This window comes from Moritella sp. PE36 (assembly GCF_000170855.1).
In the GTDB taxonomy this organism is placed as follows: Bacteria; Pseudomonadota; Gammaproteobacteria; order Enterobacterales; family Moritellaceae; genus Moritella.
In genome coordinates, this window is record NZ_ABCQ01000033.1 from 1 (window position 1) to 50,596 (window position 50,596).

The window sequence follows — 50,596 nt, forward strand, 5'->3', positions numbered from 1 at the left end:
ATTCCTAGCAACCAACCTGGCCGTAATGGTGGTTTTTAGTATTGTATTAAACATTATCTATGCGACTACTGGTATTCAATCAGGTAGCCTTTCTGGGTTGTTGGTGATGGCGGTATTGTTTGGTTTCGGTGGTTCATTAATTTCATTAATGATGTCGAAGAAAATGGCGCTTCGTTCAATTGGCGGCGAGATCATCACCGAACCTCGTAATTCGAATGAACACTGGTTATTAGAAACTGTTGCTCGACAAGCCAAACAAGCAGGTATTGGTATGCCTGATGTTGCTATTTATGATGCTGCCGAGATGAATGCATTTGCAACCGGTGCTAAACGTGATGCTGCCTTAATTGCGGTATCAACGGGTCTATTAGCACAAATGACACGCGATGAAGCTGAAGCGGTTGTTGCTCACGAAATCAACCATGTTGCTAACGGTGACATGATCACGATGGCCTTGATGCAAGGTGTTGTGAATACCTTTGTTATCTTCTTATCACGTATTATTGCTAATGCAGTAAGTGGTTTCACATCGAATGATGAAGAAGGCGAGGGTGAAGGCGGCGGTAGCTTTATGACTTATTTCATCGTATCAATGGCGTTAGAAATGCTATTCGGTTTCTTAGCCAGTTTCTTAACCATGTGGTTCAGCCGTCAACGTGAGTTTAAAGCAGACTCTGGCGCTGCCAACCTTGTCGGTAAAGAGAAGATGATTGCAGCTCTTGAGCGTCTTAAAACGGGTCAAGAAACACAACTTGAAGGTTCGATGTTGGCGTTTGGTATTACTGGTAAGAAGACCATGATGGAGTTATTAATGAGCCATCCTCCACTGCAAAACCGTATTAACGCATTACGTAACCTTTAATATACGAATGTTTTAAATAATCATTTCCGATGATTAAGTTAGCCCCATTGGCACTCTTGCTAACAGTAAGAGCAACCCTTTGGGGCTTTTTACCTTCTATGAGGCTATTTTAGAGATAAGTTTTGCGATAGAACTTAAATGCTATCTCTTTATGGTTAATAAAGTGCTGTTATAACGTTAAAACGTGATAGACAAACGAATAATAAATGCTAAAAAAGTGTATTTTATATGTTATGAATTAGTAGCTTATGAGGTGAAAGCTAATGACGAACATGACTATAGATAAAGAACCAGATCGTAATAGTATTGAAACAAATTTGTTGATGACGAGGTTAGTTAAGTTACTCATTGCATTTGGGATCCCGCTATTTTTACTGTCTGTACCTACGTCTCAATTACCCTTTTCGGACCTCACTATAATCCAGCATAGATTGTTAGCCATTTTTATTCTTGCGGCCCTGCTATGGATCCTCGAACCTGTCCCTGTGTTTGCCACTTCAATTTTAATTATCACGCTTGAGTTGATGATGCTGTCTGATCAAGGGTTATACAGCTTTCGCTTTTTTAATGATGGTGTAGACCCTGCTGCTAATATCGAAGGCTTGATGCATTATAACGATATTTTTGCGGCCTTTTCTTCACCGATTATTGTGTTGTTCCTTGGTGGTTTCTCACTAGCCATTGCAGCGAACAAATATGCCCTTGATACCAATCTCGCCAACGTATTATTAAAACCTTTTGGCACGAAACCCGCGTCGATTATGCTGGGCTTGATGATGATCACTGCGATGTTCTCGATGTTTATGTCCAATACCGCAACGACTGTGATGATGCTTTCATTATTAGGTCCAATCCTAATGTCAGTACCGAAAGAGGAGAAGGGCATTAAAGCCTTAGTCTTGTGCGTGCCAATTTCGGCCAATCTCGGTGGTATTGCAACCCCGATAGGCACGCCGCCCAATGCGATTGCATTACAGTATTTAGATGATCTTTATAGTGTCAGCTTTCTTGATTGGATGATGGTTGGGCTACCATTTGTGTTGGTATTATTAGCCTTTGCGTGGTGGCTATTACAAAAATTGTTCCCATTCAGTGGTGACAGTATACATTTACAACTCGGTGGTGATTTCCAGCGGAGTTGGCAAGCGATAGTTGTGTATATCACTTTTGCGCTCACGATTGTTCTGTGGATGAGCACTGGTCTACACGGGATGAATACCTATGTTGTGGCAATTGTGCCTCTGGCGATTTTCACGCTAACAGGCATCATAGGTAAAGAAGAACTTAAGTTGATTAATTGGGATGTGTTATGGCTGGTTGCTGGTGGTATTGCGATTGGTATTGCGTTAGATAAAACTGGATTAGCGACTGTCATGGCCAACTCGATTGATTATTCAGTGCTGCCGGCCTTGTTGGTGATCTTAGTTATGTCTTTCTTGTGTTGGTTAATGGCCAATTTTATTTCCAACACAGCAACGGCTAATTTATTAATGCCCATCGCTGCGGCAGTCGCGACTTCAATGGATGATTTGTCATTGGTGGTGATGTTGGTGGTGGTGGCGTGTTCTGCTTCACTCGGGATGATATTACCGGTTTCAACTCCGCCTAATTCGTTGGCATATGCGACGGGATTAGTTGCCAGCAAGGATATGGCAAGAGTTGGACTCATCATGGGCCTTGCTGGTTTGTCTCTGGTTTATGTGGTTATTCTGGTACTGGTTTAGCCGCTTCAATCTACAGTTGTTGCTGATGTTGTTAAAGTAGGTTGCGTAGTATTAACGATGTTACGTTTATTATCTAATTCGTATACCCAATCACATTGGTTGGGTAACGTTGCTAAACACTGCTCGGTAATGCGTTGGAAATAAGCAGTGAAATTACGCACTTCTGCACTGGTCATAAATGTTTCTTGTTGCTTGTGGTCAGTATTCTGTTGTAACGCTTGACGTTTATTTTCTTGTTCAAATCGCCATGCTTGTACACTGTCGAAACTAGGTGCTTTGAGCATTAACCAATGATCTATACGTTGATAAAATCCTTGGTAGTTCTGTTTTAATTGTTGATTAACATAACTGCGCCAAATGCCGTATTTGTCTTTTGTCGCTTCTAATTTGTTGATCGGATAAATAAGGTCTTTCATCAGTTGCGGTTGTACGCCTAGGCACCAACCTTCTAAGATGATCACATCAATAGGACGATCGACAATTGGCCATTCTGATTCAGGGTAAGGGTTGTCAGCAAATTTGTTAAATCGTGGTAGCAGTACAGGGGAGTCCGCCGTTGCGCCTGCACAGAGCTTATCTAATGTTGCCTTGGCAAGGGTCATATCATGCGTCCCAGGAACACCACGGGTACGTAATAGAGGGTGAATTTGATTGGCTAGTTCGTTACGTTGTTTGTTGCTGTAATAGAAGTCGTCCAGAGATAATACTGCAACATTTAAATCAAATTCGCTACTTAGGCGAGTACCTAAATAATCGGCAAGGGTAGATTTCCCCGAGCCTTGACAGCCGTTGATACCGACGATAAAGGTCTTTTTTGCCTGTTTTTGGTGCGAGACGATACTTAGTAGTGCACTAGAAAAGTATTCTGATGCATGCGTTAAATAATCTGCATCCAACTGGTGACGCTGAATGAACTGGTCTAGCATTGGCATTGTCTTCATAGATCACCACTTTTCTTTGAATTTATGTTTTGAATTTAAAATTATCAACAATAACTACAACATTTAAACAGCTTTTAATAAACATTTAAACAACTAATTCATAGCATTCAACTACTATGCCAGTTTTGAGGTTACTTTATATTTCGTGTTAGTTGCACTGGGTCTAATAATTTTGTTAGTTCTTGTCGTGTTAACGCTGTATTTTCTTCTGCGACATCGATAATTGGCCGCTGTTCACGATAAGCCTGTTTTGCTATTTCAGCGGCTTTAAGATAACCAATGACTGGGTTTAGTGCCGTGACTAGAATCGGATTTTTATAAAGTGCTTGTGTTAATTGTTGTTCATGTACTTCAAAACCAGCGATTGCTTTGTCAGCGAGTAACCGTGAGCTTGATGTCAGTAGATTAATGCTGCTAATGAGGTTAGTCGCGATCATTGGTAGCATCACATTCAGTTCAAAGTTACCTGATTGCCCGCCAATGGTGATGGCGGCATCATTACCAATCACTTGTGCCGCCACCATCGCAGTTGATTCTGGTATGATTGGGTTTACTTTCCCCGGCATAATGGATGAACCGGGTTGTAGCGCCGGCAAACTTATTTCGCCTAATCCGGCCAGTGGACCCGAGTTCATCCAGCGTAAGTCATTGGCAATTTTCATTAACGAGACGGCGGTTGTTTTTAACTGACCGGATAACGCGACAGCGGTATCTTGTGTTGCCATTAAAAAAGAAAAGTTATCGGCTTGGCTAAAGCTGATACCGGTTAATGCAGACAGTTTTTGATTAAAGTGGTTGGCAAAATCAGGATGGGCATTGATCCCCGTACCCACTGCCGTTCCGCCTTGTGCAAGTCGCTGTAACTTGGCTTGTAACATCTTAATATTATCTATGTTGTAACTGATTTGAGCTGCCCAACTGAATAACGATTGGCTCATTCTTACGGGCATGGCATCCATCAAATGGGTTCGACCAGTTTTAACGAGATGATTTAGGCTTAGCGCTTTGTCGACGATGGTTTGCTGTAAATGCTGCAGTGCCGGTAATAACTGTTTCTCGACTAAGATTGCGGCACTGACATGAATTGCACTGGGTATGACGTCATTGCTGCTTTGACCATAATTGACATGATCATTGGCATCAATTTTGGTTTGGCTATAGATACTAGCAAGATGGGCAATCACTTCGTTGGCATTCATGTTAGAGCTCGTGCCTGAACCTGTTTGATAAATATCTACGGGAAAGTGCTGCATGATATTTTCGTCGGCTAGCAACTGATTAACTGCAGTGCAGATAGCGTTGGCGATATCCTCGGGCAATAACCCCAATGCGAGGTTGGCTTCTGCAGCGGCTGATTTGATCAGTAATAGCGATTTAATGAAATCTACGGGTAGCGTTTGACCACTTACAGGAAAGTTATCTATCGCACGTTGAGTTTGAGCGCCATAAAGCGCATTGCCGGGTACGTTGACTTCACCCATGCTGTCGCGTTCAATTCGAGTATTAACCATGATGTCACCTGTTTCAGTCAGTTTTAAAATCAAGATATATTATTAAATAGTATAGCGAATAGCAGGTCAGATGAAGTAGGTCGATTAACGCTGCGGAATAAGGTAAGCTGAAGTCTGTTAAATATTTGCAGTTGATTATGCTAAGTTAAACAGGCGGTTAATTTGCATAACCTAATATTGAGTAGGATAAAATAATGTCATCTTTGGAAATGGGTCGTTTGCTACAAGATAAAACACTAAACGACGAACCCCATGCTGGTGCAGCTAAACAGCTAAACGACTTGGGTATTTCGGGTTTGATGACACTTGAAGCAATTGAATTCCAGACCCTTGAGCTTGATGCCGTTTTAGCGAGCTGTCAGCAATTGCAAGATAGCTACGCGCAGCGAAAAGCGGGTTTACCATCAGAATTACAAATTTGCTTACATGGCTCTGCAACCAGTACTGAACAACTTGCTGTGTTGGTGCAACTTATCCAGAGTGCGCCGCAAGCATTATGGTCGTTAAGGGATGATAGTTTTAATTGTTATGAAATGGATTTTCGTTTAGCGGCATTACAACAGCATTTAGCCATTTTAAAACCATTAAACAAGAAGCTTGCGCCGTTTGTGAATACCAATGCGCTGGGGTCGATAAGTTCACTGCAATCGATCCAATGCTGTTTGGATAATGCCGGGATGTTTCGTTGGTTCTCCGCTAAATGGCGTAAAGCCAAGCAACAAGCATTAATCCTCGCAGCCAATGAACAGCTCAAGCTTGATGACATACAGTTGTTATTTCCAGCCATGATCAAATACGTTGATACTCAAGTGCGCTTTAATGAGTTGTTTGCTCAAGCACCGATCTTATCTACTTCTCATCAAGGGTTACATACTGATGTCGCGCCACTGTTAGCCGTGCGTGAGTGGTATAAAGATGTTGAATTTGCACTGGCAGAGCACTTTGCTAGTGAAACAGGGATCTTACAAGGTTTGTCTGTTATTGAGAAACAAAGCGCGGATAAGTTGGTCAGTGAGTTTAACGCAAGTTTAGTAACGACGATTAAGCATATCGATAAGCAAATGAATAAGCTGAGATTAAGTTTTCCAGGTTATCAAGCGTTGCAACTGGGTGATGTTGATTACGTTACTGCGGTGACGGAGTTAAAAACGATTATTGTAAATGAGTTATGTGTTTTGAAGGAAAGCGGTGTGGAGAGCAATACTTGCCTATCTGAGCTTTGAAACATCAGGATTTAAGCGCTTAATACCAAGAGTTTTGATCAACATTGAAACCTTGCTAAGCCGGTTTGCACACTAATTGGTTTAGCGGGGTTGTTGTGAATTTTAGGCATAAAAAAACCTCGCTCATTGAGCAAGGCTTCATTATTTGGTGCGTCCTACAAGATTCGAACTTGTGACATCTAGCATGTCGAGCTAGCGCTCTACCAACTGAGCTAAGGACGCGGAATGTGGTGCTCGCTACAAGATTTGAACTTGTGACATCTAGCATGTCGAGCTAGCGCTCTACCAACTGAGCTAAGCGAGCATAATTTGGTACGTCGTTAAGACGAGACAAATATTAGCCCGCATCCAAATTATCGGCAAGTCTTTTTTAAATAATATCAGTCCTTTGCTTTAAAACTAAGCAGTTGGGTCGATATTTAGATCTTCTGCCGGACCAAAGAATTCAAAATGCACATTTTCAGCTGGGATCCCTAATTTTGGTGCGAAGCCATTTATTGCTTGCATGAAAGGTTTTGGACCTAAGAAATAGAATTCGACATCACGATCATCACCGATTTTTTCTTCAAGCATGGCTAAGTTGATGAAACCGGTTGCATCTGGCTTGCATTCTGCTGTTGCATCACTGTAAACGAAGTAGGGTTTGATGTTGTCGTTTTCAGCTGCAAGGTTTGTTACATGGTCACGGAATGCATGCACCTTGGTGTTCATTGCGGCATGAATAAAGTGAATAGGACGGTCTGTGTCTTTCAAGCTGTTTAGCATGCTGATTGCCGGTGTAATACCAACGCCGCCAGTGACAAGTACAACGGGTTTGTTGTTGTCTTTTAACACAAAGTCACCCGCTGGTGCTAATACGCGAAGTGTGTCGCCCGCTTGAACGCGGCTGTGTAGGTAGTTTGATACGGTACCACCTTCTTCACGTTTAACACTGATACGTAAGTATTCTGAGTTTGGTGAATCAGACAGGCTGTATTGACGACGCGTTTCTTCACCATCAATGGTTAATACTAAACCAATAAATTGACCTGGTGTGAATGATGTAACAGGTTTGCCATCAGTCGGAGTAAGGTAGAACGATGTGATGATATCGCTTTCTGCTACTTTTGTTGTGATAGCGAATTCACGCTCACCACGCCAGCCACCTTCTTTTTCTGCATTAGCTGTATAAGCCGCTTCTTCTGCTGCGATTAGCAGGTCTGCGAGTTGCCAATATGCAAGTCCCCAAGCTTCGATCACTGCATCTGTTGCTGCATCACCCAGTACGGCTTTGATTGATTTTAATAAGCATTCGCCAACAATCGCATATTGTTCTGGTTGGATATTAAGTGACACGTGTTTGTTAACAATGCGGTTTACGGCTGCTTCTAATACCGCTAGGTTTTCGATGTTACCTGCATATGCAACAAGGGCATTTGCCAGTGCTTTAGGCTGTGCGTTACCTGCTTGGTTGCTTTGGTTGAAGAAGCGTTTTACTTCTGGGTATTCTCTAAACATCAAAGGATAAAAATGCGCTGTAATATCATTAGCATGAAGAGAAACAGCAGGGACAGTCGCTTTGATGATATCAATAGTGTGTTGGGTTAACATAATAGCTACCTTGTAGAGGTTAGTGAGATAAATTGATTTAGATCAATGTTTGTATTTGTTCTATAGCAGTAGCCGTGCCAAGTTTGTAAGTTATTGTTTTATAGTTGTTTGTAATTTCAGTTATTGAAGGCGTTGTGCTTATGACAACCACTGTAAGTTGTCAATAAAACAACAGGGTGTCTAAATGACAACTCTTGTGAATGGCTAAATGGAATGAAGCTTGAATGCTCACAAGCTGTTTACCTTGCTGTCTTAAATTGGTAAGGTATTGTTCATAAAGGAATTAATAACATTCCCGTACTGGTTGTTGAGTTGATATATTTACGAGGGCGCTTTATATGAAATTGAGTATTACAGAAAACATCGAGTTACTCCCTCTAGAGGTTACTGATTCTTCAGATATATTAGATTTAGTTGAATTCAGCCGACCCCAATTAGGAAAATATATCTATTGGGTTGATGGCGTTCGAGATGAGATATCCGCTTATAAATACATAGTAGAACGTATCAATAGTGGGTTGTCAGGCTCGCGATGGTTCAAAATACAATTCAACAAGCAAGTTTTTGGAGTCTTTGGTATCAAGTCTATTTCAGTTGGGAGTGGTATTGCTGAGGTCGGTTATTGGCTGTCGCATGCTGCACATGGCAATGGCATTATCGTTTAAATCATTGCTCAGTTACCCTCTTTTTTGTTAGCAAACACAGATGCAAAAATTATTGAATTTAGGTGCCTTGAAAATAATACCGCGAGTATTAGTGTGGCAAAAAAGTCTGGGGCTGAATTCGTTGATTTAATACCTAATTATATGAAAACAGACAATGAAAGTCAGGATTTACATATATACTAACTGCAATTGTAAACATATAAGAATGGGGGCCACGCAACCGACACCTTAAGAGTTAATTACATCTGTAATGAAAATTGAATTTACTTATTTATGCAGAGTGCAGATACCACTTTACTGCTGCATTTACATTTAAAAGTAACTTCAGTGGCGAAGTGTTTATAGTGGCTAGTGCTTAGCCGTTTGTAAATATAAGTATAGATATAGTTACCGGCTTTTCTCACTAAGAATGAACATGTAGACTGTGGCTCTTAAATGGAATGATAAGGTCATTGTTACGATGGCTACGTTTTAGGAGATCGCAGTGTCGCTATTTTTTATATCTCAAGTATTAGTCGCTATCGCTATTTGTTTTGATTTAATGTCTTTTCAATTTAAAGAGAGACAGAAGATTGTCGCTTGTTTGTTCTGTGCGGGTGCGCTTATTTCGAGTCATTTCATTCTACTTGAACAGTGGACAGCTGCGAGTTTGATGGTTATCGCTACGATTCGTTATTTAGTCAGTATATTTACGACGTCACCAAAACTAAAGTACCTATTTGGTTCAGCATCTTTAATCGCGACTGTGTTGACTTACTCTGGGCTGATTAGTATTTTGAGTTTCTTGGCTTCAAGCATTCAAACTGTGGCTGCGTTTAATAAAGACGATAAGCGTTTAAGAGAGTTGATGGTAGTGGGAACAAGTTTCTGGCTAGTACACAATTACTTGATTGGCTCACCGACGGCGGTGATCATGGAAGCCTTATTTATTACTAGTAATTTAGTTGGTTATTATCGTTACTATTACAAAAGAGATGCAGTGATATAAACAATCGTATAGGTGTTAAACACCCTGTAATTCATAAATTGATTTACAGGGTTGTTAGAAAAATCGATTAAGCCTTACAAAGCGCTGCTACAGCTTTCAATCGACGCTCTGGTTCAGCAACAAACGGATTGGTTTCATCCCACGCATAACCCGCTAAAATAGAGCAGATCATCTGTTTTATCTTCGGATTAGGATTGTCGTGCAAGATCACGTCTTGGAATTCACCGGTGTACCAACCTTCAACATAACAACGGAATGCGTTAACACCAGTCATAAGCGTATCTGCATACTCAGTTTGCCAATCAACGGTTTCATTGTTGAACTGTTTTATTAATAAGTCAGTTGCAAGCTCAGCGGATTTCATCGCAATGGTGACACCAGACGAGAACACCGGATCTAAAAACTCACCGGCATTACCAAGCAAGGCAAAGTTACGATCAAACAGCTTAGTCACATTGGCAGAATAACCCATGATAGAACCACAAGGGTTAGGATAGTTTGCTTGTGCAAGTAACGTCGCGAGGTTGTGTTCTTCACTGGCTAATTGCTTTAGCGCTTCAAGATGGTCATCTGGATAGTTAGCAAAGAACTCTGGTTCAGCAACCACACCAAACGAACACGTGCCGTTACTAAATGGAATCAACCAGTACCAAACTTTACTGTCATCTGGATGCACAGAAACTAAGATCTTATTACGGTCATAGTGAGCCGCAGTAATGTTGTCTTCAATATGAGTAAAGATAGCGCGTCTTGGTGGCAGGGTCGATGGTTCTTCCAGTCCGAGTAAACGTGGTAAAACACGACCAAAGCCACTGGCGTCAAGGATAAAATCAGCTTCTATTTCATAGCTATGTTGGTTTTCATCCAGGACAGTTAATAAAGGCTTATCTTTATCAACATCAATACTTTTAACTTCGTGCTCATAATTAATGGTGACGCCTTGTTGCTCTGCACAGTCGGCGAGCAGTTTGTCGAAGTGTCCACGTTGTACTTGGAATGTAGTGCCTTCACCAGCCGTGTATTTATCGGTGAAATCAAACTCAGTATATTTACCGCTCGCGTGGAAAGCCGCGCCGTTTTTAAACTGGAAACCAGCAGCGTTGACGGCATCAAACATATCCGCTTTTTTAAGCGATTCCATACACGCGGGTAGCAAGCTTTCGCCAATTGAAAAACGTGGAAATGTTGATTTTTCGATGATAGTTGCATTGATGCCTTGTTTGTTAAGCAGTGCAGCAGCAAGTGAACCTGAAGGGCCTGCGCCAATAATGACGACATGTGCTTGTGTTGATGACACAAAGAATTCCTTATTATGTCGAGTCTTAACCCGGCAGATTTATCTATTAAATATTTAGTAGGTGACTTTACCACATGTTAGATAATCGGCTCAAAAATATTAGTAAATCAATAAAAATAGTTGATACAAATCAACAATAAGCCGCAGTATATAATTCAACGGTGATGATTTAACCTGTTGTCACTTTGACCACGCAATGCTATAACTAATCGCTATTGAATGACCTTATTAAGGATCTGTTACATGGAAAACCTGCGCTTTATCGAGAGCATAGATACTATTATTTATGATCTATCTAGAGAGTTGCCTAAATATCAACGATATAACCGACTATTACAGGCGTGGCGGGATATCTTTTCATGTGACGCATGCGTGTTGCTAAAGCTGGAAGGCGACAACTTGATCCCTAAAGCGGCGAATGGATTACAAATCGAAGCAATGGGGCGACATTTCCCCATCGCAGAACATCCAAGATTTGAGCAGATCTTAGCCCACTATGACAATGAAGTGCAAAAAAAGGTACACCGTTTTGATACTGATTGTGAGCTTCCCGATCCTTATGATGGCTTGATCCAAACCCCTGACGGCCAACTTAATGTGCATGATTGCATGGGCGCGGTGTTAGTGATTGATAATAAGCCGTGGGGGATCGTCACTATGGATGCACTTAATCCACAACGCTTCGACTCACTCGACCCAAAGATCTTAAACTCTATGATTGGCCTGACTGAAGTGGTGATTAAAACCGCCAACTTAATTTTTTCATTAGACCAAAAAGTGCAACGACAAGAGCAGGTAACCGCCAGCTTAATTAGTGATAAATTCAGCGAAAAAATGATAGGCTCTAGTCCTGCAATGAACATGCTTAATTTAGAAATTGATTTAGTTGCTGATTCAGATTTGGCTGCATTGATATATGGTGAATCTGGCACAGGTAAAGAGTTAGTTGCGCGTCGAATTCACATGTCGTCAAAACGTGCCAAAGAAGCATTAATTACCGTGAACTGCGCCGCATTACCCGAAACGATGGTCGAAAGTGAGTTGTTTGGTCATGTCGCTGGGGCGTTTACTGGTGCAACTAAAAACCGTCTGGGTAAATTCGAACTTGCAGACTGTGGTACATTATTTCTGGATGAAATAGGTGAACTACCTTTGTCTATTCAAGCCAAGTTATTACGGGTTATTCAGTTTGGTGAACTGCAACGCTTAGGCAGTGATAAACCCCATAAAGTGGACGTAAGATTAATTACTGCAACCAATCGAGATCTTGCTAAAGAAGTTGCAGAAGGACGATTTAGAGATGACTTGTACCACAGGTTAACTGTGTATCCATTAACAGTGCCAAATTTACGTGAACGCGGCAATGATATCTTGTTATTAGCAGGCAGCTTCCTTGCCAAGATCCAACGTAAAGTTGGTCTTAATAACTTAACCTTAGCCAAAGACGCTGAACGTGCATTACTGGCATATGAATGGCCGGGTAATGTCCGAGAGTTAGAGCATCTATTAAGCCGTGCTTCATTAAGAGCCGCTGCTCGTAACCGGAAAAATGATCGGGTTGTTGTGTTAGAAAGCAGTGACTTGGACATTCAGTCTGCAATTGGTGAGTCAAATGCTAGCTTACATACTAATATGAACACGGATTCTGACGTTATCGCAAAAGGCATGGTTAGCGTGGGTCATGTAGCAGGGCAAAATGACATCGTAATTAGTACTGCTGATAATGACAATAATTTAAAACAAATAACCGATGATTTTCAGACTCAGTTTATCAAAAAGGTGTTAGCTGAACATAACGGTAATTCAGCTGCAACGGCGCGTGCGATAGGCGTTGATAGAAGTAATTTACACCGATTGATGAAACGACTAGACATTCAATAATTCATTTTACTTACTTACTGAATGAAATGTGAATACAAAAAGGCGGTAGTGATGAGGTTCACTACCGCCTTTTTATTCACGACTGTCTTATGGAGTCTTAATAAAATAGAGCCAAAGTACTTGTCGCGATTAAATTGCTGTTAGCTCAGGTGTATGACCTTGCGTTGTTTTCTTATACACACTCGCTAGTTTAATCGATAACAATATTGCCGCCATTGTTAGACCCGAAATAAAGCCAATCCAAAAACCAGCTGCGCCCATTGCAGGTACGATTAAATCTGTTAACGCCAGCGTATAACCAATTGTCATGCCCACAGCCCAATAAGAGAATAGGGTGATGTAAAAGATCACACTTGTTTCTTTATAACCACGTAATGCACCCGCTGCAATAACTTGCACTGCATCCGAGATTTGATACACAGCTGCAATTAACATTAACCCTGTTGCAATGTTAATGGTGGTCATGTCTTCGGTGTAAATTTCTGCAATTTCATTACGCAGTAGGATAGTTAAGATTGCTGTAATAACAGATAGACCAACGCCCATCCACATCGCTGTGATACTGGCAAACTTCGCTTGTAACGGTTTTTTCTCACCGACATATTGGCCAACGATAATTGTCGCGGCAATACCCAGACTAAGTGGTAACATGAATATCATTGATGAGAAGTTTAATGCAACCTGATGCGCTGCAACCGTGATTGCGCCAAGTGGTGCTAACAGGATAGACACAACAGCAAACAGGGTTACTTCGCAGAACATCGACGCGGCAATCGGGAAACCAACACCAATCATGTGCGACATTTCTTTCTTATCGATACCGTAAACTTGATCAAATAATTTGATCTCTTTAAAGTCTTTATGGAAATAACTATAAGCAATCATCGAAAAACACATCGCCACAAATACTAATACAGACGCTACAGCACAACCAACACCGCCCAGTGCTGGCATACCAAAGTGTCCGTTAATGAAGATGTAGTTTGCTGGTACGTTTACCATGATACCGATTAAGCCAATCACCATTGTTGGTTTGGTAATACCTAAACCTTCATGGTAACTACGGATCACTTGATAACCACATGCAAACGGTAATGCTAATGAAATAACGCGTAAATAATCTGTTGTTAGCTCGGCTAATCTATCTTCAACATGCATGAATTCTAGGATCATCGGGCTGTAATATAGCAACGCCATCATTGGCAGGAAGATGATTAGTACAAACCAGATACCTTGATATACGACTTGCGCAATTTCACTTTGTCTTTTTGCGCCGTAAAGCTGCGCAACGATCGGTGTGATCGCCATTAAAATGCCCACTAAGAACATTAATACTGGGAACCAAATACTGTTGGCAATCGCGACCGCCGCCATGTCTGTCGCACTTACTGCACCAGCCATTACGGTATCAACAAAGCCCATGACAGTGAACGCAAGTTGTGCGATCAGAATTGGAACCATTAATTTAAATAAGTTAGAAACCTCAGATCGATATTTCTGCACTGATACTCCGGATATATTAGGGTTGTTATGTTGTGTATTCTAAGATTTGATGTTGCTGAAAACGAAAGAAATGATTATGAATGTAGTGATATTCGCGTTCGTGAGGACGTACCTGATCCAGCTAGGAGCATATTAATCCTTTATAGCTAGTTTTTAAAGATGTATTTAAAAATATTTTATTGGATATTAACATCAGGTTATTAACTAGATGAATTATCTAAATTAACGCGATATAGTAAAGCATATTCGTTTAAGTAGTGATAAAGGTCATTTATGTTTACTGGCATTGTACAAAGAAAAGCAAAGATTATTAGTATCGATAAAAAAGCGCAATTACATACATTAGAAGTAACGCTTGATAAAGCACATCAAGACGGTTTAGTTATCGGTGCTAGTATCGCCAACAATGGTACATGTTTAACGGTAGTGAAGATAAATGACAACAGCGTGTGTTTCGATGTTATTGAAGAAACGCTCAAAGTGACTAACCTTATCGACCTTGAAGTAGGTGACGAAGTTAACTTAGAACGCGCTGCTAAATTTGGTGATGAGATTGGCGGACATTTATTATCGGGTCATGTCCATACCCAAGCTGAAATCGTGACGATTAATCGTACTGAAACTAACTGTGATATCTGCTTTAAAATCGCACCTGAATGGCAAAAATACGTGTTACCAAAAGGCTTTATTTCGATTGATGGCATTAGCTTAACTTTAGGTGATGTTGCTGACGGACAACTCTGGGTACACTTAATACCAGAAACATTGGCTGTTACTAACTTAGGTGGTCGCAAAGTGGGCCAGTATGTAAATATCGAAATTGACAGTCAGACCCAGGCGATTGTTGATACGGTAGAACGTATGATGCTGAAAAAGTAACTAGCGCTTTCAATTACAAATATAAGAGCGATATTCAAGCTTAGATGTTTATTCAAACATGGCGTATCGCTCTTAAATTAACACGTACTTTTAAACCGGCCTTATGTAAAATCTAATATAAAACTTTTCATTTAAAGCTGTGCATTTAAAACGATGTACTTACTCTGTATTAAAACTAAGTATTTAAAAGATCTGCTCATCATCCGCATCAATGAATAATTCATACTTCTCATGAACCTGATCATGCAATAACTTAAAATGAATACTATTGCAGCAGGAGCTGCACTCGTCATAATAATCTTGCGCGCCATTACTGGCATCAATATCAGCGGTAACAAATTGACCACAATGAGGACACACAATTGTCCTATGCGAAAACTGTTTCATGATAACCTCCATAGGCTATATATCGCATCTTCTAAGCTTATTTTAGCTGAAGATTACACTTTTGCCTGTTTGGAGCATATGTCGTGTTAATAGACAGTCGAGAGTTAACTGATAACGGTCATAGCATCCAAATTAGTAGGTATGGATAAAGCACAGGGGCAATGACCGAGGTTAACACGGCACTGATCAACAGGGCCGTTGTACTGAAGGCTCCGTGGGTACGACTTAGTTCCATCGCTTTAGATGTACCAATAACATGAGAACCTGAACCGATAGCAAGACCTTGTGCTTCTGGTGTTCTAATGCGCAAATGCTTTAACAAGAAAGGTGCGCAGACGTTGCCGAATATTCCGACCATAATAACCATGATTGCTGAAATTGCAGGAATACCGCCTATGGTGTGGCTGATTGCCATTGCGATAGGTGTTGTTACCGCCTTAGGTGCAAGTGAGGCTATGATCTCTGGCGAGGCGGAAAAGCTGATTGCAACAAACGTCGTCACCACTAAACCGACAATTACGCCAACACTACAAGCTATTAAAACAGGCACAATTTTAGCTTTCACATGCACAAACTGTTGATATAGCGGGAAGGCAAGGGCAATTACGGCTGGTTCGAGTAAACGAGTCAGGATATTTGTGCCTTGTTGGTATTCTTCAAGCTCAAATCCAAATATCAGCATGATGCTGATTAATGCGCCAATCGTTAATAAAATCGGATTGAATATTGCTAGTGTGGTTTTTTTATAAAACCATTGAGCAAGGAAGTAAACTGCAAGGGTCAATGGAATTGCTAAATATAAGATCATTTATCATCACCTGGCTGTTTGGTTAACGCTGCTTTGTCTTTCGCTGCACTGGCACGATTCAAATAACAATAGGTATGGCCAACGGTAAAGAAGATCGCGACAGTACCAATCAGGCCCGCCATGATAAGCGCGACTAGATTTTGTTGTACTAACTCAAAGTAGCCCATGAGCGCAACACCAGCTGGTACAAATAAGATACCTATGTGGCGGTTAAGTTGCTCACATACTTTTTCGACATATTTTTGTTTCAACATGCCACTACTAAGTGCTACAAAGAGTAACAACAGTCCGATGATACTTGAGGGAAATGCAACGGGTAATAGCATGCTGATGCCACGCCCTAAAACCACGAAACAAAAAATGGTGAAAATATTGTACAGCCATATTTTCATTGATTACCTACCTACTAATTATGCGATTGCTAAGCAATTACGGTGCGATCGAAAGTGTCCCATATAAATGTTAATAATATATAGGGCAGATGATACAATAAACGTTACTTGAAGTTTATTAGGTTATAAAAATGCAGTATCCGGTTAATGAAATTTTTGAAACAGTACAAGGTGAAGGCCATTTTACTGGTTATCCCGTCATCTTTATTCGTCTACAAGGATGCGATGTTGGTTGTTCGTGGTGCGATACCAAACAAACTTGGACGGTCGACCCTGAGATGCAAGTGTCACAACAAACGGTGAACAAAGCTTGCGATGATAAACCACATTGGGCGAACTTTACTGCACAAGAATTCATTACTATGATACAAAAAAATGGTTTTGTTGCAAAGCATATTGTGATCTCGGGCGGTGAACCTTGCCAATATGATCTTGTTGAATTGACAAGTGAATTGGAGCAAGCAGGGTATTTCTGCCAGATTGAAACATCTGGTACATCGGAAGTACGTGCAACAGATTCGACTTGGGTGACGGTATCACCAAAGATCCAAATGAAAGGTCAGTTACCAGTCTTACAAAGTGCATTGCGCCGCGCTAATGAAATAAAACATGTGATCGCAATGGAAAAGCACATTGAAGAACTTGATGCGCTAATCGCTGATATTGATACGTCAGACAAGATCATGTGTTTACAACCTATCTCGCAGCAAAAACGTGCAACTGATTTAGCGATCAAACTGTGTATTGAACGTAATTGGAAGTTGTCTGTTCAAATGCACAAATATATCTTTATCGATTAAACTGTATCCGCATTTGTTTCTATTCGTATACCTTCTGCTCTATTTATCAGTAGCTGAAGGTATGCGCGATAACGCATGAGAAGATTTATAATGACCTTGGCTGCAAGAACCGATTGGTATGAATAGATAATTGGAATTAACAGACAATTGGTATAAATAAATAGAGGACTAGGGATGACCCATTTTGACAAATCAGAAACCGTACTGATTGAACAGTTTAAACAACGTGAAGAAACGTTATTACATACTGACTTTTCTAAACCCGGGATGCAGCTTGATGATTTCTTACATCCTGAGTTATTTGAGATATCACCAATAGGAAGCTATACCACTCGCAGTGAAATTGTAAATTGGTTATTAGCAAAATCTCCAATGCAACGTTGGAGCTTGACCCAATTTAAAATTGTTGAATTGGCAACCGATACCATGTTGGTTTGTTATCAGGCTAATTCGATTAATGCGGGCGTAGTAAAAGAAACAGGCAGTTTACGTAGTTCAATTTGGCGTTTTTACAACCGACAATGGCGACTTCAATTTCATCAGGCAACAAAAAACTAACAAGTTTGTATATCAATCAATTCATGTTTATCCTACCGATCTAGTACTATTCCTCTGTTTACCACCTCTTTAGGGGGCTAACTTCGCCGATATTAAGTTTCTTGGTTGAGTGTAAATCTTTGACACAGCTCGCATAAAATATCGCGATGGCTTCGATTGACAATAATTTGGCACGTTTGGCCTGTATATGACACTGTGTGACAAAAGTATTATGTGAATATAATACCTAAGACCTAATTGTTAATGGAATGAAAACAAATTAAAGGTATAGGATGGATACTAAAATGAAAAACACAACTCATAAGAAATTTTTTAAAGCAACACCAATTGCTTTGGCGCTAATGGTTTCAGGCTATACCGCAGCTCCTCAAGCGATTGAGTTTAACTGGGGCGATGTTGAAGGGTCGTTTAACTCTCAAATAACAGCCGGTTCAAGCTGGCGTGTCGAAGAAGCAGCGGCAAAAAACGTCGGTGTCGGTAACGGTGGCTTACCGGGTAGTACCCCAACTGGCGACGATGGTAACTTAAACTACGAGAAAGGTGATGCGTTCACCCAAACTATTAAGGGACTCCATGATCTTGGGCTAACCTATGAAACTGAGGAGGGTACCACCTTTGGTGCTTTTGTCCGTGGTAAATATTGGTACGATTACGCACTTGATCAAAATGATGTTGTTCACGGTAGTGCTACTAATGGCTATGTTGCTAACGAACCAATCAATGATGATGACTTTAACGATTTAACAAAATCGAAAGGTGTCGCACTACTTGATGCTTATATATTTACAGGCTTCTACCTGGGTGAAGTAGCAGTCGACTTGCGCCTTGGTAAGCAAGTGGTTAACTGGGGGGAAAGCTCATTCATTCAAGGTGGTATTAACGCGGTTAACCCGGTTGATGCTGCTGCATTCCGCCGCCCTGGTGCTGAAGTGAAGGAGGGTTTACTACCGGTAAACATGATGTTTGCCAATATCGGTTTAACAGATAATTTAAGTGTAGAAGCATTTTATCAATTAGAATTTGAATCAACAGTGATTGATAGCTGTGGTACCTATTTCTCGACAGCCGATTATTTAGCTGAGGGCTGTGATAAATTAGTTATCCAACCAGGGGCACCTTTGCCAAGTTTAGTTGATAGTGAACTGCATGCTGGTGGTTTTTACGCAGAACGTGGTACCGATGAAGATGCGTCGGATGATGGACAGTTTGGTGTGGCATTTAAGTACTACGCTGAAAGTCTGAATGCAACTGAATTCGGCTTTTATTATATGAATTACCACTCTCGCCTGCCTTATGCTAGTCCTGAAACAGGTCAATTTAATGGTGCTGGTGCAATACCAAATACACCATTTTTACCTGCTACGCATCCAAGTGCTGCCGCTTATAATCCGAAATACCATACGGCTTATCCTGAAGATATTCAGTTATTTGGTCTAAGTTTCAATACGACTGTTTCGGAATGGGCGGTATCAGGTGAAGTCAGCCACCGTCTGGATATGCCATTACAGATTAATGGCGCAGATTTATTAGCTGCAGCATTAAGTGCAGATCCTAATTCACCATTAACACCAGAGTATTCACAAGCAGGGGCAGGGGAGACCGTTGATGGTTTCCATCGTTTTGATTACACCCAATCACAACTGACATTGATTAAGTTCTTTGATAAAGCATTAGGTACGGATCGAATTACAGCGGTTGCTGAACTTGGTTATGGCCACGTATGGGATTTAGATGAATCAGACGATGCAATTAAATACGGTCGTGCAACGGTTTATGGCGTTAGTTATGATGGCGTAGGTGATGATAAGGACGGTTTTACAACGTCTGACAGTGCGGGCTATCGCTTAGCCGTTAAAGCCGATTATCGTAATGCTTTCGCTGGTGTTGATTTAGCACCATCAGTAGCGTGGTCACATGACGTATATGGTTACAGCCCTGAACCACAAGGCACGTTCCAAGAAGGTCGTACAGGTGTGAATCTAGCACTTAAAGCTAATTATTTAAATACGTATTCTATGTCGATTAGTTACACGCAGTTCGGCGGTGATTTTAATCCACTATCAGACCGTGACTATGTTTCTGCAGCAGTTGGTATATCGTTCTAATAAATAATAGAAATATAATTTATTTTTATATTATTTAAACGGATAGAACGAATAAAAGTTTTAGAAAAGGATTTTAATTATGAAAGTATTCAATAAAGCATATAGCGTAGCAGCCATTTCAGTGGCGATGGCATTCTCGGCATCAACATTTGCGAAAGTAAGTGAAGCAGATGCGGCCAAATTAGGTAAAGAATTAACACCGGTAGGCGCTGTCACGGCCGGTAATGCAGACGGAACTATTCCGGCATGGACGGGTGGTATTACTAATGCCATTCTTGGTACTGACATTGGTAAAAATGATCGTGTAACTAATCCATTTGCAGCGGACAAACCTCAGTTTGTTATTACTGCGGCGAATGTTGATCAATATAAAGACAACTTAACACCTGGCCAGTTGGCGATGTTTAAGAAGTATCCTGAAACGTATAAAATGCCAGTATATGAAACGCGCCGTAGTTTTGCGCAATCTGATGACATCTATGAGACGATTAAAGGCAATGCATTAAATACGACGTTATCGGCTGGTGGTAATGGTTTGGATAATTTTAAAATATCAATTCCATTTCCAATCCCTGAAAATGGTTTAGAAGTTATTTGGAATCACATTACCCGTTATCGTGGTGGTCATGCTGAACGTGTTATCACGACTATTCCGGTACAACGTAATGGTGCGTATACTGCGGTGAAAGTAGAAGATAAATTCTATATTCCTGAAGCGCTGAAAGGCGGTCGTGATGCTAAGAAAGATGACAATATTTTGTTCTATTACATGCAACGTATTATTGCCCCTGCACGTTTAACGGGTACGATTGCCCTTGTGCATGAAACTATCGACCAAGTGAAGGAACCACGTAAAGCATGGATCTATAATTCTGGTCAACGTCGTGTTCGTCGTGCACCTAACGTGTCGTATGATGGCGAAGGTATCGGCGTAGAAGGTTCTCGTACGTCAGATAACTATGATATGTACAATGGCGCACCAGATCGTTATAACTGGACACTGATAGGTAAAAAAGAGCTGTATATTCCATATAACTCTTACAATCTTTCTTCTACAGATCTTGAATATGCAGATATTGTGAAGCCAGGTCATATTAATCAAGACTATACGCGTTATGAAAAGCATCGTGTTTGGGAAGTGCAAGCAAAAGTGAAAGATGGCCAACGTCATGTTTATGCACAGCGTAACTTCTTTATTGATGAAGATAGCTGGCAAGCAGGTGTGATTGATCATTATGATGCACGTGGTAACTTGTGGCGTGTTGCCGAAGCGCACTCTGTTCAATATTATAATGCAGATGTGAACTGGTTTGCTGCTGAGACTCTATATGACATCATCGCAGGTCGTTACCTAGTGACAGGCCTGAATAATGAAGAGCGTAAAGGTATTCAGTTCGACGTTAAAGCTAAACGTAAAGACTTCTCTACCTCTGCGCTAAAACGTATGGGTCGTTAATCTGCCCTGAATATTATGATTAAGCAACTGTGAGTAAGTGAGTTGCTTATTGAAACGAGATATTTAGTACTTAATTCAAGTATTAAATATCTCGTTTTTTTGTTTAGGATTAATTTCATTACTAAACTGTCTTTTTACACACATCAAATGCTGCGTTAAATTTTGTAGTCATATTTTGGAATGCAATAATCGTCGTTAATTCAACAATTTCATCATCGTTATAATAACAACGTAATTGGTCAATATGCCTGTCGGTTACATGTAATGACGTATTGGTGATCGCATCTGTATAGGCCAGTACCGCACATTCTTGTGGCTTGAAATCACTGCAATGCTGCCAATCTAATAGTTTATCTTTATTTAACCTTTCTTTGAGACTTCGTAATACTTTAGAATCATGCTCGATGGTAAATTGACACTGGTTTAGCTGCGCAATGCGTACACTCATGAGTGCGTGAATATAAGGCTGGATAGGGGAACTTTTTCTATTAATTGTTTTATATAATAAGAATATTGCGATAAATAATTTAGGTCTACGCCCCAGCAGCTGTGCAGGTTTTAAGGTTTTATTTTGTTTTTTTTCTAATAACCATAAGAACGGGCGTATAAACCACGAATACTGGCTTGATTGTAATTTAGGAATACGCATACTTAACCCCGCTGTATTGCTATGTTTATTTAGAATGACGAAGCATTGCAACACTAATTATGGTTTAAATTAAGTAATAGGCTAAATTTGTGGTAAATTATTCATTGCTAAGTAAAAAGCCTCGTTCCATATGAGATCAGTAAGAGTTAAATAAGGGTTACACTAAATGACGACGTATTATACCGCGGCAGATCTTGCAAATGAATTCTCGATCACGCGACGAGCTATCCGTTTTTATGAGACGAAGGGATTATTACAATCTGAACGTCGTGGACGGTTTATGTATTATGATTATCGTCAACGTGCCCGTTTAATTATTATTTTACGCAGTAAGCGTCTAGGTATTAGCTTGGAGTCAGCAAAGCATTATTTGGCGTTGTATGATGATAAACCAGATAGTCCGCCACGTATGTTATACATGTTACATCAGAGCCGTACGCGGTTAGATGAGCTACGTGAGCAGCAACTTGCCTTGCAAGAAAATATTGCAGAGCTTGAGGCATTAGAAAATATTGCGATGAAAGATTTAACCGCATGCAATATCGACATTGAATCAAGCTATCAAGATTACCTTGATGAATTAACTCATAAAGACCAACCTGAGTCTTTAACGTCATAGGCTGAGTGATAGGCTGTTGGATTCATCCTTGTTGACTGTATTGGACGATAAAGTCAGTGATGGCATTAATGTCGTTCAAATCTAAATAAGTCAGCCCTTTGTCGAATAATGCCTTTTGATCAATTACCGCGTCCGTAGCGATTGCAATAATGTGTTTATCTTCATTTGCTAATATCGGTTTGCCTAAACTAGGCCGATGCAGCTCTATTTTAGTAAAGGCTTCATGACGAAATCCTTCGACTAGCACCAAATCCAATTCATCAGTGTTAAGCCAATTCAGCTGGGTGATCAGTTTAGGCTCTTCAGATTCATCTTGTTCGGCCAACTCTTGTTCCGCAAACAGAATTGTGCGATGTGGCGATGCAAGTACCATTTGGCAAGCACCCGCTTTTCTCAATTTATAACTGTCTTTTTTTGGGTTATCCATTTCGATATCATGATGGCTGTGTTTCACCATGCCGATACGTAGACCGCGTTCGGTTAATTTTGGTAATAGTTGGGTGATTAATGTGGTTTTACCTGTGCCACTAAACGCAGCAAAACCAAGTAACGGGATAGGGAAGTGCTCTAAAGAAGTCATGTTGAATACTCAATTACAGGATGATAAAGTTAATGGGGGGAAGTTAATATACCTTTTAATTTAAGTTATAGGTAAAAAAAGAGGCCGCATAAGCGACCTCTTTACATCAATTCTACATAGATATTGATTTAGAACTGATTACGGCATGATTTAGCTGCCGATTATATGTGTAAACTAACTTGCTGGTTTTTCTTCAGAAGCTGCTTTCGCACATGCGATTGCATGCTGTTTATCACTTTCTTCAAGCTCTTCATCTTCAACGAATACCGGTAATGGTTTATGTTCAGTCGCAAGGAATGAATAAATTACAGGTAAGATGAATAGGGTAAACAGCGTACCGATTGCAAGACCAGATACGATCACAATACCAATACTAAAGCGCTGCTCAGCACCTGCACCACTTGCATACATTAACGGGATAAGACCCGCAATCATTGCTGCTGTTGTCATTAGGATTGGACGTAAACGTACTTTAGCTGCTTCAATAACAGCATCGGTTCGGTTTTTACCATGATGTAGCTGTTCTTCTTTTGCTACTTCGCAGATCAAGATACCGTGTTTAGTAATCAGACCGACGAGGGTAATCAAACCAACCTGAGAATAGATATTCATGGTTGATAGTCCCCAAGCAAGAGAAACCAACGCGCCTGATACTGCTAACGGTACCGAAACCATGATAACTAAAGGGTCACGTGCCGATTCAAACTGGATCGCCAGTACGAGGTAAATGATTGCCAGTGCCAGTGCAAAGGTCATGTATAACGCACTACCTTCCGTTACAAACTGACGTGATTCACCCATAAAGTCATAGCGGTAACCTTTTGGTAGCTTAGATGAAGCTGTGTTTTCGAACCATGCAATTGCATCACCCATAGCAACACCAGGACTCGGTACAGCACCAATGGTTGCTGAGTTTAGCTGGTTGAAGTGAGGAAGTGAGCGTGGTTCAGCAACAACATCAATGCTGATCAAGCTGCCCAGAGGAACTGCGTTACCGTCAGCTGCACGAACATAGTAGCTATTCATTGATTCTGGGTTTAAGCGATACTTACGTTCAACTTGAGGAATAACCTCGTATGAACGACCATTTAAATCGATACGGTTAACATAACCATCAGACATCATCGTGCTTAGCGTAATACCAATGTCTTGCATGGTAATGCCGTAAGCGCCAGCTTTGTCTTTATCGATGTTGATCTTCATTGTTGCTGAATCGAAGTTAAGATCTAAATCAGAATAAACGAAGAGTGGATTAGCTTTCACTTCAGTTAATACATCACTAGCGACTTGGAATAGGCTTTCAAAGCTATTCGGTGTAGTAATAACAAACTGAATAGGCAGACCCGAACCTGCACCTGGTAATTCAGGCATTTGGAAAGCAATAACTGACATGCCCGGTACATCTTTAACTAAGCCCGTAACACGTTTAACTATTTCAGCTTGACTTGCTTCACGTTCACTCCAAGGCACCATAGACGCAATACCAAGTGCTTGGTTTGAGTTAGGTATGCCAGAGAAGATCTGTGCGTAGGCAATTTCAGGTTGTTCGTTTAGTTTTGCGTTAACTTCATCCATTGAGTTTTGAATGTAATCCAAGTTCGCATTTGATGGCGCAGTACCCAGCATCATCATTACACCTTTATCTTCAGACGGTGCAAGTTCACTTGGAATAAATTTAAACAGCATAGGTAAAGCAGCAAATACGATAATTGCAAATGCGATCATAACAGGGCGCTTTTGCATTACTGCACTGATCATTTTTTCATAGGTATTAGTCATACGTTCAAGGAAGGCATGAACGATTTGTTCAAACTTGCTTGGTTTAGCATTGGCTATCAAGATTTTAGAACACATCATCGGCGATAATGTGAGAGCTAAAATACCAGAAATAAATACCGCGCCCGCTAGAGTAAGGGCAAATTCTTTAAATAACGCACCCGTGATACCACCCATTAACGCAATCGGCGCATATACCGCACCCAGTGTTACTGTCATTGCAATAACAGGCACTGCGATTTCACGTGTACCAATGACGGCGGCACGGAAGGGCGATTCACCGAGTTTAATATGCCGGTCAATATTTTCTAATACAACAATCGCGTCATCTACCACCAGACCAATTGCCAGTACCATTGCCAGTAGTGTCATTAAATTCCACGAGAAACCAAATGACTGCATAATCATCGCTACACCAATCAGTGAGAGCGGGATAGTGACGATAGGAATGATGACGGCACGGAATGAACCAAGGAATAAAGTAATGACCACGATCACAATAAGCGCTGCTTCGATAATCGTTTTAATTACTTCTTTAATTGATTCATTAATCGCAACTGTCGAGTCATACATAACGTTCATGTGGATGTTAGTCGGCAAGTTACGTTCAAGTTCGGGTAATATCGCTAATACATCAGCAGCAATGGTGATAGGGTTTGCTGTTGGCGCGGCATTTACGGCTGCAACAACGGCTTCTTTACCATTGGCGGATGCACGATATACGTCGTGACTCTTTTCTAGCGTAACTTTAGCAATATCACCCAAACGGATAACTTGGCCTTTGTCAGTAGAAACAACAAGACGCTCAAGCTCTGCAGTACTTGATACTTGCGTATTGGCATTACCATTATAAAGAACGAATTCACCAATCGCTTGACCTGTTGCCGACTGATAGTTATTACTATTCAGTACTCCCATAATTTCGGTAGCGGTCAGATCATATGCAGCCATTTTTAATGGATCTAGCCAAACACGTAGTGCGTATTTAATACCACCATACATGTCAACTTTAGATACACCACTAATGGTAAATAGCTGTGGATTGATCACACGGTCAAGATAATCGGTTACCTGACTTGAAGATAGCTCATCACTGCTAAAGGCAATATACATTACCGCAGTGGTTGAACCCGTAGACATAGTTACGGTTGGATCTTCAGATTCTTTTGGTAATAGTGAACGAACTGAGTTCGTTTTAGCCAAAATATCAGATAATGCCGCATTGGGATCGGTATTAAGTTTCATCGTGATGGTAATTGTTGATTTACCTAATACACTCGATGAAGTCATAAAGTCGATATTATCGGCTTGGGCAACCGCTTGTTCTAAGGGCTGAGTAATAAAGCCTTGGATCAAATCGGCACTGGCACCGTAGTAGCCAGTAGATACGGTAACAACCGTATTGGTCATGTCAGGGTATTCTCGAACCTGCATTTTGAAAATTGCTTGTACACCAAGCAATGCAATCAAAAAGCTGATAGATACCGCTAGAACAGGACGCTTAATAAAAATATCAGTAAAGCGCATGTATCCTCCGGATTAAAGCATTGGTGTTCAGCTGCACATTCAATGTATCGTTTCAACAACACGCACTTTAGCGTGATACTTAAACGTACTTGACCAGATGTAACAATTTTATCGCTGCTTTAACGCCATCTAAAATATGAGCGATTGCATCAATACGCTCGCCGACTTTAACAACAGATTGTGTTACACGTAGAACGCCATTTTCATCTTCACGAACAATGTAAATATTGTCACCGTAAAGCGTAAATGTAATTGCTGTTTGTGGAACAGTAATTTGATCTTTGATTGTTGGTAGGATCACATTAGCGCGTGCAAACATACCTGAACGTAGTTGTGATTCGTTATTTGGAATATCCGCTTGGATTTGAATCAAACCACTTTGGTAGTTGACAGCAGGCTCGATGGCACTAATTTTACCGTTGAATGCTGTTTCAGGGTAAGCGTCAACAAAAATTTCAACTTCTTGACCTAAATAAACTTTAGAGATTTGTGTTTGTGGCACGGTGAAACGTAAACGCATCACACTGGTATCTTCTAAACGAACAATTGATGTACCAGCAGATAAATACTCACCTAAAAATACATTACGTAAACCAATTTCACCATCGAATGGTGCGGAGATTTGACGACGAGCAATCGTTGCTTTTTGGCTTTCGATATCAGCAAGTAGCGAAGAATAAGATGCTTCTGATTCATCTAATGCTTCTTTTGATACGGCGTTCTTTTTATAAAGCGCTTCGTATCGTAAGAATTTAGACTTCGCGGCATTCAGTTTTGCTTGCGAGCTTTTCAGGTTTGCTCTTTCAACGTCAGAATCTAGGCTTACTAATAGTTGGCCTTTCGTTACTTTAGTACCAGAATCAAAAGTGATGCTATCAATTTTACCCGCTACTTCATTGGCAATATTGACACCTTGATTAGGTTCGATGAAACCAATCGCTTGAATTGTGGGTATCCAATCTGATGTCTTAGTATCGACAACGGTCACTGGAAACTCCGGTTCTGGTCTGTTGGCCATAAATTCGGCTATCTTTTTTTGTTTGAAAAGATTAAAACCAATAACACTGCCAAATAAGGCCAGCGCAATTAGTAACATGGCAAAGGTCCACTTTTTCATGAATTGATAAACTCCGGGGGTTTTATATAAAAATTATATAAGTTCTGAGGTGAGACTAAGCTTGTCAATAAATACTTATTAAAGCTCATTCAGATGATGTATTCGTTCTACCCATTTTAGAGGGTAAATGGACTCAATCAAGTGTTTTACAACTTTAAACAGTTAATTTACGTATATTTACCAAAGAGGTAGGTTTACAGGTTTTTTTGTTGACAACCAACCCAAAATAGTGACAGTCGATTGTCCTAAAATTAAGCATTTATGGCTGAATTGAGCGCTTATTTTATTGTTAATGATGTTACTGTTGATTGGCCTTACGATAATTCCCTTTATAGTCGAATATACGATGTTCAATTTTCCAGAAGTACTTTTCTTTTTTGGCAATGACAAAATCCGGTGCGACAAGCTGTTGAATATTGGTAACGATTTGTTCGGCTGTTGTCGCGATGATAGGTGAGCCTGTGATCGTTCTTGAAAAGATGCTGTAAAACCGTTGGCGTTGCTTGTTATTACTGAAATAGAAGGTTTCTTTGACAACATCGCCGTCTTCATCGTGGTAATTTAGTTTTATTTTTTCGCCATCTACTTGCGCTGACATACCGGAGCAACGCAGTACTTTACGATCTTTAAGTTGTAGGGCTTTTTTTAATTGATTGTCTGGATCGATTAAATCAACATGACACTGCTGGCACTCACGCGCGGCAATGTCATTTTCGGCATTACACTGTGGGCATTGCTTGTATTTAAAACGGTAATTACATTGTTCTTCACTGCCGTTACTGAGTGCGATTAAACCTTGGCAACGTCGGCCGTAATGTTCGATGATGTCACCATCTGCATCCGTGATCCCCCAAAAAAGATTGGCAAAGTCACAACTTGGGCAGGGGACTTGTACTAAATCACTATTACTGTTTGGTTTGGTTGAGCCGATTTCAGGTTGGTATAAATCAAATCCATTACCGGCGTAGTCAATGATCAGACAATCGGTTTTTCCTTCTGCGAGACGTAATCCTCGACCGGCGATTTGTTGATATAAACTCACCGAGTCGGTGCGGCGTAAAATGGCAATAACATCGACATGTGGCGCATCAAATCCGGTTGTTAATACGGATACATTGACCAGATATTTGACTTCTTTGGCTTTGAATTGGCGGATCAGTTCATCACGTTCTTTGATGGCTGTTTTACCTGTGATGATAGCGGCTTGCTCGTCTGGCAATAGTTTAAATATTTCTTGTGCATGTTTAATACTGGCAGCAAAGATCATGATGCCTTGACGATTGGCGGCAAGCTCGATTAATTGCTTACAGATCGCTTGTGTCACACGTGGGCTTTTTGCTAAGAATTGATCTAACTGTACTTCATTGTATTCCCGTGGTAAATCATCAAACTGATAACGGGCAACTGGCGCATCAATCACTGCAGGTGTCGTTAAGAATCCTTTTTGCACCAGATAGCGTAACGGCAGTTCGTAAATACAGCTTTCAAAAGGCGTATCATCTTCTGTTCTCACATAACCTTGATAGTGTTTTTTATATATCCAGCCTTTGTCTAAACGGTAAGGCGTCGCTGTGAGCCCCAGTACTTTCAGCTTTGGGTTGGTCTTTTGCAAATGACTAATGACTTTTTGGTATTGGCTATCTTCACTTAAACTAACGCGGTGGCATTCATCAATAATCAACAAGGAGTAAAAACCGTCAAACTTATCCAGATTTCGGCTTAATGATTGAACACTGGCGAACGTTGTTTTGAAACCGTCTTGTTTCTTGCCTAACCCGGCTGCAAAGATACCGGCTTTAAAACCATCATGTTCAAATTTGCTGTGATTTTGTTCAACTAATTCTTTTACATGGGCAAGAATAAGGACTGGGTGTCGTGCTAGACGGGCTAATTCAGCCAATACGTGACTTTTACCTGCACCAGTTGGCAGTGTAATGACTGCTGGTAAGATCCGATTTTCTAAAGTGAGCTAAAGCAGCGTCGACAGCTGCTTGTTGGTAATCGCGAAGAGGCATATCAGATTTGTCATTGTTAGGTTATTACATCAAGTGAGATACAGTATAACGCAAAGGTATATACGGTATATATGTTTGTTAGAAAATTCATGGTGTTAATAGCTTGTTCGGAAATTGATAAAGTATTGTGCTATTTTTGAGGTAGGTCTTAACGTATTGTTAATGTATACGCGTATAGTAAGACTTAAACAAGTATTTAGGAGTAATTGATGATCCCGCAAGCTTTCATTTATGACGCAATTCGAACGCCGCGAGGTTTAGGCAAACCCAGTGGTGCTTTGCATGAAGTGAAACCCGTTAATCTATTAGCAGATTTACTCAACCATTTACATGCACGACACGGCTTTGATACTGACGCGGTGGATGACATAGTATTGGGTTGTGTTACACCTATTGGCGAGCAAGGGGCTGATATTGCTAAAACAGCGGCGTTAGTGGCGGGTTGGAAAGACAATGTAGCTGGGGTGAGTTTAAATCGATTTTGTGCATCAGGGCTAGAGTCAGTCAATATAGCCGCGATGAAAATACGTTCTGGTTGGGAGCACCTTGTTATCGCTGGTGGTGTTGAATCCATGTCGCGGGTGAAAATGGGCAGTGATGGTGGCGCTTGGTCGATGGATCCTGAAACCAGTTTAGCGACTGATTATATGCCGCAAGGTATTGGTGCGGATTTAATTGCCACACTCGATGGGTATAGTCGCGAAGATGTAGATACTTTTGCAGCACGTTCCCATCAACGTGCCGCAGCGGCTTGGCAACGTGGTGCATTCAATAAATCTGTTGTGCCTGTATGCGATCGCAACGGCATGTTATTACTTGATAAAGATCAGCTTGTTCGCCCTGATTGCTCGGTTAGTTCATTAGCCAAACTTAATCCTGCTTTTGCTCGCCTTGGTCAAACTGCGTTTGATAGCGTCGCTAAACGTCATTATCCACAAGTTGGACAAATTCAACATGTCCATACCCCGGGTAACGCGTCTGGGATTGTCGATGGCGCAGCATTAGTGTTAGTGGGGAGTGCTGAAGCGGGTGTTAAATGGGGTTTAAAACCCAGAGCAAGAATCGTTGCTACTGCTGTGGTTGGTGCCGATCCTACGATTATGTTGACTGGGCCTGTACCAGCCACCAAAAAAGCATTAGCAGTGGCTGGATTAACCATAGCCGATATTGATTTGTTTGAGGTTAATGAAGCGTTTGCTGCTGTTGTGATGCGTTTTATGAGTGAACTTAATGTCTCGCCTGATATTGTCAATGTTAATGGTGGTTCTATTGCCATGGGTCATCCACTCGGTGCAACTGGTGCAATTATCTTAGGAACATTGTTAGATGAATTAGAAGCGCGTAATTTGAAACGTGGCCTTGTAACCTTGTGTGTCGGTGGAGGCATGGGGATCGCAACAATTATTGAACGTGTGGAGGGGTAAAGTATGGCATCAATCCGTTTAGAGCAAGACGATGCAGGGATAGTGCATTTAATTTTCGATAAACCCGCTTCAAAGGTGAATTTACTTGATCGCAGTTTTATTGATGACTATGTCACGACTGTTAACAAGCTCAAGCTGATGACGTTTACCGGTGTCATTTTACGGTCTGCGAAAACAAGTTTTTTTGCTGGTGGTGATATAACCGAACTGAGTCAAAGTGCCGAACAAGGTATTGAGGAAAGCTTTCAACTATTGTCTTCGCTTAAAGATGCAATGCGTTGGCTCGAAACGTGTGGCAAACCCGTTGTGGCTTGTATTAATGGTGCAGCACTTGGTAGTGGCTGGGAGTTAGCATTAGCCTGTCATTATCGCGTAGCGCTGGTTAAAAATGTGCTATTAGGTTTACCTGAAGTCACGTTAGGTTTAATACCTGGTGTCGGTGGCGTTGTTAGAATGACACGATTACTCGGCTTGAAAGCGGCAATGCCTTATCTACTTAAAGGTAAACAATTTGATAGTGAAGAGGGCTTTACACTAGGTTTGATAAATCAAACCGCAACATCAAATGTTCAAATGATGGCGCAAGCAACGAATTGGATCTTGTCGCAGCAGCATCCGGTTAGCCAAGGTTTTGATATAAATGGCTATCAGCTACCGGGTGGTAATATGAGTGACCCTAATGTCGTCAGCATGATTGTTCAAGCGCCTGCTACATTAAAGAAAAAAACACAAGGCAACCTTCCCGCACCTGAAGCTATCTTATCAGTCATGATTGAATCGACAGAAGTGGATGTTGAAACAGCGTTAAGGTTAGAAACACGTTATTTTCTTAGTATCATTCGTGGTCAAGTGGCTAAGAATATGATTAATACGTTTTGGCATCAGCATAATGAAATTAAAGCAGGGGCTTCTCGTCCTCTTGATCTGCCGGTGAAGAAATTTAGTAAAGTCGGGGTATTAGGCGCAGGTATGATGGGCGCGGGTATTGCTTATGCATTAGCGAGTCATGGTATTACCGTGATCTTAAAAGATATTAGTTTGGAAAAAGCGGTCTTTGCTAAGTCATATACAGCATCGATATTAGCTAACTGTAAATTAGAAGATGAAGAAAAATGCACAATTTTGCAGCGTATTACGCCATCCAAAGAATCAGCAGATTTAATCGGTTGTGATATGGTTATTGAGGCTGTTTTTGAAGACCGTAAGGTTAAGAATCAAGCTATCACTGAGATATTGACAGCTGTTGGAGATGAGCTGATCATGGCATCAAACACGTCGACATTACCGATCTCAAGTTTAGCTACTGCGTCGACAAAACCTGAAAACTTTATTGGGTTACACTTCTTCTCTCCGGTAGACAAAATGCCGCTCGTCGAGATCATTAAAGGCGATAAAACATCATCTGCGACACTGGCAGCAGCTTATGACTTAGTAATCCAAATTGGTAAAGTGCCCATTGTGGTTAACGATAGTCGTGGCTTTTTTACTTCGCGTGTGTTTTTTACTTATGTTTCGGAAGGTATGCGTATGTTAAGTGAGGGCATTCCCGCTGAAGTTATTGAGAATGCCGCTATTCAAGCCGGATTACCAGTGGGGCCTTTGGCTATTACTGACGAGGTGAGCCTATCATTGATTGATCATGTGCGGAATCAAGCCCGATTAGATTTTAAAGCCGAAGGTAAAGAGTTGCTTGATAACCCGGCTGATGCTGTGTTAGATAAGCTTCTGGCATTAAAACGACGTGGAAAACTAGCGGGCGCAGGCTTTTATGATTACAACGGGCAAGGGCACAAGCAATTATGGGCTGGGTTAGTTGATGTATTTCCGACCCAAGATAACTGGGATATAGAAACAGTCAAAGACCGCTTGTTGTTTGTGCAATCACTCGAAGCACTTAGAGCTTATGAAGAAGGTGTTGTGACAAGTACGCGCGATGCTAATATCGGTTCTATTTTAGGGTTAGGATTTCCTGCTTGGACGGGTGGCGTTTTACAGTTTATAGATCACCATGGCGTAGATGATTTTAAGCAGCGCGCAGAGCAATTGTGTGAGCAGTTTGGCCCGCAATTCACGCCAGTAGCTATTTTATCTGAGTGGTAAAGCCACTAATCACTGAAAAACTCAATGATGACCGTTCATAAATTAGGCGATAGTCTTTTAAAACAAATTCACTTAATGTTATTATCCCCGGTTCATGTAACGGTTAACTAGGGAATAATAACTAGTGAAAGTGCCTCAAAGAATACAACCTCTTGTTGATGACGGGCTTGTTGACGAAGTATTACGTCAGTTAATGAGTGGTAAAGAAGCAACGGTATACGTTGTGCGTTGTGTCAGGAGATCCGTTGCGCGAAGGTATACAAAGACGTAGAGAACCGCAGTTTTAAACAAGCGGTGCAATATCGAGAAGGTCGTAAAGTTCGTAACAGTCGACGTGCTCGTGCAATGGAAAAAGGCTCTAGCTTTGGGCGTAACGAACAAGAAAAAATATGGCAAAATGCCGAAGTTGATGCGTTATATCGCTTAGATAATGCAGGTGTGCGCGTTCCTGAGCCTTATGGTTGCTTTGACGGTGTCTTACTCATGGAGTTAGTCACCGATGCTGATGGTTTTGCTGCGCCGCGTTTAGCGGATGTTGAATTAAGCCCTGAACAGGCTTTAATTGATCATGATAAAGTGATCCATTATGTAAGGCTAATGCTTTGCGATGGACTTATCCATGGTGATTTATCCGAATTTAATGTGCTTGTTGATGAACATGGACCTGTTATTATTGATTTGCCTCAAGCGGTTGATGCGTCAGCAAACAATAATGCCAAGTGGATGCTGGAACGTGATGTTGACAATATGACTCAATATTACGGACAATATGCACCTGAGTTACTTCATACAAAGTATGGTAAAGAGATGTGGGCTTTATACGAAGCTGCAGAGCTCACTGTTGACGTTGAATTGACCGGTCAGTTTGTTGAGAGTACCGAATCTGCGGATGTAGAAGGTATTTTAGACGAGATTAATGCAGCACGAGAAGAAGAACTGGAGCGTTTAGCACGTATTCAATTTGCGGAAGAGGTTGAATAACCAGAATTAGTGAATGTTAGATAAGTCATAATTTGAAGTTAAATGATGAACCCCTTAGCGATGTTAATTTCTAAGGGGTTTTTTATAATGTTGAAATGCGGATTTGATTATTATCCATGTTTCTTAATAGCCTATAAATTTAGGGGCTAACGCGATGTAACGATATCTTGCTCCATGTTTGTTGACGTTTCTTCAGAAACCAATCTATTTGGTCGTAAACCAATGCAATGTTTAGGCATGTCTTGCTCACGCTCTAAGTATAATGCGCAGTTATATAGATTTTTACGTAATTCGGTATTACTTTCTAATTTGTCTTTACCCCAATAATGTAATTCAAAAATGAGAAACCAAAAAATCTGCTCTTTTTCACTTGAGACCTTTTCGTCTACGACATCTAGAGATTGCCAATCCTGTAGTACATCCCATACCAAGTTACTTAAAACGCTGTAACTGATTTTATGCATGAGAAATTGATTTATATTGTTTGTTAATAGTGCTGATTTCTCATTAATAAATGCGACTGCTTGCATTGGTTTATCTCCACTTGTTTAAAACTAATTTTAAGTCTAGCCTCAAACCCTAGTTTAGAGACGTTTAGACTTGATTAATAATGCCTAAAAAGTAATAGTTCGATCGTGGTCACATAATTTTCGCTAAGTGATTGAAATGTTCCTTTAAGAAACTCAATAGCACCCGATGTTTTTTCGAACCCGCGCTTCCCGGTGGAAAAACGCCGTATAGCTCAATGTTTGATAACTCATAATCAGACAACAGTTGTTCGAGTTTGTGTGAGGCAATCTTGGGGGCGGCATCGTAAAGCGGGATCCTTGCAATACCATGGCCCCCTTCAACAAATGCTGTACGTGCTGCTGCATTGTTAGTATTTATACTCCCTTTTGGCCTAACGCTATAAGCACGAGTGCCTTTGGATAGCGTTAAGGTACTTGAGCTTAATTTATATAATACCCAATTATGTTCATTAAGTTCAGTTGGTGAAACGGGTCTACCATATTTGTTTAAGTAATCAGGTGATGCACATAAGCAGGTTTTCATTGATATTAATTTTAGTGCTTGCAAGCCTGAATCAACCAATGGTGCGCCTCTGATCGCCAGATCAATTCCTTCTTGCATGATGTTAACGATATCATCAGTAAGTATTATGTCCAATTCAATCTTCGGAAACTGGATCTTGAACATGTTTAATGCCGGAACAATTATCTGCAATCCAACATTGACCGGACAGGTTATCTTTAATAAGCCTTCAGGTTCGTGTTTTAAATTTTCTATTTGTTGATTTGCGGCTTCAGCCTGGTGGGCAATTTCTTGGCAGTGCTGGTAATATTGCTGTCCAGCTTCGGTGAGCGTAAAGCTGCGTGTGGTGCGATTAAGTAATTTTAGCCCTAACTGGGTTTCCAGCTTTTTAAGATGGTAACTGACCACTGCACGTGAGAGGTTTAAATGCCGAGCCGCCGCGGAAAGCGTACCTTGTTCGACAATCTGTGCGTAAACAACCATACTTTTTAATTGTTCAAATGAAACATTCATAACTAATCCAGATAATGCTAATCGCTGCATTGTATCAAAAAATTGAACAGTGTAGTCAATATACTCTGCATTGTTAGATTATATGTTGAGGTATAGACTGTTTCTATTCGCTGTTAACAAGCAGCTATTAATAAGCCAAGTAACGATTAATAAACCAAGTAACGGTTAATAAACAGTTGCATAACAGTTTTGACATGAATTGATGTCTAAATTTAAAATGAGAGAAACTATGATGAATAACAACAGTATGATCAAGAATATTTTAGTGGTTTTAACATCACATGCAGATTTAGGTAATACAGGCGAAAAGACCGGTTTTTGGGTTGAAGAGCTCGCTGCACCTTATTATGTGTTCCTTGATGCCGGTATGAACATTACGCTGGCTTCTCCCGCTGGTGGCAAGCCACCGATTGATCCTAAAAGTGCCGATGAAAGCATGCAAACAGATGCCACTCGTCGTTTTGACGCTGATGATGCCGCACAGCAAGCGCTTGCGACAACAGTGAAACTCGTTGATGTAAACGAGCAAGACTTTGATGCCGTATTTTACCCAGGCGGCCACGGTCCACTTTGGGATTTAACGAATAACCAAACATCAATTGATTTACTCGCTGCGTTTATTGCAAATAACAAACCTGTGTCAGCGGTATGTCATGCAAGTGCGGCGCTACTGAATGTTAAAACACCTGAAGGTGAGTATGTAATTAAGGGTAAAGCCGTAACAGGTTTTTCAAATACAGAAGAAGATGCTGTACAATTAACTGATATAGTACCATTTTTATTAGAAGATGAGCTTGTAAAGCGTGGCGGTGACTATCAGAAGGTTGCTGATTGGACGCCGTTTGCTGTACAAGATGGCTTGATCATTACAGGTCAAAATCCAGCGTCTTCTGCATTAGTAGCTGAAAAACTAATCGCACACGCTTAATACTAGGAAACAAACATGTTGAATTTCACGTTTCAAAACTCAACTCGCATTCACTTTGGTGATGATCAAATTAAAGCGATAAGCAAAGAAATCCCATTAGACGCTAAAGTGTTAGTGACTTATGGCGGCGGTTCGATTAAATCAAATGGCGTTTATGACCAGGTTGTGGCGGCATTGTCTGAGCATAATTGGGTTGAATTTTCAGGTATTGAACCTAATCCAACATACGACCAATTAATTAAAGCTGTTAACGTTATTAACGAGCACAATGTTGATTATATCCTTGCTGTTGGTGGTGGCTCTGTTGTTGATGGCAGTAAGTTTATTGCTGCAGCCGCTGTGTTTGAAGGCGATGATGCTTGGGATATCTTAAGTAAATGCGCACCCATTACTAAAGCATTGCCGTTGGGTGCTGTGTTAACTTTGCCTGCCACAGGCTCTGAGTCAAATGGTGGTGCGGTCATTACGCGTGACGGTAGCAAGTTATCATTTGGTAGTCCGCTAGTTCGACCTGCTTTTGCGATCCTTGATCCTGCGGTGAGTTTAAGCCTATCTGATCGCCAAATCAGTAACGGTGTTGTTGATGCATTTGTTCATACGATGGAACAATACATGACTTATAGCATCAACGCTAAAGTACAAGATCGTTTTTCTGAAGGGCTATTGTTAACGCTTATCGAAGAAGGGCCAAAGGCATTAAAGCCTGAAACGAAAGACGACTTAGACATTCGCGGTAATATTATGTGGTCAGCAACGATGGCGCTAAACGGTCTTATTGGTGCTGGTGTTCCACATGATTGGGCAACTCATATGATTGGCCATGAACTGACTGCTGCACATGGCGTTGACCACGCGCGTAGTTTATCTATCGTATTACCAGCAGTAATGAAAGTACTTCGTGAAGATAAACGCAGTAAACTCCTGCAATACGCAGAGCGTGTTTGGAATATTACTGTTGCTGATGAAGATGATAAAATCGATCAAGCGATAGCAAAAACAGAAGCTTTCTTTAAAGCCATGGAAGTTCCTACAACGCTTACTGAAGCGGGTATTACAGCGAGTGACATTGATAATTTGATTGCGAAGTTAGAGAAACACGGCATGGTAGCACTGGGTGAACGTAAAAATATCACCTTGGAAGTAAGCCGTCAAATTCTAGAGACCGCATTGTAAATTCAGAGCTTAACCACTTTATTTATACCGTTAACTAGTCGTAAATAACATGTTATTAGTAAAAGCTGGAATGATTATTCATTTCAGCTTTTTTTTTACTTATAAAATGACGATTAGTCATAAATTAGTCCTAGTGTCATACTTTTTTAATTCAATGATGTTATAACTCAATGATAATATTATTTAATATATTTTATTGAATTGTTGTTATTTATACTTAAGGAAGAGTAATGACTGAATTAGAGTGGATGTTGGGCGTAATTATGTTATCGGGTTTTTTGTTTGCGGCAATTGCTCGGTTTAATTTACATCGGTATTTTCAACAGAAAAAGATCCTAGTGCCTGCCGATAGGCAGCAATCTGATATACAATTCGGCAATAGCTCACCGGAAGCTATTTTAGATGATGGAATACATAGATTATTCCGTTATTTCATTGCAGGCATGATCATTTTTGTTGTTGGTAGTGTTACATTAGTTGATCATGGTGCTTTGAAGGCGCTGGTCTCTTTATTTTTTGATTAGGCATCTGACTTGCAGGTTTAAGCGCTAACGATCGTAACCTGAGTCCGTTGGTATTTGCTGTAATTCTTGTTGCTGTTCTTTATCTAATTTTTTGTGTAGCGCCGAGATAAGTTCAAGATCTAACTTAGCAAAGAATATATCTTCTTCAGCTTTGCCTCTCTGGCGCATGGTTTCGTTAAATACAGACATATTGATTACCTCTAATAACCCGCATATCAATAATTTTAGTTTGTTTTTGGCAGAAACGTTACTCGAGGTGGAATGATAATCGTGTTGTTGTCTATTATGCTGCTTGTGAATTTTTCTTTAGAGTAGCTAAAACGTTTGATAAAGAATGGGTTACAGTATGACCTAATGTCAATATTTCTGCAGTTGGTTGGACAAGATCAGGTATTTGGAATGTTTGCATATTCGCGCTTACAGCAGCGCGTACACCGTTATTAGAATCTTCAAAGGCTAAGCATTGCTCTGGCTGAATATTTAAGCGGTCTGCAGCAAGTAAATATATTTCAGGGTCTGGTTTACCATTTTTAACTTCGCACCCGGTGGTTAAGTTATCAAAATAGTGGTCTAAACCGGCAAGACTTAATTTGATTTTAGCCACATCTTGTTGTGTTGATGTTGCAACAGCCGTCGGGATATTGTTATTTTTTAACCAAGTTAAGAGTTCAACAACACCGTCTTTGACTGGGATGGCTTGGTGTTTAACGACGGCGTTATAGCGAATGCGCCACGCTTCATGTAGTACTGGGTAATTTAAATCACTGCCATAACCTGCGCGAATGACTTTTTCAATGCCTTGAGAGTTACGGCCAATAATATCTAAGTAAACATCCTCTAAGAAAGGAATAGATAACGATGTACATGCTTCCTCAAAGATCCCTTTACATACACGCTCTGTGTCGAGAAGTAGTCCGTCCATATCAAAAATAGCTGCTTGGTAATTCACTTTTTGTTTATCCTATATTCACCACAAGGTATTTAATGAGCCTAGTATACCCAAGCTGCTTAAAAATGCACAATCAGAATCTTGAAGTAACTTGGTGCTGGATTCAAGTCATAAGTGCAACAAGTCTTATCGAAATAATTAATTTTAGTTCAGGTTGGCTTCGTCTACGGCCAAATGTAAAAGGTTAGGATTTTCATTCTAACCTTTTACATAATGAATATTGTACTGAGTTTATGAAACTAAACTAAGCATACATAGGGACAAGTACCATAGTACCACCGATAACGGTTATTAAGCCTGCTAACACGGGGACTGAAGTCCGTTTTACCACTTCAAATGGACTGATTTTAGCCATGCCACTGGTTGCTACAATTACCCCTGATACCGGTGATATTGTACGACCAAGATTCGATGCTTGTAACATTGGAATAATTAAGAAAGCTGGGTTTAAACCCATTTTACCGGCAAGGGTAGGGGCGAGTTCAACGAATGCGTAAAAAGGTGCGTTTCCTGAACCTGTCGCTATTGCTGCCGCAACAGTTAAACCTGTCAACATCAGCATTAATGCAAATCCACCAGCTCCAGCGGCTTCTGCTAGACCGATTAAATTATCAATCGCACCAATAGACATTAAGCCCTGTGCAAATACACCAGCAGCTACTAACAGCATCACCACACCTTTAAATGCATCAGCCATACCCTCGTAACAAGATTCTAGGTCTTCTAAGGTTGCCTTACCGTTAAGTCGCTTAGTGATGAAGTCGACAACTGCGCTGATAAAGATAGAAAAAACCACGATGGTATAGATATCCAGTTTCAACCCATCAATTGTAGATCCATTAAATACGAATACACCCACGATAGGTAAAAACGGCAGAATTGAATAATATCCTGGTGCGGTTACCGTTATTTCTGAAATATCAGTTTTTACCATAGGCGTATTTTCTTTTTTGTCTAAATAACGATTCCAGAAAAATGCCGCTGCAGCCATAACAATGATGGCACTGATTGATACTGGTAGTACTGTTTCAACAGCGAAGACATGCAGTGGCAATCCAGATTTTTCGGCTGCGACAACAACATCACCAGACGTTGGTGACAAAATGATCGCCGCAGGTGATGCACAAACTGCAACGGCTGCTGGTCGAGATATACCCATTGCCGTCATCATTGGGAATAAGGTAGCCATGAGCAATACGCCAAGTCCAGTCGCGGAGCTTACCGCTAGTGACATTAAGCAAGCAACAATATAAGCAGCAACAAGTAGGGTATAAGGTGATTTGATAAATGACAGTGGTTTTGAGAATTGTTTCACAACAACATTGTTGGCATCAATTTTAGTCATGTAAGCTGCAAAACCACATAGCAACATAATTTGCATGCCTAAGCCGCCGCCACGATGTTGCAACATGTATTTAACAAACTCTAATGAGTCTGTCAGGCTGTTACCTGTGCTTGTAATGCTAGATGGTAGAATTTGTTTACCGAGAATACCGGTGACGATAAGTAGTGTTATACCTGCGGTTAACAATACGCCAGCTGCTTTGTATTCTTTTACAATGAAATATCCTACGGCGATCGTCACCGCCAGACCAATAAATAATTCCAACATGAAAATACCCTTTTTATTGTATTAAAAATTAGTGAAAAAATCGTGTGATATAAAAAATAATTTTTAGATATCGCAACGGACAAGGTACCCAAAAAGGGGAGGTAATACGATTGTTAATAACGTAATCAATGATCTAAAACAGGGTTTTTATTGGGGGTGTTAATTAATTGAAACTGCCGTGGTTTTTTTTGTAAACTGAATGTGATGGTTGTGTTTCCGCCTAAATTTAACCTTTATATGTATCGTTAAGCAAGTAAATTCCCGGAGTCAAAACGTTGCTAATTAACACCGGATTCGAGTGTTAATTGAACAGTGATATTGTTGTATAAAATAATATAAATATTATTATTGTCAATGACTTATCGAAATGATAGCGTACCGTTTTTTTAAAGTACGATTTCACCAGCCATCATACACATTGAGTTTCTTTGCTGGTTTCAGAAATGTATATACAGGTAATTACTTATGTTTGCTAAAAACCTTTCTATTGGTAAGAAAATTGCTCTTGCTTTTACTATTATTGCGATGATCAATTTAGCGTTAGGCCTATTTCTTATTACTGAGCTAGGAAAGATCAAGGGTGAGCTGCTGAACTACACCGATGATACTTTACCCGCGGTATTTGAAGTGGATGAAATACGCGATAAAATGTCTCTTTTGCGTCGTAGCCAGTTTGCTATTATCCCCCTCCAAGATAAAATCAAGATAGAACAGTTTATCCAACGTAATAAACAGGTTCGTAAAACCATTAAAGTGGGTTTGTCAGCTTATGGTAAAACAGTGTGGCCGGGTGAAGAAGCTCGAACATTCAATCGGTTGATGAATAATTGGAACCAGTATCTTTTACGTATTGACCAATTTAACAATAAAATGCTTGCGATGGAGAATGCTGCCGCATATCCAATATTGGCACAGTCTCTTACTCAATTTGAAAGTATTGAATCAGATGTTAATAAGCTTATCGAGATCTTAAAAGAAGCATTAGACCAGAATCGTGATTCAATTTTGAATTCGGTTATGGGTTTAAATACTACCTCTATTATCGGCAATATTACGATTTTAGTGCTTATGGTGGGGATGACCATGATGTTGACTCGACTTATTTGTGGCCCTCTTAAATTAGTCGTTGAGCAAGCCAACGCAATTGCAAATGGCAATTTAGCACAAAAGCTAGATCGAGACTGTATTGGTAATGATGAATTAGGTACTTTGGCCGATGCATCACTTAAAATGCAAAGTAATCTACGTCAGTTGATTCATGAGATTAACTCTGCAGTGACTAAACTTAGTCATGCGGTTGGAGATATGAGCCTTGTTTCCAATTCATCTGCGGATGGAATGAAAGATCAGCAATGTCAAATCACTCAAGTTGCAACAGCAATGACAGAAATGAAAGCGGCTGTGGCTGAGGTGGCAAGTAATACTGAGCAATCTGCTTCTCAGGCATCTAGCGCGAATGACAAATCAAAAGCAGGTGCGCGTAACAATGAAGACATGGTTAATTCCATTCAAGAAGTTGCTAATCTTGTTGGCTTAGCTGGTGATTCTGTTTCGGAGTTAGAACTGCAGTCTAGACAAATTAATGTTGTCGTCGACGTTATCCGTGATATCGCCGATCAAACTAATTTATTGGCGCTGAATGCTGCTATTGAAGCTGCACGAGCTGGTGAATCTGGTCGAGGTTTTGCTGTTGTGGCGGATGAGGTGCGAACCCTTGCAGGACGTACACAAGCTTCAACCGGAGAGATTACGGCCATTATTGAAAAGCTACAACTAATGTCTAAAGAGGCCAGTGATGCGACCGCTCGTTCTCGTGCCAGTATCGAAACATGTGTAGAGCAAGGTATTAATTCGCAACAGTTTATGTTGTCAATTGAAGAATCCATTGCACATATAGCTGATATGGGAGCGCAAATTGCGAGTGCATGTAGTGAACAAGACTGTGTTGCTGATGAGCTAAGTAGAAACGTAGAAAATATTCATGTTTCTTCTCAGGATGCTGCTAATGGCGCAGAGAAAATGGCAGAGTCATGTCGAGAACTCAGCCAGTTATCTCTAACATTGCAAGATGCAATGGGACGTTTCAAACTTTAGTTAATTTTATGCCCTCGTCCTGAGGGCTTTATTTATATAGGACTCCTTGTGACCTTTAAAAAATCATTACTATCTTTATCAATCGCTTCTCTTTTGTTTCCGTCGTTTTTAACCACCTCAGCTCCATTGTTATTAGATGATCCTATTCCGTCTCGACAAGAGATCCAGCAATCTAATTCTTGGTTAGAGATTAATTTAGGTCAGTTTGAACAAAATATTCAACAGTTTAAAAAACATATTAAACCCGGTACTAAGATTTGTGCGGTTATGAAGGCCGATGCATATGGAAATGGGATCCGTGGTCTGATGCCAACGGTTATCGCTCAGGGGATACCATGTATTGCTATTACAAGTAATGCAGAAGCTCGATTAGTTCGCTCAAGTGGTTTTGATGGTCAGCTTATGCGTGTTCGTTCTGCGAGTATAGATGAAATTAAACAGAGTTTAGAACTGAATATTGAAGAGTTAATTGGTAGTGAAAGTCAAGCGGAACAATTGGCAGCACTTTATGAGAAAACAGGTAAATCGATTAAGGTTCATATAGCATTAAATGATGGTGGTATGGGAAGAAACGGTATTGATATGTCATCTGCAGCTGGCAAGCAAGAGGCCGTGGCTATCGCTACATCAAAAGGTATTGAAGTAGTTGGCATTATGACTCATTTTCCTAATTACGATGCGGAATATATCCGTGATAAGTTGGTGGGATTTAAGCAGCACAGTGCTTGGTTAATGCAGAATGCATCGCTAAATCGAGATGATATTCTTTTGCATGCTGCAAACTCTTATACAGCGCTTAATGTGAAAGAAGCACAGCTTGATATGGTAAGACCTGGCGGCGTTTTTTATGGTGATTTACCAACTAATCTAGAATACCCTTCAATCGTGTCGTTTAAAACACGTATTGCGTCGATTCATCACCTGCCTGAAGGCCAAACGGTTGGTTATGACAGCACTTATACCGTTAAACGTGCAAGTATCCTGGCAAACTTACCTGTAGGCTACTCTGATGGTTATCCTCGTAAGATGGGTAATAAAAGTGAAGTGATTATTAATGGTCAACGAGCAAAAGTTGTTGGCATGACATCAATGAATACAACTATGGTCGATGTTACAGATATTCAAGGTGTTTTTCCGGGGCAAGAAGTCACGCTTTTTGGTGCTGAAAACAAAGAACGAATTACGATTTCTGAAATGGAAAAAAATGCAGACCTTATCTTCCCAGAACTTTATACATTATGGGGTTCAGCTAATCCGCGTTTTTACGTTAAATAAAAATACTGACAAGTCAAAGTTGTTGACTAATACATAGTAATATTCTGTATTGTGGCTAAGTGAAACAGGCCACAATACAGTCGTAGCCGTGAGTTGGGATGACTATAATTATAGCGAGGTAGCCAAGTTTTTTACTTTTAGTTACAATATAGCTTGAGGTAGATCAACTCGTTGATTTTACACATCACATCGCTTCGGCTAAAATGGCTGCATTAATCAAATAGGCCATATGGAATAAACATGACTAAAGCTAAAATCGGGATTGTGACAGTAAGTGATAGAGCCAGTGCTGGCATTTATGAAGATCTTTCTGGTAAAGCCATTATCGATGTATTAAACGAGTACCTGACTTCTGAGTGGGAACCTGTTTATGAAGTAATTCCTGATGAGCAAGATGTGATTGAAGCAACATTAATCAAAATGGCAGATGAGCAAAACTGTAGTTTGATTGTTACTACCGGTGGTACAGGCCCGGCTAAGCGTGATGTAACACCAGAAGCGACAGAGGCGGTTTGCGATCGTATGATGCCTGGTTTTGGTGAGTTAATGCGTGCAGAGTCGTTAAAATTTGTTCCAACTGCAATTTTATCACGCCAAACAGCAGGTTTACGTGCAGACACATTAATTGTGAATTTACCGGGTAAACCGAAATCAATCCGCGAATGTTTAGATGCGGTATTCCCAGCTATCCCTTATTGCATTGACTTAATGAATGGTCCTTTCCTTGAATGCGATGAGTCGGTAATTAAAGTGTTTAGACCAAAAGCGAAATAACCGCTCGTTCGTTTAATCCAATGGGACAGTTGTTGCGATTGGTATAGTGAATACGGTTGGTATAAATAATGGATGCCATGTATTTTCACTGACATGATGATAATACATGGCTTATTTATTGATTGCTCATATACGCCAGTTAATATTTGTTCGTTCCCAGATCCTCGGGGCCCCCATCGTTTTACCCCGTATATCACCGTGTGACATATCCTCAACTAAATCACTGTATTCCTGATTACTGAGTTTGAGAAAGTTTTGGTGATCGCCTGATTCAATATAGACTGAATCGGCAGTGAGCAGACTATCATCAACAATCATACTCATATCATATGCAGAGCCCATTGCTGGGATCGCGCCTTTTACGCAGTCAGGAAATAACGCCTGCAATCTCTGTTCGTTGGCTAAGTAATAATATTTACCCATAATCTGACTCACGCCAGTCAATGATACTCGGCTATTGGCGGGCAGCGAAGCCATAAGATAATCACCCGTTATACTTTCTAGTACAACGGCTTTCGCGACATTTCCTGCGGGAAGGTGAGCGCTGCGAGATGAATCTAGGGTGGTGAATGTTCGGCGATGTTTAATCGTGTCATAGTGAATAAATTCGTGTTCAAAATACTCTTTTAATGTGATTGCAATGGCCATCATGTACCTCCTAAAAACCACGAATAACACGCACAGAGTATAGCATAAACATGCTATACCAATATTAAGGGGGGAATAAAGCTGTTTATGCATCTGAGTTTAGCGCTTTTCACATCTTGAACTAATTTAGTAGTTATACCCATTACAATAAATACATAAACATTTTTCTGACTAAATATAGGATCAACTTATGGCTACAACTCCATCCACACAATATCTGAAGATAAAACAAAGACACCCTGAATTGATCAACGCCGTCGAATCACTTGGTAAAGCAGCAAAGCAGTCAGGACCAATCGATGAAAAAACCGCACAGTTAATCCAATTAGCAGCCGCCGCCGCTATTCGTTCAGAAGGGGCTGTTCATAGCCATACCAAAAGAGCGCTTGAAGCAGGGGCAAGCGTTGATGAAATTCGCCATGCATTACTGCTGCTGACCAGCACATTGGGTTTTCCCTGTGTTATGGCTGCAATGAGCTGGGCCGATGAAAAGCTATAATCAAACCTATAGATTACGCATTACCTTGTGAATGACATCATCTACATTAATGTTGATATGTTGAGATGCGTCTTGGGCATAGACATCAATATTTTTGTATAGCTCACCAATCATAGTGATGCCGCTACATTGAATTGTCAGCACTATATTTGCGGTGATGATGTCTATTACCGCTTGCTCGTCAGAATTTAACTCAAGTGCATTGATTTCTTGTCGCCAATCAGACTGACCTTTAATTTTTGTTAAGGTACTTTCTGAGCTTGTTAATAACGCGTCGCTAATTCGCATATGTCTGAGATCCTCTGATAGTGAATGGCAATACATAACCTGTTGTTAATGCCTTAATTTACCTTGTCTCGCATGTTCATGATGATAACCACTGCCTGCTTTGTTAAAGCCACAACTAATTATTATTGGTTGTACTAGATCAACTAAATCTGACGTTTTCATCTTAATCGTTTCAGCGTGGTCACCTGCATTAAAACTGATTTCATCTTGCTGTATTAACGTGTCTGAAATATAAACGGGCATGTTAAACAAATGACCAAAAGGCGGCATGGCACCGGTTTCACAGTCGGGAAACATACTACTGAACTGATGTTCATATGCTAAGTTGACGTAATTAGCACCAATAGAAAAAGCAATATTGTCAAAATCAATGGTGTAAGGGGCGGGCATAACAACCATAACGAGTCTTGTATCTGCGGTAATAATGACAGTTTTAGCAAAAGACATACCACTGGTTTTACTTAATTCAGCAACATGCTGCGCAGTATAACCGGGTGGGTGATGATCACTTTGGTAGTTTATATAAGCCTGATCTAAATAATGGGTGATTTTTCGCATGAGCATAATCAACCTCCCTAGCGGTTAATGCGCTAATACATTTATTAAGAATGTTTAGGAGCTTTAATTATAGTTGTTAATTGCTTTAATGATGGACTACGGACAATCTCAGTAAAATAAATGATGCAGTATTGCTCGATGGGGGGGAATAAAAAAAGGGTAAAATGCATAAACATTTTACCCTTTAGTATTTACATATTTAACTATCTATTTAAGTTAGGCAATAAAGCGTACTAATGCTTAACGTTTGTTACTGCGCTTAGCTTGCTGGCCTTGACCACCTTTATTGGCTGACTTATTTTCACCGCCTGGACGGTTGCCTGATGGTTTCTTGAATCCGCCACCCTTGGTACTGCCGTTCGCATTCTTGCTACTGTTGGTGCTGCTATTGCCACCTACAGCTAGTTTTTTACGGTTAGGTTTGTTACCACCTTTATTACCGTTTTCGTTAATGCCAACGCCTTCTTGTGGAGCAAGACCTGTGTGTTTAGTTAACGCATTAGTGAACTGCTTAGTACCAGGTTGAGCACGTTGCTGTTTAACGCCTTTATTACCGGTATTCGGCTTGTTTTTACTGTTAGCGCCACCTTTACCAAGATGCGGTTTCGCATTGCTGCGTAGGGCTTGTTTTTCGGCCAAACTCTCTGGTGGTACGAGGTGTTTTGGACCGCGACCAATCAGGTGACGATTACCTGTTTTAAGCAGGAATTCGCGAATGATTGGCCAGTTAGCTGGATCGTGGTAACGTAAAAGCGCTTTGTGCAGACGACGTTGACGCGCACCTTTTGGTACCACGACTTTTTCATCTGTTTCACGTACTTTATGTAATGAGTTAAGCTCTGTGTGATACACGGCTGTTGCATTAGCAAGTGGTGAAGGGTAGAAGTTTTGCACTTGATCAAGCTTGAACTTATACTGTTTTAACCATAAGGCTAACGTCAGCATGTCCTTATCATTGGTACCTGGATGCGCAGAGATGAAGTAAGGAATAAGGTATTGTTTCTTGCCCGCTTCAGCAGAGAAACGATCAAACATTTCTTTAAACTTATCGTAAGTGCCCATACCAGGCTTCATCATGATATCAAGCGGTGACTTTTCGGTATGCTCTGGCGCAATCTTCAAATAACCACCAACATGATGCTGTACTAATTCTTTTACATAACGTGGATCTTCAATCGCTAAGTCATAACGTACACCCGATGCAATCAAGATCTTCTTAATGCCCGGTACTTTACGTGCGCGACGATACAAGTTAATTGTTGGTGTATGATCTGTGTCCATGTGCTTACAAATGGTCGGGAAGATACAAGACAGGCGGCGACAAGTCGCTTCTGCTTTTGCACTCATACAACCGAGTTTGTACATGTTTGCTGTTGGTCCACCAAGATCGGAGATAACACCGGTAAAACCAGGTACTTTATCGCGAATGGCTTCCATTTCTTTTACGATAGAATCTTCTGAGCGACTTTGAATTACGCGACCTTCATGTTCGGTAATCGAGCAGAAAGAGCAACCACCAAAACAACCGCGCATAATATTAATCGATGTTTTGATCATGTCATAGGCAGGGATCTTTTGATCACCATAACTTGGATGCGGAACACGCGCATATTCTAAATCAAATACGCCGTCCATTTCACCTTCTGCAAGCGGTGCCGCTGGTGGATTTAACCATACTTCACGTGCACCGTGCTTTTGGATCAGGGCACGTGATGAAATAGGGTTTGTTTCCAGATGGAATACACGCGATGTATGCGCATATAACATTTTATCTTTTTTGACCGTTTCTAGATCGGGTAGGCGAATATAGGTCTCGTGCCAAGGCATTTGCTTAGGCGCTTGCATCACGATAGGTTTCGCTACATCCGCATCAGAATTATCGATGATCTCTTCTTTATCTTGTTTCGAGCAGGTTTCATCAATTTCTGTGTACGGACTGATAATAGGTTCAATTTTACCCGGGGTATCTAATGTACGAGAATCAATACCTTTCCAAGTGGGTAGAGGTTCTTTTAGCATAACTGCCGTACCACGAACATCTTTGATGTCTTTAATTGATTCGCCACTGGCAAGACGGTGTGCAACTTGGATCAATGGACGTTCTGCATTACCGTAAATCAGCATATCAGCTTTTGAATCAGGTAATACTGAACCACGAACTTTGTCTGACCAATAATCATAGTGCGCAATACGACGTAGACTGGCTTCGATACCACCAATCACAACGGGTACTTCTTTATATGCTTGTTTACAACGTTGGGTATATACTAATACTGCACGATCTGGACGTTTACCACCGATATCACCTGCGGTATAAGCATCATCATGACGTAACTTAAGATCTGAGGTATAGCGGTTGATCATTGAGTCCATGTTGCCCGATGTGACACCGAAGAACAGATTTGGACGGCCTAACTGTTTAAACGCTTCTGCATCTTCCCACTCTGGTTGTGAGATAATACCCACACGAAAACCTTGTGCTTCTAAGGTTCTGCCAATAATAGCCATACCAAAACTCGGGTGATCGACATATGCGTCTCCTGTAACAACAATAATGTCACAGCTATCCCAACCGAGTTGGTCCATTTCTGCACGTGTCATTGGCAAAAATGGTGCGGGTTTTGTCACCCGATTCTGATATTTTGGGTATGAAAAAAGATCTTTGGCAGTTTGTTGCATAAAGTACTCTTGGGTATTAATTTTAGTGCGCAAAGTTAATTGCGAAGGCTATTTTCACGACTGGAATAAATACTATAAAGAGAAGCCAGCCGTTACTGAGGGCGGATTATAGCCACTTATAACGTCTTTTGCGATTAAAAGTGGCAATAAATATTTAGCTTGCTTGTAACAAGTTGAAAAACTGAGTCAAATTATTTGCTTCATAATCGGCTTTGTAGTCCAGATTAGGAACAACTTGCTCTGAACCAGTTAACCAGACAGTAGTCATACCAAGGGTTTTAGCCGGTTTTAGGTTACGTAATTGGTCATCAAAGAAGACGGTGTTATGACTATCAATCGCGTGTTTATTACAGAGTGTTTGATAGCTTGAATTGTGTGGTTTTAGCTCATAATTGGCGTCTTCTAATGAAAATATAGCATCGAAGCAGTCTATAAGTGCTAATTCAGTCAGAATTTTTGTCGCGTAATGCTTTGGTGAATTCGTGTAAATCATTTTACGGCCAGCCAATTGGTCAATCTGTTGACCTAAATTTGGCTGTGCTTTCAGCGACGACATATTAATGTCGTGGCAATAATGAATGAAATCATCACGATTAACATTATGGTGTTTGACTAACCCTTTAACAGTCCCGCCGTAATCTCTGTAATACTGATTCGATAACAGTGTCGCCTCTGGAAGAGGTAATGATAAT

At 40.6% G+C, this 50,596-nt stretch carries 43 protein-coding genes, 2 tRNA genes and 2 pseudogenes; 22 read left to right on the forward strand and 25 right to left on the reverse strand.

Going from position 1 to position 50,596, the window contains the following annotated elements; all coding sequences use genetic code 11:
- Nucleotides 1–862 (forward strand): protease HtpX (gene htpX / locus PE36_RS16070; protein WP_006033100.1); only part of this gene is annotated, 862 nt, incomplete at its 5' end.
- 263 nt (nt 863–1,125) lie between these two features.
- Nucleotides 1,126–2,586: a DASS family sodium-coupled anion symporter gene (locus PE36_RS16075; protein ID WP_083798017.1), complete on the forward strand. Its 1,461-nt coding sequence runs from the start codon at nt 1,126–1,128 to the stop codon at nt 2,584–2,586.
- Nucleotides 2,587–2,591: 5 nt separating this feature from the next.
- Here the strand turns inward: PE36_RS16075 and PE36_RS16080 are convergent, their stop codons facing one another.
- Together PE36_RS16080 and PE36_RS16085 are read right to left on the reverse strand one after the other, a co-directional pair.
- The gene (locus PE36_RS16080; RefSeq protein ID WP_043994641.1) at nt 2,592–3,527 is read right to left on the reverse strand and encodes a hypothetical protein; all 936 of its coding nucleotides are present in this window, start codon (nt 3,525–3,527) and stop codon (nt 2,592–2,594) included.
- Nucleotides 3,528–3,658: 131 nt separating this feature from the next.
- The gene (locus tag PE36_RS16085; protein WP_043994643.1) at nt 3,659–5,038 is read right to left on the reverse strand and encodes a lyase family protein; all 1,380 of its coding nucleotides are present in this window, start codon (nt 5,036–5,038) and stop codon (nt 3,659–3,661) included.
- A gap of 194 nt (nt 5,039–5,232) precedes the next feature.
- Here PE36_RS16085 and PE36_RS16090 point away from each other — a divergent pair, with 194 nt between their 5' ends.
- Entirely contained in the window at nt 5,233–6,261 is a 1,029-nt protein-coding gene (locus PE36_RS16090) for a hypothetical protein (protein WP_006033104.1), read from the forward strand.
- Between the two features lie 146 nt (nt 6,262–6,407).
- On the opposite strand, the gene PE36_RS16095 is transcribed toward PE36_RS16090, so the two are convergent.
- From PE36_RS16095 to hmpA, 3 genes are all read right to left on the reverse strand, one after another.
- A tRNA-Val gene (locus PE36_RS16095) sits at nt 6,408–6,483 on the reverse strand.
- 6 nt (nt 6,484–6,489) lie between these two features.
- Nucleotides 6,490–6,565, reverse strand: a tRNA-Val gene (locus PE36_RS16100).
- A gap of 95 nt (nt 6,566–6,660) precedes the next feature.
- Complete coding sequence (gene hmpA / locus PE36_RS16105; RefSeq protein WP_006033105.1) at nt 6,661–7,851, reverse strand: NO-inducible flavohemoprotein; 1,191 nt, start codon at nt 7,849–7,851, stop codon at nt 6,661–6,663.
- A gap of 338 nt (nt 7,852–8,189) precedes the next feature.
- On the opposite strand from hmpA, the gene PE36_RS24115 reads away from it, so the two are divergent.
- Both PE36_RS24115 and PE36_RS16115 read left to right on the forward strand, forming a co-directional pair.
- Nucleotides 8,190–8,516, forward strand: a complete 327-nt coding sequence (locus PE36_RS24115) for a GNAT family N-acetyltransferase (RefSeq protein WP_006033106.1) — start codon at nt 8,190–8,192, stop codon at nt 8,514–8,516.
- Between the two features lie 484 nt (nt 8,517–9,000).
- Nucleotides 9,001–9,504 (forward strand): YgjV family protein, encoded by a 504-nt coding sequence (locus PE36_RS16115; RefSeq protein ID WP_043994644.1) that lies wholly within the window; start codon nt 9,001–9,003, stop codon nt 9,502–9,504.
- Nucleotides 9,505–9,571: 67 nt separating this feature from the next.
- Here the strand turns inward: PE36_RS16115 and PE36_RS16120 are convergent, their stop codons facing one another.
- Nucleotides 9,572–10,801, reverse strand: a complete 1,230-nt coding sequence (locus tag PE36_RS16120; protein ID WP_006033108.1) for an NAD(P)/FAD-dependent oxidoreductase — start codon at nt 10,799–10,801, stop codon at nt 9,572–9,574.
- Nucleotides 10,802–11,044: 243 nt separating this feature from the next.
- On the opposite strand from PE36_RS16120, the gene norR reads away from it, so the two are divergent.
- A complete protein-coding gene (norR, locus tag PE36_RS16125) occupies nt 11,045–12,682 on the forward strand; it encodes a nitric oxide reductase transcriptional regulator NorR (RefSeq protein ID WP_043994646.1) in 1,638 nt (545 codons plus the stop codon).
- Nucleotides 12,683–12,811: 129 nt separating this feature from the next.
- On the opposite strand, the gene PE36_RS16130 is transcribed toward norR, so the two are convergent.
- Complete coding sequence (locus PE36_RS16130; RefSeq protein WP_043994647.1) at nt 12,812–14,185, reverse strand: MATE family efflux transporter; 1,374 nt, start codon at nt 14,183–14,185, stop codon at nt 12,812–12,814.
- A 273-nt stretch (nt 14,186–14,458) separates the two neighbouring features.
- Between PE36_RS16130 and PE36_RS16135 the strand changes: the two genes are divergently transcribed.
- The gene (locus PE36_RS16135; RefSeq protein WP_006033111.1) at nt 14,459–15,064 is read left to right on the forward strand and encodes a riboflavin synthase; all 606 of its coding nucleotides are present in this window, start codon (nt 14,459–14,461) and stop codon (nt 15,062–15,064) included.
- A gap of 183 nt (nt 15,065–15,247) precedes the next feature.
- Here PE36_RS16135 and PE36_RS16140 read toward each other — a convergent pair whose 3' ends face one another.
- From PE36_RS16140 to PE36_RS16150, 3 genes are all read right to left on the reverse strand, one after another.
- Nucleotides 15,248–15,451, reverse strand: a complete 204-nt coding sequence (locus tag PE36_RS16140) for a CPXCG motif-containing cysteine-rich protein (RefSeq protein ID WP_043994648.1) — start codon at nt 15,449–15,451, stop codon at nt 15,248–15,250.
- A gap of 118 nt (nt 15,452–15,569) precedes the next feature.
- On the reverse strand, nt 15,570–16,259 hold the full coding sequence (locus PE36_RS16145; protein ID WP_006033113.1) for an LrgB family protein: 690 nt from the start codon (nt 16,257–16,259) through the stop codon (nt 15,570–15,572).
- Nucleotides 16,256–16,651, reverse strand: coding sequence for a CidA/LrgA family protein (locus PE36_RS16150; protein WP_006033115.1), 396 nt, complete (start codon nt 16,649–16,651; stop codon nt 16,256–16,258). Before PE36_RS16150 ends, PE36_RS16145 begins: the two co-directional genes overlap by 4 nt.
- 131 nt (nt 16,652–16,782) lie before the next feature.
- On the opposite strand from PE36_RS16150, the gene queE reads away from it, so the two are divergent.
- The 4 genes from queE (at nt 16,783) to PE36_RS16170 (ending at nt 21,570) form a co-directional block, all read left to right on the forward strand.
- The gene (gene queE, locus PE36_RS16155; RefSeq protein WP_006033117.1) at nt 16,783–17,451 is read left to right on the forward strand and encodes a 7-carboxy-7-deazaguanine synthase QueE; all 669 of its coding nucleotides are present in this window, start codon (nt 16,783–16,785) and stop codon (nt 17,449–17,451) included.
- Nucleotides 17,452–17,625: 174 nt separating this feature from the next.
- Nucleotides 17,626–18,009: a DUF4440 domain-containing protein gene (locus PE36_RS16160; protein ID WP_006033118.1), complete on the forward strand. Its 384-nt coding sequence runs from the start codon at nt 17,626–17,628 to the stop codon at nt 18,007–18,009.
- Between the two features lie 284 nt (nt 18,010–18,293).
- Nucleotides 18,294–20,114: a DUF1302 domain-containing protein gene (locus tag PE36_RS16165; RefSeq protein ID WP_043994654.1), complete on the forward strand. Its 1,821-nt coding sequence runs from the start codon at nt 18,294–18,296 to the stop codon at nt 20,112–20,114.
- Between the two features lie 79 nt (nt 20,115–20,193).
- A complete protein-coding gene (locus PE36_RS16170; RefSeq protein ID WP_006033120.1) occupies nt 20,194–21,570 on the forward strand; it encodes a DUF1329 domain-containing protein in 1,377 nt (458 codons plus the stop codon).
- A gap of 121 nt (nt 21,571–21,691) precedes the next feature.
- Here the strand turns inward: PE36_RS16170 and PE36_RS16175 are convergent, their stop codons facing one another.
- Nucleotides 21,692–22,219, reverse strand: a complete 528-nt coding sequence (locus PE36_RS16175; RefSeq protein ID WP_006033121.1) for a carboxymuconolactone decarboxylase family protein — start codon at nt 22,217–22,219, stop codon at nt 21,692–21,694.
- Nucleotides 22,220–22,385: 166 nt separating this feature from the next.
- On the opposite strand from PE36_RS16175, the gene PE36_RS16180 reads away from it, so the two are divergent.
- Entirely contained in the window at nt 22,386–22,838 is a 453-nt protein-coding gene (locus PE36_RS16180) for a MerR family DNA-binding protein (RefSeq protein ID WP_006033122.1), read from the forward strand.
- A gap of 22 nt (nt 22,839–22,860) precedes the next feature.
- Here the strand turns inward: PE36_RS16180 and mobB are convergent, their stop codons facing one another.
- From mobB to PE36_RS16200, 4 genes and pseudogenes are all read right to left on the reverse strand, one after another.
- On the reverse strand, nt 22,861–23,418 hold the full coding sequence (gene mobB, locus PE36_RS16185; RefSeq protein ID WP_006033123.1) for a molybdopterin-guanine dinucleotide biosynthesis protein B: 558 nt from the start codon (nt 23,416–23,418) through the stop codon (nt 22,861–22,863).
- A 174-nt stretch (nt 23,419–23,592) separates the two neighbouring features.
- Nucleotides 23,593–26,721 (reverse strand): multidrug efflux RND transporter permease subunit, encoded by a 3,129-nt coding sequence (locus PE36_RS16190; protein ID WP_006033124.1) that lies wholly within the window; start codon nt 26,719–26,721, stop codon nt 23,593–23,595.
- A gap of 79 nt (nt 26,722–26,800) precedes the next feature.
- A complete protein-coding gene (locus PE36_RS16195) occupies nt 26,801–27,838 on the reverse strand; it encodes an efflux RND transporter periplasmic adaptor subunit (protein WP_006033125.1) in 1,038 nt (345 codons plus the stop codon).
- Between the two features lie 298 nt (nt 27,839–28,136).
- Nucleotides 28,137–29,853, reverse strand: a pseudogene (locus PE36_RS16200) (DEAD/DEAH box helicase).
- A 209-nt stretch (nt 29,854–30,062) separates the two neighbouring features.
- On the opposite strand from PE36_RS16200, the gene PE36_RS16205 reads away from it, so the two are divergent.
- The 3 genes and pseudogenes from PE36_RS16205 (at nt 30,063) to PE36_RS16215 (ending at nt 34,358) form a co-directional block, all read left to right on the forward strand.
- Nucleotides 30,063–31,277 carry an acetyl-CoA C-acetyltransferase gene (locus PE36_RS16205; protein ID WP_006033127.1) on the forward strand — a complete coding sequence of 405 codons (1,215 nt, stop codon included), beginning with the start codon at nt 30,063–30,065 and terminating at the stop codon, nt 31,275–31,277.
- 3 nt (nt 31,278–31,280) lie between these two features.
- Entirely contained in the window at nt 31,281–33,377 is a 2,097-nt protein-coding gene (locus tag PE36_RS16210; protein WP_006033128.1) for a 3-hydroxyacyl-CoA dehydrogenase NAD-binding domain-containing protein, read from the forward strand.
- Nucleotides 33,378–33,501: 124 nt separating this feature from the next.
- Nucleotides 33,502–34,358: pseudogene (locus PE36_RS16215) on the forward strand (PA4780 family RIO1-like protein kinase).
- A gap of 146 nt (nt 34,359–34,504) precedes the next feature.
- Here PE36_RS16215 and PE36_RS16220 read toward each other — a convergent pair.
- Both PE36_RS16220 and PE36_RS16225 read right to left on the reverse strand, forming a co-directional pair.
- The gene (locus tag PE36_RS16220) at nt 34,505–34,888 is read right to left on the reverse strand and encodes a hypothetical protein (RefSeq protein ID WP_006033130.1); all 384 of its coding nucleotides are present in this window, start codon (nt 34,886–34,888) and stop codon (nt 34,505–34,507) included.
- 109 nt (nt 34,889–34,997) lie between these two features.
- The gene (locus tag PE36_RS16225) at nt 34,998–35,903 is read right to left on the reverse strand and encodes a LysR family transcriptional regulator (RefSeq protein ID WP_043994650.1); all 906 of its coding nucleotides are present in this window, start codon (nt 35,901–35,903) and stop codon (nt 34,998–35,000) included.
- Nucleotides 35,904–36,150: 247 nt separating this feature from the next.
- On the opposite strand from PE36_RS16225, the gene PE36_RS16230 reads away from it, so the two are divergent.
- The 3 genes from PE36_RS16230 (at nt 36,151) to PE36_RS16240 (ending at nt 38,528) form a co-directional block, all read left to right on the forward strand.
- On the forward strand, nt 36,151–36,831 hold the full coding sequence (locus PE36_RS16230) for a type 1 glutamine amidotransferase domain-containing protein (RefSeq protein ID WP_043994656.1): 681 nt from the start codon (nt 36,151–36,153) through the stop codon (nt 36,829–36,831).
- 15 nt (nt 36,832–36,846) lie between these two features.
- Nucleotides 36,847–38,004, forward strand: coding sequence for an iron-containing alcohol dehydrogenase (locus PE36_RS16235; RefSeq protein ID WP_006033133.1), 1,158 nt, complete (start codon nt 36,847–36,849; stop codon nt 38,002–38,004).
- Nucleotides 38,005–38,234: 230 nt separating this feature from the next.
- Nucleotides 38,235–38,528 (forward strand): hypothetical protein, encoded by a 294-nt coding sequence (locus tag PE36_RS16240; RefSeq protein ID WP_006033134.1) that lies wholly within the window; start codon nt 38,235–38,237, stop codon nt 38,526–38,528.
- A gap of 24 nt (nt 38,529–38,552) precedes the next feature.
- Here PE36_RS16240 and PE36_RS24610 read toward each other — a convergent pair whose 3' ends face one another.
- The 3 genes from PE36_RS24610 to dcuC form a co-directional block, all read right to left on the reverse strand.
- Nucleotides 38,553–38,717, reverse strand: a complete 165-nt coding sequence (locus PE36_RS24610) for a hypothetical protein (protein ID WP_006033135.1) — start codon at nt 38,715–38,717, stop codon at nt 38,553–38,555.
- 94 nt (nt 38,718–38,811) lie between these two features.
- Nucleotides 38,812–39,477 carry an HAD family phosphatase gene (locus PE36_RS16245; protein ID WP_006033136.1) on the reverse strand — a complete coding sequence of 222 codons (666 nt, stop codon included), beginning with the start codon at nt 39,475–39,477 and terminating at the stop codon, nt 38,812–38,814.
- Nucleotides 39,478–39,721: 244 nt separating this feature from the next.
- Nucleotides 39,722–41,089, reverse strand: coding sequence for an anaerobic C4-dicarboxylate transporter DcuC (gene dcuC, locus PE36_RS16250; RefSeq protein ID WP_006033137.1), 1,368 nt, complete (start codon nt 41,087–41,089; stop codon nt 39,722–39,724).
- A 465-nt stretch (nt 41,090–41,554) separates the two neighbouring features.
- Here dcuC and PE36_RS16255 point away from each other — a divergent pair, with 465 nt between their 5' ends.
- The 3 genes from PE36_RS16255 to mog all read left to right on the forward strand — a co-directional run bounded on the left by PE36_RS16255 (nt 41,555) and on the right by mog (nt 45,232).
- Nucleotides 41,555–43,183: a methyl-accepting chemotaxis protein gene (locus PE36_RS16255; RefSeq protein WP_006033138.1), complete on the forward strand. Its 1,629-nt coding sequence runs from the start codon at nt 41,555–41,557 to the stop codon at nt 43,181–43,183.
- Between the two features lie 48 nt (nt 43,184–43,231).
- The gene (gene alr, locus PE36_RS16260) at nt 43,232–44,458 is read left to right on the forward strand and encodes an alanine racemase (protein ID WP_006033139.1); all 1,227 of its coding nucleotides are present in this window, start codon (nt 43,232–43,234) and stop codon (nt 44,456–44,458) included.
- A gap of 240 nt (nt 44,459–44,698) precedes the next feature.
- On the forward strand, nt 44,699–45,232 hold the full coding sequence (mog, locus tag PE36_RS16265; protein ID WP_006033140.1) for a molybdopterin adenylyltransferase: 534 nt from the start codon (nt 44,699–44,701) through the stop codon (nt 45,230–45,232).
- Between the two features lie 126 nt (nt 45,233–45,358).
- Here the strand turns inward: mog and PE36_RS16270 are convergent, their stop codons facing one another.
- Nucleotides 45,359–45,883 (reverse strand): YbaK/EbsC family protein, encoded by a 525-nt coding sequence (locus PE36_RS16270; protein ID WP_006033141.1) that lies wholly within the window; start codon nt 45,881–45,883, stop codon nt 45,359–45,361.
- A gap of 187 nt (nt 45,884–46,070) precedes the next feature.
- On the opposite strand from PE36_RS16270, the gene PE36_RS16275 reads away from it, so the two are divergent.
- On the forward strand, nt 46,071–46,379 hold the full coding sequence (locus PE36_RS16275; RefSeq protein WP_006033142.1) for a carboxymuconolactone decarboxylase family protein: 309 nt from the start codon (nt 46,071–46,073) through the stop codon (nt 46,377–46,379).
- Between the two features lie 6 nt (nt 46,380–46,385).
- Here PE36_RS16275 and PE36_RS16280 read toward each other — a convergent pair whose 3' ends face one another.
- The 4 genes from PE36_RS16280 to PE36_RS16295 form a co-directional block, all read right to left on the reverse strand.
- Nucleotides 46,386–46,667: a hypothetical protein gene (locus PE36_RS16280; RefSeq protein ID WP_006033143.1), complete on the reverse strand. Its 282-nt coding sequence runs from the start codon at nt 46,665–46,667 to the stop codon at nt 46,386–46,388.
- A gap of 45 nt (nt 46,668–46,712) precedes the next feature.
- Nucleotides 46,713–47,231 (reverse strand): aminoacyl-tRNA deacylase, encoded by a 519-nt coding sequence (locus tag PE36_RS16285; protein WP_232286599.1) that lies wholly within the window; start codon nt 47,229–47,231, stop codon nt 46,713–46,715.
- 234 nt (nt 47,232–47,465) lie between these two features.
- On the reverse strand, nt 47,466–49,904 hold the full coding sequence (locus PE36_RS16290; RefSeq protein WP_006033145.1) for a YgiQ family radical SAM protein: 2,439 nt from the start codon (nt 49,902–49,904) through the stop codon (nt 47,466–47,468).
- 154 nt (nt 49,905–50,058) lie between these two features.
- Nucleotides 50,059–50,596 (reverse strand): HAD-IA family hydrolase (locus PE36_RS16295; RefSeq protein ID WP_006033146.1); only part of this gene is annotated, 538 nt, incomplete at its 5' end.

Bases quoted from the DNA above. Each gene is read 5' to 3' on its own strand.
- PE36_RS16075 (WP_083798017.1), top strand. From the start codon at position 1,126: ATGACGAACATGACTATAGATAAAGAACCAGATCGTAATAGTATTGAA.
- PE36_RS16080 (WP_043994641.1), bottom strand. From the start codon at position 3,527: ATGAAGACAATGCCAATGCTAGACCAGTTCATTCAGCGTCACCAGTTG.
- PE36_RS16085 (WP_043994643.1), bottom strand. From the start codon at position 5,038: ATGGTTAATACTCGAATTGAACGCGACAGCATGGGTGAAGTCAACGTA.
- PE36_RS16090 (WP_006033104.1), top strand. From the start codon at position 5,233: ATGTCATCTTTGGAAATGGGTCGTTTGCTACAAGATAAAACACTAAAC.
- hmpA (WP_006033105.1), bottom strand. From the start codon at position 7,851: ATGTTAACCCAACACACTATTGATATCATCAAAGCGACTGTCCCTGCT.
- PE36_RS24115 (WP_006033106.1), top strand. From the start codon at position 8,190: ATGAAATTGAGTATTACAGAAAACATCGAGTTACTCCCTCTAGAGGTT.
- norR (WP_043994646.1), top strand. From the start codon at position 11,045: ATGGAAAACCTGCGCTTTATCGAGAGCATAGATACTATTATTTATGAT.
- PE36_RS16135 (WP_006033111.1), top strand. From the start codon at position 14,459: ATGTTTACTGGCATTGTACAAAGAAAAGCAAAGATTATTAGTATCGAT.
- PE36_RS16140 (WP_043994648.1), bottom strand. From the start codon at position 15,451: ATGAAACAGTTTTCGCATAGGACAATTGTGTGTCCTCATTGTGGTCAA.
- PE36_RS16145 (WP_006033113.1), bottom strand. From the start codon at position 16,259: ATGATCTTATATTTAGCAATTCCATTGACCCTTGCAGTTTACTTCCTT.
- PE36_RS16150 (WP_006033115.1), bottom strand. From the start codon at position 16,651: ATGAAAATATGGCTGTACAATATTTTCACCATTTTTTGTTTCGTGGTT.
- queE (WP_006033117.1), top strand. From the start codon at position 16,783: ATGCAGTATCCGGTTAATGAAATTTTTGAAACAGTACAAGGTGAAGGC.
- PE36_RS16160 (WP_006033118.1), top strand. From the start codon at position 17,626: ATGACCCATTTTGACAAATCAGAAACCGTACTGATTGAACAGTTTAAA.
- PE36_RS16165 (WP_043994654.1), top strand. From the start codon at position 18,294: ATGAAAAACACAACTCATAAGAAATTTTTTAAAGCAACACCAATTGCT.
- PE36_RS16170 (WP_006033120.1), top strand. From the start codon at position 20,194: ATGAAAGTATTCAATAAAGCATATAGCGTAGCAGCCATTTCAGTGGCG.
- PE36_RS16175 (WP_006033121.1), bottom strand. From the start codon at position 22,219: ATGCGTATTCCTAAATTACAATCAAGCCAGTATTCGTGGTTTATACGC.
- PE36_RS16180 (WP_006033122.1), top strand. From the start codon at position 22,386: ATGACGACGTATTATACCGCGGCAGATCTTGCAAATGAATTCTCGATC.
- mobB (WP_006033123.1), bottom strand. From the start codon at position 23,418: ATGACTTCTTTAGAGCACTTCCCTATCCCGTTACTTGGTTTTGCTGCG.
- PE36_RS16190 (WP_006033124.1), bottom strand. From the start codon at position 26,721: ATGCGCTTTACTGATATTTTTATTAAGCGTCCTGTTCTAGCGGTATCT.
- PE36_RS16195 (WP_006033125.1), bottom strand. From the start codon at position 27,838: ATGAAAAAGTGGACCTTTGCCATGTTACTAATTGCGCTGGCCTTATTT.
- PE36_RS16205 (WP_006033127.1), top strand. From the start codon at position 30,063: ATGATCCCGCAAGCTTTCATTTATGACGCAATTCGAACGCCGCGAGGT.
- PE36_RS16210 (WP_006033128.1), top strand. From the start codon at position 31,281: ATGGCATCAATCCGTTTAGAGCAAGACGATGCAGGGATAGTGCATTTA.
- PE36_RS16220 (WP_006033130.1), bottom strand. From the start codon at position 34,888: ATGCAAGCAGTCGCATTTATTAATGAGAAATCAGCACTATTAACAAAC.
- PE36_RS16225 (WP_043994650.1), bottom strand. From the start codon at position 35,903: ATGAATGTTTCATTTGAACAATTAAAAAGTATGGTTGTTTACGCACAG.
- PE36_RS16230 (WP_043994656.1), top strand. From the start codon at position 36,151: ATGATCAAGAATATTTTAGTGGTTTTAACATCACATGCAGATTTAGGT.
- PE36_RS16235 (WP_006033133.1), top strand. From the start codon at position 36,847: ATGTTGAATTTCACGTTTCAAAACTCAACTCGCATTCACTTTGGTGAT.
- PE36_RS16240 (WP_006033134.1), top strand. From the start codon at position 38,235: ATGACTGAATTAGAGTGGATGTTGGGCGTAATTATGTTATCGGGTTTT.
- PE36_RS24610 (WP_006033135.1), bottom strand. From the start codon at position 38,717: ATGTCTGTATTTAACGAAACCATGCGCCAGAGAGGCAAAGCTGAAGAA.
- dcuC (WP_006033137.1), bottom strand. From the start codon at position 41,089: ATGTTGGAATTATTTATTGGTCTGGCGGTGACGATCGCCGTAGGATAT.
- PE36_RS16255 (WP_006033138.1), top strand. From the start codon at position 41,555: ATGTTTGCTAAAAACCTTTCTATTGGTAAGAAAATTGCTCTTGCTTTT.
- mog (WP_006033140.1), top strand. From the start codon at position 44,699: ATGACTAAAGCTAAAATCGGGATTGTGACAGTAAGTGATAGAGCCAGT.
- PE36_RS16270 (WP_006033141.1), bottom strand. From the start codon at position 45,883: ATGATGGCCATTGCAATCACATTAAAAGAGTATTTTGAACACGAATTT.
- PE36_RS16275 (WP_006033142.1), top strand. From the start codon at position 46,071: ATGGCTACAACTCCATCCACACAATATCTGAAGATAAAACAAAGACAC.
- PE36_RS16280 (WP_006033143.1), bottom strand. From the start codon at position 46,667: ATGCGAATTAGCGACGCGTTATTAACAAGCTCAGAAAGTACCTTAACA.
- PE36_RS16285 (WP_232286599.1), bottom strand. From the start codon at position 47,231: ATGCTCATGCGAAAAATCACCCATTATTTAGATCAGGCTTATATAAAC.
- PE36_RS16290 (WP_006033145.1), bottom strand. From the start codon at position 49,904: ATGCAACAAACTGCCAAAGATCTTTTTTCATACCCAAAATATCAGAAT.